This window comes from Streptococcus parasanguinis, assembly GCF_023109675.1.
Classification (GTDB): Bacteria; Bacillota; Bacilli; order Lactobacillales; family Streptococcaceae; genus Streptococcus; species Streptococcus parasanguinis_I.
The window spans coordinates 57672-115342 of the sequence record NZ_JALDUR010000006.1 but is presented as its reverse complement, the minus strand read 5'-3'; the positions used below and the strand labels follow the sequence as shown (position 1 = coordinate 115342).

The 57671-nt window shown below is 41.8% G+C and carries 56 protein-coding genes and 2 pseudogenes (2 of these 58 cut by a window edge); 48 read left to right on the top strand and 10 right to left on the bottom strand.

What is annotated here, in order from left to right; genetic code table 11:
• The 10 genes and pseudogenes from M1G14_RS06185 to M1G14_RS06140 all read left to right on the top strand — a co-directional run.
• A protein-coding gene (locus M1G14_RS06185; RefSeq protein WP_049522712.1) for an ATP-binding protein crosses the window boundary here: on the top strand, positions 1 to 924 show its 3' portion. It extends 921 nt beyond the left edge of the window; 924 of the gene's 1845 nt are visible here — the last part of the coding sequence; its start codon lies off the left edge, out of view; its stop codon occupies positions 922 to 924.
• A 3-nt stretch (positions 925 to 927) separates the two neighbouring features.
• Complete coding sequence (locus M1G14_RS06180) at positions 928 to 1638, top strand: hypothetical protein (RefSeq protein WP_049522711.1); 711 nt, start codon at positions 928 to 930, stop codon at positions 1636 to 1638.
• Positions 1635 to 2876 carry a restriction endonuclease subunit S gene (locus M1G14_RS06175; protein WP_049522710.1) on the top strand — a complete coding sequence of 414 codons (1242 nt, stop codon included), beginning with the start codon at positions 1635 to 1637 and terminating at the stop codon, positions 2874 to 2876. Before M1G14_RS06180 ends, M1G14_RS06175 begins: the two co-directional genes overlap by 4 nt.
• A 164-nt stretch (positions 2877 to 3040) precedes the next feature.
• Positions 3041 to 3406, top strand: a complete 366-nt coding sequence (locus tag M1G14_RS06170; protein ID WP_049518263.1) for a type II toxin-antitoxin system RelE/ParE family toxin — start codon at positions 3041 to 3043, stop codon at positions 3404 to 3406.
• Positions 3396 to 3689 carry a helix-turn-helix domain-containing protein gene (locus M1G14_RS06165; protein WP_247926399.1) on the top strand — a complete coding sequence of 98 codons (294 nt, stop codon included), beginning with the start codon at positions 3396 to 3398 and terminating at the stop codon, positions 3687 to 3689. The genes M1G14_RS06170 and M1G14_RS06165 overlap by 11 nt, the downstream gene beginning before the upstream one ends.
• A gap of 21 nt (positions 3690 to 3710) precedes the next feature.
• Positions 3711 to 5312: a type I restriction-modification system subunit M gene (locus M1G14_RS06160; protein ID WP_247926398.1), complete on the top strand. Its 1602-nt coding sequence runs from the start codon at positions 3711 to 3713 to the stop codon at positions 5310 to 5312.
• A gap of 115 nt (positions 5313 to 5427) precedes the next feature.
• The gene (locus M1G14_RS06155; RefSeq protein ID WP_049522708.1) at positions 5428 to 6375 is read left to right on the top strand and encodes an Rpn family recombination-promoting nuclease/putative transposase; all 948 of its coding nucleotides are present in this window, start codon (positions 5428 to 5430) and stop codon (positions 6373 to 6375) included.
• 2 nt (positions 6376 to 6377) lie between these two features.
• Positions 6378 to 6626, top strand: a pseudogene (locus M1G14_RS06150) (hypothetical protein); the annotation flags it as partial.
• A gap of 153 nt (positions 6627 to 6779) precedes the next feature.
• Positions 6780 to 7703, top strand: a complete 924-nt coding sequence (locus M1G14_RS06145) for an L-lactate dehydrogenase (protein ID WP_049522706.1) — start codon at positions 6780 to 6782, stop codon at positions 7701 to 7703.
• Between the two features lie 167 nt (positions 7704 to 7870).
• Complete coding sequence (locus M1G14_RS06140; protein ID WP_049522705.1) at positions 7871 to 8410, top strand: NADPH-dependent FMN reductase; 540 nt, start codon at positions 7871 to 7873, stop codon at positions 8408 to 8410.
• Positions 8411 to 8451: 41 nt separating this feature from the next.
• Here the strand turns inward: M1G14_RS06140 and M1G14_RS06135 are convergent, their stop codons facing one another.
• From M1G14_RS06135 to M1G14_RS06130, 3 genes are all read right to left on the bottom strand, one after another.
• Positions 8452 to 9147, bottom strand: coding sequence for a VIT1/CCC1 transporter family protein (locus M1G14_RS06135; RefSeq protein WP_049522704.1), 696 nt, complete (start codon positions 9145 to 9147; stop codon positions 8452 to 8454).
• Between the two features lie 173 nt (positions 9148 to 9320).
• The gene (locus M1G14_RS10925; protein ID WP_256317999.1) at positions 9321 to 9443 is read right to left on the bottom strand and encodes a hypothetical protein; all 123 of its coding nucleotides are present in this window, start codon (positions 9441 to 9443) and stop codon (positions 9321 to 9323) included.
• Entirely contained in the window at positions 9430 to 10824 is a 1395-nt protein-coding gene (locus M1G14_RS06130) for an MFS transporter (RefSeq protein ID WP_049522703.1), read from the bottom strand. Before M1G14_RS06130 ends, M1G14_RS10925 begins: the two co-directional genes overlap by 14 nt.
• Before the next feature lie 312 nt (positions 10825 to 11136).
• Here M1G14_RS06130 and M1G14_RS06125 point away from each other — a divergent pair, with 312 nt between their 5' ends.
• The 6 genes from M1G14_RS06125 (at position 11137) to M1G14_RS06100 (ending at position 18342) form a co-directional block, all read left to right on the top strand.
• Positions 11137 to 12429, top strand: a complete 1293-nt coding sequence (locus M1G14_RS06125; RefSeq protein WP_049522702.1) for a PTS transporter subunit EIIC — start codon at positions 11137 to 11139, stop codon at positions 12427 to 12429.
• Entirely contained in the window at positions 12416 to 13273 is an 858-nt protein-coding gene (locus M1G14_RS06120; RefSeq protein WP_247926397.1) for an alpha/beta hydrolase, read from the top strand. Before M1G14_RS06125 ends, M1G14_RS06120 begins: the two co-directional genes overlap by 14 nt.
• 83 nt (positions 13274 to 13356) lie before the next feature.
• Positions 13357 to 14475, top strand: coding sequence for a DUF4767 domain-containing protein (locus M1G14_RS06115; protein WP_049522700.1), 1119 nt, complete (start codon positions 13357 to 13359; stop codon positions 14473 to 14475).
• Between the two features lie 211 nt (positions 14476 to 14686).
• Positions 14687 to 15250: a hypothetical protein gene (locus M1G14_RS06110; RefSeq protein ID WP_049522699.1), complete on the top strand. Its 564-nt coding sequence runs from the start codon at positions 14687 to 14689 to the stop codon at positions 15248 to 15250.
• A gap of 328 nt (positions 15251 to 15578) precedes the next feature.
• The gene (locus tag M1G14_RS06105) at positions 15579 to 16346 is read left to right on the top strand and encodes an ABC transporter ATP-binding protein (RefSeq protein WP_247926396.1); all 768 of its coding nucleotides are present in this window, start codon (positions 15579 to 15581) and stop codon (positions 16344 to 16346) included.
• Positions 16339 to 18342, top strand: coding sequence for an FtsX-like permease family protein (locus M1G14_RS06100; protein WP_247926395.1), 2004 nt, complete (start codon positions 16339 to 16341; stop codon positions 18340 to 18342). The genes M1G14_RS06105 and M1G14_RS06100 overlap by 8 nt, the downstream gene beginning before the upstream one ends.
• Before the next feature lie 393 nt (positions 18343 to 18735).
• Here the strand turns inward: M1G14_RS06100 and M1G14_RS06095 are convergent, their stop codons facing one another.
• Positions 18736 to 20700, bottom strand: a complete 1965-nt coding sequence (locus M1G14_RS06095; protein WP_024055015.1) for a peptide ABC transporter substrate-binding protein — start codon at positions 20698 to 20700, stop codon at positions 18736 to 18738.
• A 257-nt stretch (positions 20701 to 20957) separates the two neighbouring features.
• On the opposite strand from M1G14_RS06095, the gene M1G14_RS06090 reads away from it, so the two are divergent.
• The 17 genes and pseudogenes from M1G14_RS06090 to M1G14_RS06010 form a co-directional block, all read left to right on the top strand.
• On the top strand, positions 20958 to 21287 hold the full coding sequence (locus M1G14_RS06090; RefSeq protein WP_004219635.1) for a PadR family transcriptional regulator: 330 nt from the start codon (positions 20958 to 20960) through the stop codon (positions 21285 to 21287).
• The gene (locus M1G14_RS06085) at positions 21281 to 22081 is read left to right on the top strand and encodes a hypothetical protein (protein ID WP_247926394.1); all 801 of its coding nucleotides are present in this window, start codon (positions 21281 to 21283) and stop codon (positions 22079 to 22081) included. The genes M1G14_RS06090 and M1G14_RS06085 overlap by 7 nt, the downstream gene beginning before the upstream one ends.
• Positions 22078 to 22908: a hypothetical protein gene (locus M1G14_RS06080; RefSeq protein ID WP_155199407.1), complete on the top strand. Its 831-nt coding sequence runs from the start codon at positions 22078 to 22080 to the stop codon at positions 22906 to 22908. The genes M1G14_RS06085 and M1G14_RS06080 overlap by 4 nt, the downstream gene beginning before the upstream one ends.
• Positions 22909 to 23144: 236 nt before the next feature.
• Positions 23145 to 24536: an APC family permease gene (locus M1G14_RS06075; protein WP_247919515.1), complete on the top strand. Its 1392-nt coding sequence runs from the start codon at positions 23145 to 23147 to the stop codon at positions 24534 to 24536.
• Positions 24537 to 24640: 104 nt separating this feature from the next.
• Positions 24641 to 24877 carry a DUF2829 domain-containing protein gene (locus M1G14_RS06070; protein ID WP_000141913.1) on the top strand — a complete coding sequence of 79 codons (237 nt, stop codon included), beginning with the start codon at positions 24641 to 24643 and terminating at the stop codon, positions 24875 to 24877.
• Positions 24870 to 25568, top strand: coding sequence for a 3-oxoacyl-ACP reductase (locus tag M1G14_RS06065; RefSeq protein ID WP_024055044.1), 699 nt, complete (start codon positions 24870 to 24872; stop codon positions 25566 to 25568). The genes M1G14_RS06070 and M1G14_RS06065 overlap by 8 nt, the downstream gene beginning before the upstream one ends.
• Positions 25569 to 25949: 381 nt before the next feature.
• The gene (locus tag M1G14_RS06060) at positions 25950 to 26609 is read left to right on the top strand and encodes an ABC transporter ATP-binding protein (protein WP_024055043.1); all 660 of its coding nucleotides are present in this window, start codon (positions 25950 to 25952) and stop codon (positions 26607 to 26609) included.
• A gap of 4 nt (positions 26610 to 26613) precedes the next feature.
• On the top strand, positions 26614 to 27816 hold the full coding sequence (locus tag M1G14_RS06055) for an ABC transporter permease (RefSeq protein WP_024055042.1): 1203 nt from the start codon (positions 26614 to 26616) through the stop codon (positions 27814 to 27816).
• Positions 27817 to 27914: 98 nt separating this feature from the next.
• Complete coding sequence (locus M1G14_RS06050; protein ID WP_024055041.1) at positions 27915 to 28412, top strand: NUDIX hydrolase; 498 nt, start codon at positions 27915 to 27917, stop codon at positions 28410 to 28412.
• Positions 28409 to 28849, top strand: coding sequence for an ASCH domain-containing protein (locus M1G14_RS06045; protein WP_049474270.1), 441 nt, complete (start codon positions 28409 to 28411; stop codon positions 28847 to 28849). The genes M1G14_RS06050 and M1G14_RS06045 overlap by 4 nt, the downstream gene beginning before the upstream one ends.
• A gap of 290 nt (positions 28850 to 29139) precedes the next feature.
• Positions 29140 to 30519: a bifunctional UDP-N-acetylglucosamine diphosphorylase/glucosamine-1-phosphate N-acetyltransferase GlmU gene (gene glmU / locus M1G14_RS06040; protein ID WP_049523083.1), complete on the top strand. Its 1380-nt coding sequence runs from the start codon at positions 29140 to 29142 to the stop codon at positions 30517 to 30519.
• Between the two features lie 9 nt (positions 30520 to 30528).
• Complete coding sequence (locus M1G14_RS06035; protein WP_031574455.1) at positions 30529 to 31074, top strand: NUDIX hydrolase; 546 nt, start codon at positions 30529 to 30531, stop codon at positions 31072 to 31074.
• Between the two features lie 11 nt (positions 31075 to 31085).
• The gene (macP, locus tag M1G14_RS06030; RefSeq protein WP_024055894.1) at positions 31086 to 31421 is read left to right on the top strand and encodes a cell wall synthase accessory phosphoprotein MacP; all 336 of its coding nucleotides are present in this window, start codon (positions 31086 to 31088) and stop codon (positions 31419 to 31421) included.
• A gap of 24 nt (positions 31422 to 31445) precedes the next feature.
• Positions 31446 to 32138, top strand: a complete 693-nt coding sequence (locus M1G14_RS06025) for a 5'-methylthioadenosine/adenosylhomocysteine nucleosidase (protein ID WP_045759216.1) — start codon at positions 31446 to 31448, stop codon at positions 32136 to 32138.
• Positions 32139 to 32298: 160 nt separating this feature from the next.
• The gene (gene nth, locus M1G14_RS06020) at positions 32299 to 32922 is read left to right on the top strand and encodes an endonuclease III (RefSeq protein ID WP_049506625.1); all 624 of its coding nucleotides are present in this window, start codon (positions 32299 to 32301) and stop codon (positions 32920 to 32922) included.
• A gap of 266 nt (positions 32923 to 33188) precedes the next feature.
• Complete coding sequence (locus M1G14_RS06015; RefSeq protein WP_049523082.1) at positions 33189 to 35156, top strand: peptide ABC transporter substrate-binding protein; 1968 nt, start codon at positions 33189 to 33191, stop codon at positions 35154 to 35156.
• Between the two features lie 163 nt (positions 35157 to 35319).
• Positions 35320 to 35529 (top strand): annotated as a pseudogene (locus M1G14_RS06010) (PaaI family thioesterase); the annotation flags it as partial.
• A gap of 108 nt (positions 35530 to 35637) precedes the next feature.
• On the opposite strand, the gene M1G14_RS06005 reads toward M1G14_RS06010, so the two are convergent.
• The 3 genes from M1G14_RS06005 to M1G14_RS05995 form a co-directional block, all read right to left on the bottom strand.
• Complete coding sequence (locus tag M1G14_RS06005; protein ID WP_049522943.1) at positions 35638 to 36231, bottom strand: helix-turn-helix domain-containing protein; 594 nt, start codon at positions 36229 to 36231, stop codon at positions 35638 to 35640.
• A gap of 170 nt (positions 36232 to 36401) precedes the next feature.
• Positions 36402 to 36788: a bleomycin resistance protein gene (locus tag M1G14_RS06000; RefSeq protein WP_004219638.1), complete on the bottom strand. Its 387-nt coding sequence runs from the start codon at positions 36786 to 36788 to the stop codon at positions 36402 to 36404.
• 11 nt (positions 36789 to 36799) lie between these two features.
• Positions 36800 to 37627, bottom strand: coding sequence for an exodeoxyribonuclease III (locus tag M1G14_RS05995; RefSeq protein WP_049522944.1), 828 nt, complete (start codon positions 37625 to 37627; stop codon positions 36800 to 36802).
• A gap of 135 nt (positions 37628 to 37762) precedes the next feature.
• On the opposite strand from M1G14_RS05995, the gene M1G14_RS05990 reads away from it, so the two are divergent.
• The 15 genes from M1G14_RS05990 (at position 37763) to M1G14_RS05920 (ending at position 55589) form a co-directional block, all read left to right on the top strand.
• Positions 37763 to 38215 carry a DUF3290 family protein gene (locus M1G14_RS05990; protein ID WP_024055947.1) on the top strand — a complete coding sequence of 151 codons (453 nt, stop codon included), beginning with the start codon at positions 37763 to 37765 and terminating at the stop codon, positions 38213 to 38215.
• Positions 38212 to 38844: a DUF421 domain-containing protein gene (locus M1G14_RS05985; protein WP_024055948.1), complete on the top strand. Its 633-nt coding sequence runs from the start codon at positions 38212 to 38214 to the stop codon at positions 38842 to 38844. Before M1G14_RS05990 ends, M1G14_RS05985 begins: the two co-directional genes overlap by 4 nt.
• 421 nt (positions 38845 to 39265) lie before the next feature.
• Complete coding sequence (pbp2b, locus tag M1G14_RS05980) at positions 39266 to 41317, top strand: penicillin-binding protein PBP2B (RefSeq protein WP_049523081.1); 2052 nt, start codon at positions 39266 to 39268, stop codon at positions 41315 to 41317.
• Positions 41318 to 41327: 10 nt separating this feature from the next.
• The gene (recR, locus tag M1G14_RS05975) at positions 41328 to 41924 is read left to right on the top strand and encodes a recombination mediator RecR (protein ID WP_003002450.1); all 597 of its coding nucleotides are present in this window, start codon (positions 41328 to 41330) and stop codon (positions 41922 to 41924) included.
• A 76-nt stretch (positions 41925 to 42000) separates the two neighbouring features.
• Positions 42001 to 43047, top strand: a complete 1047-nt coding sequence (locus M1G14_RS05970) for a D-alanine--D-alanine ligase (RefSeq protein WP_049523080.1) — start codon at positions 42001 to 42003, stop codon at positions 43045 to 43047.
• A gap of 277 nt (positions 43048 to 43324) precedes the next feature.
• Entirely contained in the window at positions 43325 to 44692 is a 1368-nt protein-coding gene (locus tag M1G14_RS05965; RefSeq protein ID WP_049523015.1) for a UDP-N-acetylmuramoyl-tripeptide--D-alanyl-D-alanine ligase, read from the top strand.
• Between the two features lie 56 nt (positions 44693 to 44748).
• Positions 44749 to 45450, top strand: coding sequence for a YwaF family protein (locus tag M1G14_RS05960; protein ID WP_247926393.1), 702 nt, complete (start codon positions 44749 to 44751; stop codon positions 45448 to 45450).
• Positions 45451 to 45475: 25 nt separating this feature from the next.
• Complete coding sequence (locus tag M1G14_RS05955; RefSeq protein WP_247926392.1) at positions 45476 to 46162, top strand: YwaF family protein; 687 nt, start codon at positions 45476 to 45478, stop codon at positions 46160 to 46162.
• 14 nt (positions 46163 to 46176) lie between these two features.
• Positions 46177 to 46857, top strand: a complete 681-nt coding sequence (locus M1G14_RS05950) for a YwaF family protein (RefSeq protein WP_031577114.1) — start codon at positions 46177 to 46179, stop codon at positions 46855 to 46857.
• Between the two features lie 58 nt (positions 46858 to 46915).
• On the top strand, positions 46916 to 48841 hold the full coding sequence (locus M1G14_RS05945; RefSeq protein ID WP_247926391.1) for a DUF2207 domain-containing protein: 1926 nt from the start codon (positions 46916 to 46918) through the stop codon (positions 48839 to 48841).
• Positions 48842 to 49025: 184 nt separating this feature from the next.
• Positions 49026 to 50573: a peptide chain release factor 3 gene (locus tag M1G14_RS05940; RefSeq protein ID WP_049523013.1), complete on the top strand. Its 1548-nt coding sequence runs from the start codon at positions 49026 to 49028 to the stop codon at positions 50571 to 50573.
• Between the two features lie 79 nt (positions 50574 to 50652).
• On the top strand, positions 50653 to 51033 hold the full coding sequence (locus M1G14_RS05935; protein WP_004219989.1) for a PH domain-containing protein: 381 nt from the start codon (positions 50653 to 50655) through the stop codon (positions 51031 to 51033).
• 41 nt (positions 51034 to 51074) lie between these two features.
• Positions 51075 to 51983: a magnesium transporter CorA family protein gene (locus tag M1G14_RS05930; protein ID WP_031577123.1), complete on the top strand. Its 909-nt coding sequence runs from the start codon at positions 51075 to 51077 to the stop codon at positions 51981 to 51983.
• A 788-nt stretch (positions 51984 to 52771) separates the two neighbouring features.
• A complete protein-coding gene (gene cshA, locus M1G14_RS05925) occupies positions 52772 to 54343 on the top strand; it encodes a degradosome RNA helicase CshA (RefSeq protein ID WP_049497241.1) in 1572 nt (523 codons plus the stop codon).
• Between the two features lie 352 nt (positions 54344 to 54695).
• Entirely contained in the window at positions 54696 to 55589 is an 894-nt protein-coding gene (locus tag M1G14_RS05920; RefSeq protein WP_049523012.1) for an aldose 1-epimerase family protein, read from the top strand.
• Positions 55590 to 55605: 16 nt separating this feature from the next.
• Here M1G14_RS05920 and M1G14_RS05915 read toward each other — a convergent pair whose 3' ends face one another.
• From M1G14_RS05915 to M1G14_RS05905, 3 genes are all read right to left on the bottom strand, one after another.
• Entirely contained in the window at positions 55606 to 55869 is a 264-nt protein-coding gene (locus tag M1G14_RS05915; RefSeq protein WP_004219743.1) for a GIY-YIG nuclease family protein, read from the bottom strand.
• Entirely contained in the window at positions 55859 to 56605 is a 747-nt protein-coding gene (locus tag M1G14_RS05910) for a tRNA1(Val) (adenine(37)-N6)-methyltransferase (protein ID WP_045759231.1), read from the bottom strand. Before M1G14_RS05910 ends, M1G14_RS05915 begins: the two co-directional genes overlap by 11 nt.
• 234 nt (positions 56606 to 56839) lie before the next feature.
• A protein-coding gene (locus M1G14_RS05905; RefSeq protein ID WP_049523143.1) for a cation-translocating P-type ATPase crosses the window boundary here: on the bottom strand, positions 56840 to 57671 show its final stretch. 1508 nt of this gene lie beyond the right edge of the window; only the last 832 of its 2340 coding nucleotides appear in the window; the start codon falls outside the window, past its right edge — the gene reads right to left on this strand; it ends in the stop codon at positions 56840 to 56842.

The following is a 57671-nucleotide window of genomic DNA, read 5'->3' as shown; positions in this document are numbered from 1 at the left end:
TCGATTGCAGAGAAATACATTAACAGTGATTTATTTACTGTCTTAAAAAGTAATTTGTATTACAATTCTGCATATGAATCCTATTTTACAAAGAGGAACGGTGATACTTGCTATATAATTAATGCGAATACTCCAATAGAAAACTCCGAAATACATTATCTACGAATTAATGAAATTGAAGAAGCTTTATGTAATAAATTTGACGCACTCCCAGAAATTGACAAATTGAAGTTTCATCTTGATTTTCAAAAAGTACATCAATCAGCTTGGAAATCAACAAACATTGAGCATATTAATCCTTTATTTCATAGAATTGATACAGCTCTAAATAGTTTGAAAAAAGTTGTTGAGGTTAAAGAGAGTATTGATGGAGATTTTTCCAGTCTAAATATTATTAATCTTGTACATGCTAATCAGGAGATTACCAGACTAATTCCAATGCTTATTTCAAAAATGGTTTATGATAAACAGAAAGAGAATATAAATAGAGATGATGTTACATGTACTAGTCACTTGATTATTGATGAAGCACATAATATTTTAAATGCTCAAAATCATTCTGTAGGAGATACTTGGCAGGACTACAGATTGAATATTTTTGAGGAAATTATTAAGGAAGGACGAAAATTTGGTTTCTATTTAACTTTATCTAGTCAACGACCAGCAGATATTTCACCGACTATTCTTTCACAAGTTCATAATTATTTCATCCATAGATTGGTTAATGATAATGATTTACGTATGCTGGTAAATACTATGCCTACGTTAGATAAAACTTCATTTAATAAAATTCCTAGTTTAGGTAAAGGAGAAGTTATAATTACTGGTAATGCTATTCAAGTTCCAGTATTTGTAAAGGTAGAGAAAGAAAAAATAATTAGACCGAATAGTGATGATGTTATTTTGACAGAATTGTGGAGCTAAACTATGGAAAAAGAAGAAATATTCAGATTACTAGGGGTATCAGATGAAACTGAATTGAAAAGTTTGTTAAATTGTAAATCAGTTGAATATGCTGATGAAATCTCTGAAGAAAACTATTTTATAATTAATCGTGAATCATCTGAGTATGGAATTCCATTGATTAATTGTAGTGGATTTGAAAATAAAAAACATGAGTTGCTTGAATTACCAACAGATTTCAATGAACGTCCTTATATTTGTGAAGCATTTCTAACTAGAAAAAGTTTAGATACTTTAGGAAGTAAGAAGAGAAAGAAATTAAAGGACCCTATTAATTGGGAATGTATTACTTCAGATTTATTTGTTAAAAAATATTTCCATAGAGGACATATAATTGGTCATTCATTATCTAACGAGCTTGTTAAAGGAATAAAAAATAAAAATAAAAGAATCTTATTTGTCCAGACAGCATGGAGTAACATGAATTCTCAAGGTCTTAATACTAAAAGCCAGTTCTATTTTGAAAGTAAACTTGAAGATACTTTAAGAAATGGAACGAATATTTTGTATAAATCAGAATTAATTTATAGAATGCCAACTGATAAAATACCAATTGGTATTCAAATTCAAGCTATCTCTACTGATGGAGAATTGTCTATTAATGTTTTTATTCCAAATGTTTCTCCAGAAATATCAATTGATTATACAGAAGGTAAGATAACGAGGTTAGAATGAAAAAACAAATAAATGTTCCGAGTATTATTTTTTCAAGATTCAATGAAGATTCGTCATGGAAATCAAAAAAATTCAAAGAATTATTAGATCCAACGGAGGGAATTAGACGTGGTCCATTTGGTAGTGCTTTAAAAAAAGAATTATTTGTTCAAAATAGCGAGTATGTAGTCTATGAACAGCAAAATGCGATTTATGATCACTTTAACACTAGATATAGAATCTCAGAAGAAAAGTATCATGAACTAAAGAAATTTATATTGTTACCTGGTGACTTTATTATGAGTGGTGCTGGTACTATTGGAAAAATTTCACTAGTACCTGAGGGAATTGAGAAAGGTGTGTTTAATCAAGCTCTAATCAGATTAAGAGTTAATAAAAACACTGATAAGGAATTCTTTTTACAATGGATGAGATCACCAGAAATGCAAAACAAGCTAACAAAAGCTAACCCAGCATCAGCAATGGTAAATTTGGTACCGATGTCTGAGGTGAAAGAATGGGATGTTATTATTCCATCTCTAGACGAACAATCCGCTATTGGCTCTCTTTTCCGCACCCTCGATGACCTTCTGGCCAGCTACAAGGACAATCTTGCCAACTACCAATCTCTCAAGGTGACCATGCTCTCCAAGATGTTTCCCAAAGCTGGACAGACCGTTCCTGAGATTCGTTTGGATGGATTTGAAGGTGAGTGGGAAGAAAAGAAATTAGGTAGTTTAGGCTCTGTTGCTATGAATAAACGTATTTTTAAAGATGAAACTAGCGACTATGGTGATATTCCTTTCTACAAGATTGGAACATTTGGAGGAACTGCCGATTCTTTTATCACAAAAGAAAAATTCAAAGAGTATAAAGAAAAATATCCTTATCCTGAAATAGGTGATATCCTCATATCTGCATCTGGTAGTATTGGCAGAACGGTTGTATACAATGGTGAAGATGCTTATTATCAAGATTCAAATATTGTATGGTTAAAGCATGATCAGCAATTAGATAACTCATATTTGAAGCAATATTATGGAATAATAAAATGGTCTGGAATTGAGGGAACAACAATAAAACGACTATACAATAAAAATATATTAGAAACTAATATTTTTTTGCCTCCGAGTGTAGTTGAACAACAAGCCATCGGTGCCTATTTCTCTAACCTCGATAACCTCATTACTTCATACCAAGAAAAAATTTCTCAGCTAGAAACTCTCAAAAAGAAACTCTTACAGGATATGTTTATCTAACCTTCTCAATTCCCCTTATCAGCAAGCATAAGCACATCATTTTTCGAATAGTATAAGTGAGCCCCTTTGATCTTTTCAAAGGGTGCTCCTTAGTATTTAATAACTTAAAAGTATTTACTTTTAATAACTTTAGAGTTATAATAAATTCGAAAAGGGGTTGCTTTGTGCACGCTATTTATTTTTATAAGGACAAACAGGGGAATCAACCGGTCCTGGACTACATGAGGGAGCTAGCTCGTCGTGATAATAAGGACAGCAGGATCAAACTCAACAAGCTCAACGACTACATCGAGCTTTTAAGTCAGCATGGAACACGTGCTGGCCAACCCTACATCAAGCATCTGGATGCGGAGATCTGGGAGTTGAGACCCTTGCGGGATCGGATTTTATTCGTGGCTTGGCTGGATGGGAGCTTTGTCTTACTGCATCATTTTGTCAAAAAGACGCAAAAGACACCCAGACGAGAGATTGAGAAAGCCAAGCGGGAATTGCAAGATTTGAAGGAAAGGGGGCTAAGAGATGAAGAATAGTGCCATCGGCAGCAATTGGAAAGATGTGAGAGCAGAGCTCTTCACAAAGGAAGAAATCCTGGAAAGTGATCTGCGAGTCGCGATTATGACAGAGCTGATCGAGGCTCGGCATGAAAAGGGCATTAGCCAAAAGAAACTAGAAGAACTCAGTGGGGTCAGTCAACCGGTCATCGCTCGGATGGAGACAGGAAAGACCAGTCCTCAATTGGACACGGTCTTGAGAGTCTTAGCCAGTCTGGGCAAGACCCTCGCTGTCGTCCCACTGGAACAAGAAAAGGTCTAAAAGAAATCAGAAAGAATTACTATGGAAATAACACAAACCTCCCAGTCGCTCTACCAAGCCCTGTGGAACTCAGCGGACGTGCTCCGCTCTAAGATGGATGCCAATGACTACAAGTCCTATCTCTTGGGGATGATTTTTTACAAGTACCTCTCAGATAAGTTGCTCTTCTTCGTGGCGGAGACCATGGAAGAGGAGACAGAGAGTCTGGATGAAGCCTTGGCGCTTTACCGATCCTACTATGAGGATCCAGACTCTCAAGAGGATCTGATCACTGTTATCACCGATGAGCTCAACTATGTCATCAAGCCAGACTTGACCTTTACGGCCTTGGTGGACCGGGCCAATGAAGGCACCTTCCAGCTGGAAGATCTGGCTCAGGGTTTCCGAGACATCGAGCAAAGTGACGACCTCTATGAAAACCTCTTTGAGGACATTGATCTCTACTCCAAGAAGCTAGGGGCTACTCCTCAAAAGCAAAACCAGCTAGTGGCTGCCGTTATGAAAGAATTGGCAGTGCTGGACGTGGCAGGTCATGCGGGTGATATGCTTGGGGATGCTTATGAGTACTTGATCGGTCAGTTTGCGACCGACTCTGGTAAGAAAGCAGGAGAGTTTTATACGCCCCAGCCTGTAGCCAAGCTCATGACCCAGATTGCCTTTTTAGGGCGTGAAGACGTGCAGGGCTTTACTATCTACGATGCCACCATGGGATCGGGCTCCCTCTTGCTCAATGCTAAGAAGTATTCCCACCAGCCTCAAACCGTCCAGTACTTTGGTCAGGAGCTCAATACCTCTACCTATAACCTGGCTCGAATGAACATGATCCTACACGGGGTTCCGGTGGAAAACCAGTTCTTGCACAATGCCGATACACTGGACGAAGACTGGCCGACCCAAGAGCCGACCAACTTTGATGGGGTCCTTATGAATCCTCCATACTCAGCTAAGTGGTCTGCGAGCTCCGGCTTCCTCCATGATCCTCGCTTCTCCCCATTTGGCAAGCTCGCCCCTCAATCCAAGGCAGACTTCGCTTTTCTCTTGCATGGTTATTACCACCTCAAGCAGGACAAGGGTGTCATGGCTATCGTCCTTCCTCACGGGGTCCTTTTCCGCGGCAATGCTGAAGGAACCATTCGCAAGGCCTTGCTGGAAGAAGGGGCTATTGATACCGTGATCGGTCTTCCTGCCAATATCTTCTTCAATACCAGCATCCCAACGACGGTCATCATTCTCAAGAAAAACCGGACCAATCGGGACGTTTACTTTATCGATGCTTCTAAGGAGTTTGACAAGGGCAAGAACCAGAACATCATGACGGATGCCCATATCGAGAAGATCCTCAAGGCCTATAAGAGCAGAGAGGACATGGATAAGTTTGCCTATCTGGCTAGCTTTGAGGAGATCGTCGAGAATGACTACAACCTCAACATCCCACGCTATGTGGATACCTTTGAGGAAGAAGAAGTAGAGCCACTGACAGAGATCGTGGCCAAGATCAACCAGACCAACGCGACCATCGAGACCCAGACAGCCTCTCTCCTAGACATGCTCAGCCAGCTTCATGGAACGACACCAGAAGCTGATGCCGAACTCAAGAAATTTGTCCAAGAGTTTAAGGGCTAGGGTGTGAGAAGATAGGGATTAGGTAAAGGGTACTTTATTCGCTATTTCCCAAATTTTTTTCGAATGATAGAAGTAGAGGGACCTTCCCTCTATTTTTTATCGAAAAGGAGTAGGGATGCAGAAAAGACACGCGCATGTATCGCCGACCTTGGACATTATGGCCAAGAAGATTTTTAGTTTGCCAGAGGTGACGTCAGCATTTATTCGAGATATTTTAGAACTGGATGTGGCGGACGCTCAGATTGTGGAGGGAAGCCAGCCCCACAGCATGGCCTATGATGAGGATGACTTGTTCTCCACTGCGGTGGATGTGAGAGCCAAGCTCCGTGATGGAACCGAGGTGATCATCGAGATCCAGATTCGCAAGCAGCAGTATTTCTTGAATCGGTTCCATTACTATTTGGCCAATCAGTTGGTGGAGAATGTGCAAAAACTGCGCCAGCAAGGACAGACACATAAGATGTACGAGCAGATGGAGCCCGTCTATGGGATTGCCATTTTAGAGAAGTCGCTCTTACTAGACGAAGAGACCGCCATCAACAAATACTGGCTGACCAATAGCCGGTCCGGGAAGCAACTCAAGGCCTATTATAAAAATGGCAAGCACCAAAATCTTCTGCAGGTTGCCTTTTTAGAGCTAGACAAGTATAATAAAGATGAGAACCTGACAGATGCAGGTAGACAGTGGTTGGAGTTTTTTGGGAATCTTCCGTTTACAAAAGCTCCCAGTCAGGCTGTGGCTCACGCAGATTCATTATTAGATTCATCTAGCTGGACCAAGGAGGAGAAGACCATGATAGACGAGCGAATTCGGATTCAAGAAAATTATGATATGACTATGGAGACGGCGATTGATGAAGCGCGTGAAGAAGGTTTGGAGCAAGGATTGGAACGTGGTCTGGAACAAGGTTTAGAAAAAGGCTTGGAACAAGGCCTGGAACAAGGTCGTAATGAAGAACGTCTGCAGTTAATCCGCAAAATGGTCTCACGAGGAATGACACCTGAGCTTATCTCAGATATGACGGGCTTATCGCTTAAAGAGATCAATTCTATGTTAGTGTAAGATCTAGCTGGACCAAGGAGGAGAAGACCATGATAGACGAGCGAATTCGAATTCAAGAAAATTATGATATGACCCTGGAAACAGCGATAGACGAAGCGCGCGAAGAAGGCTTAGTACAAGGTCTGGAACAAGGCCGAAATGAAGCTCGTTTACAATTGATTCGTGAGATGGTCTCACGAGGAATGTTGCCTGATCTTATATCGGAGATGACGGGTTTGTCGCTTGAAGTGATTGAGACTCTTCTTTCCTGAGTCGTTAAAAGAGGCACTGCCTCTTTTCTTTTTTGAAAAAACTTGAAAATTTTCCCATATTTTCAATCCGCCTTTCTAGAATTGTGGTAGAATAGAGTCAACAAAGAGCTATCCTCACCAACAGTGTGATCGATACTAGAAAAGAGGATTCTGATGACAAGAAAAATTGGTATTATTGGTTTGGGGCATGTGGGTGCGACCTTGGCCCACAGCATGATTTTGAAACACACCTGTGATCACTTGGTCTTAATTGATACCAATGAGAAAAAGGTTAAGGCAGATGCCTTGGATTTCTGTGATACGGTTGCCAATACGGGGTATCCGGTTCATATCACGGTTAATGACTACGCGGCTTTAAAAGATGCGGATGTGGTGGTGTCGACTCTTGGAAATATCGAGTTGCAGGCTAATAACACTGATGACCGTTTTGCGGAGCTTCCCTTTACCAGTAAGCAAGTAGTGCAAGTAGCGCGTGATTTGAAGGCTTCTGGCTTTAGCGGGGTCTTATTGGTAGTGACCAATCCGGTCGATGCCGTCACTCAACTCTATCAACAATATACCGGCCTTCCAAAAGAGAAGGTGATTGGGACAGGGACGTTACTGGATACAGCTCGGATGAAGCGTGCGGTCGCTGATCGTTTGCAGGTTTCTCCTGCTAGTGTATCAGGCTATAACCTTGGTGAGCATGGAAATTCTCAATTTGTCGCTTGGAGTCAGGTCCGTGTTAAGGGACATGCTATTACCGATCTCTTCTCTCAAGAAGAGCTTGACACCATCAACTACGAGTCCTTGCGCGGTGGCCACACGGTTTTCTTTGGCAAATTCTATACCAATTTTGGGATTGCAGCAGCAGCCCAACGCCTGGCAGAAGCTGTGATCAATGATAGCCACGAGGAAATGCCAGTGTCTAACTATCGTCCAGAATATGGAACCTATCTTGGCTACCCAGCAATTGTAGGTCGAAAAGGAATTCTTGAACGATTGGACTTGCATTTGACAGAAGAAGAAAAAGAAAAATTGCTCCATTCAGCCGAAACCATCAAGGAAAACACACGAAAAGGATTGGAGCATGCATAAAAGAGAGGAGGCTGGGACAAAAGTCCTAGCCTCTCAATCGTCTTAGCCCTTGCTTAGTGAATTTAATAAAGCTTAGTAAATTCCAAGTTGTAATCCTTGACATTACATCTAGGGTATGTATAATATTACTTGTAACAAATAATCTTACAACAAAATAGGTAATAACTATGAAAAACATTTTATTTATCGTCGGATCCCTTCGTCAAGGATCTTTCAACCATCAAATGGCCCAGAAAGCAGAAAGCCTTCTTGAAGGAAAAGCAATGGTGACTTACTTGGACTACAAGGACATCCCAATGATGAACCAAGATTTGGAAACGCCAATCTTGCCAGCTGTGCAAGCAGCGCGTGATGCGGTCCTTGCTGCGGATGCCATCTGGATCTTCTCACCAGTCTACAACTTTGCCATTCCAGGTGTGGTGAAAAACTTGATCGACTGGCTCAGCCGTGCGCTTGACCTGTCAGAAACTCGTGGTCCATCTGCCCTCCAAGACAAGATCGTAACCGTCTCTTCAGTCGCTAATGCAGGACACGAGCCAATGTTTGCGGCTTACCAAGCCCTCTTACCATTCGTTCGTACTCAAGTAGTGGGAGACTTCACAGGAACAACTGTTAACCCAGAAGCCTGGGCAACAGGTGAATTAGTCTTGACAGATGAAGCAATCGCAGGATTAGAAAAACAAGCCCAAGCTTTATTAGAAGCATAAGAAAAGCATAAAAAAAGTTGAGACAGAAGTCTCAGCTTTTTTTAAATACTAAACAATTGTCCGAAGAAGTAAGTCACACCCATGGTGAGAAGGCCAATGATCAGGTTGCGAAGCATGGCTGGCTTGGTTGGTGCTTTTCCTAGTTTCGCACTGGTATAGCCAGTGAAGATCAAGGATAGTCCAACAACGAAGACTGTCACTGGAATGCGATAGTTAACTGGAAAGAGAATGATAGAGAGCATTGGAGGAAGGGAACCAATAGAAAAAGCAAGGAAGCTAGATGCAGCTGCATGCCAAGGATTGGTAAATTCTTCGTATTCAATGCCGTATTTCTCTTCGACCAAGGCTTTGAGGGGGTGTTTCAGAAAGGCCCGCTCTGTTAGAATTTTTGCTGAAGTTTCACATTCTCCATTTTCAAGATAAGCATGGTAGAGAGAGTCTCTAGCTAACTTTGGATCACGATCTAATAAGGCTTGTTCGCGGTTCACAGCAGCTTCTTCCGTGTCTTTTTGTGTGGAAACAGAAACATACTCACCACCCGCCATCGAAAAGGCACCGGCCAGAATTGCAGACAAGCCAGATAAGAAAATGATCCAGATGTTATGCGTGGCACTGGCCACCCCGATCACCACTCCAGCGATAGAAATGATTCCATCATTGGCCCCTAGAACCGCAGCTCTCAAAATATTCAAGCGATCGCTAAATGATTCATCTACTCCATGTTTTATTTCAGTCATACAATGTCTCCTTTTCCTTATTTAGAATGATTATAAATAAAATACAGAAAGAAATCAAGGATTTTAACTCAAATGATAAAAGTTAGACAATTTAATGGAACCTTTTAGTTGTAAAATTTGACATTACAAGCAAAATGGAGAGAGAATTTGACATACACCTATCCTATCAAGGTTTATTTAGCAGAAGTGCATAATTTTTGAGGATCCTGATGGCATTCTAACGCGAGTGCGGAAAGGATAACAAAAAACAGCAGGCTTCCTGCTGTTTTTTGACGAGATAAATTAGTTGGTTTCATTATTTTTTCCCACCACCCAAAATAAGAGAAGGAGTTGGAAAATACCTAAGGCAAATAAGGTCATGAAACCATTGCGACTGCCTTTAGCTGTGGCTTGGGTGAAATCCAGCTTTTGATTGGCTTGGCTCATGGCAACGATCAAGGAAGTCAGAGTTGTTCCAACAGCACCTGCAAATTGTTGCAAGGTATTAAAGATTGCGTTCGCATCGGGTTGCTCTTCCAGAGAGAGTTGTTTCTGTCCGTTTGTCATGATATTGCCAAAGGCAAGTCCCATACCGGTCATGAAGAGCATGTAAAAGACGAGAATCAAACCATTTGTCAGCTTTAAGCCAAAGAGGGTGAAGTGGAATTGGGCCAGAAGGATGAAAGCAGCACCAAGGAGAATCGGTTTGCGAGCGCCCAACTTATCTAAAATGAGACCAGAGAAAGGAGCAAAACCAGCTCCAATGATGGCTCCTGGAAGTAGCATCAAGGCTGCAAGCGTCGTGCTTGAGTGGTTGACCAATTGGACATAATTAGGAAGAAGAAAACTCATGGCAAGAGAGCCTAATTGAAAGGTAAAGAAGGCTAGAATATGGCCAGTGAGACGATGATTTTTCAAAATAGAAAGATTGATAATGGGAGTCTCTAACTGATTGGACCGCCAGACCAAAAGGAGCAGTCCCAAGGTTCCGATCACCAGCCAACCAAGCACAGAAAAACTGAAGAACGCATGATCCGCTAGGCCATGAATACCTAGAATCAACCCTATGAAAAGGGCAATGATGGCAAGAAGGCTCACGATATCAAAGGTTTCCCGCTTGACTTTACTGATTTGCTCAATGGAGCGAAGTCCTGCAACTAGTGAGGCCAGAAGGATCGGGAATTGAACTAAAAAGATGGACCGCCAGCCGAAGCTAGCTGTTAAGAGTCCCCCGACAGTAGGCCCAATAGCGGGTGCAATGGCTGTAATCAAGGTCCCCACTCCCATCATGAGACCGATCTTTCGTTTTGGGACTTGTTCTAAAATGATATTAAACATCAGAGGGAGGGCAAAACCAACCCCCATTCCTTGGACCAATCGCCCCAGGACCACAAAGCCAAAATTTGGAGCTAAGAAATCGATAAGAACACCTAAAACAGATAGGAGATTTCCAACTAAAAAGATGGACTTCATTTTAAAGGAACGCTTGAGATAAGCAGATAAGGGGACCACACAGGCAACCACTAGGAGATAGATGGTGGTAACCCACTGGACTGTTGCGGTGTTGATCTCAAATTCCTTCATCAATATTGGAAAGGTGATGTTCATGGCAGTTTCTCCAGCCACCCCGCAAAAGGACAGGATCCCTGTCGCAAAGATCGCGAACAAGACCTTGGCTGAAATTTTTTCTTGTGACATAGACGTCTGATTCCTCCTAAATCTTCCTATAATGCTGTAAAAATGGTCTGAAAATCCATCGTAGCGATCTCATTTCCCGTCAAATCCAATTGCTATGAGTATAGCAGGACCAACGTTAACCTGATTCATCGTTTTGTTAGCTAACAAATAGTATAGAGGAAATGAAGACCCCTGTCAAAGAGTTTTTCAAAAATTATGAAAATTTTAAAAGTATTCTCAAAAGATGATGCTTCTCCAAATGAAAGGGATTGCTCACCACTATGATATAATAAGATGAAAGCAAGCAATGTGAACACACCAATAGGGGGCGCCATGACCAAGTATTTAGTCCAGAAGTTTTTCTGGTTACGAGAAAAAAGTTTTATTCAGATTTCCCAGAAAACCCTGGTTTCCTTATTTCCTTTTTTCTTATTTTCAGGAATCATTCGAGTGATTGCCTTATCGGTCTTTTCTGATCGAGGCTATATCCATCAGCTCTTTTCGATGGACAGTTGGTTGCCATGGAATCAAGCTATCAGCCAGGTTCTTATTAATTTTTCCAACTTTCTAGGAGGTCTAGCAGGGCCTTTAGCAACCTACTTCGCTGGGAAATATACAGCTGGGCACTATGGTAGAAGTACGGGGACAGCCGGCGTGACTGCTCTTTTGGTCAGCTTGATTGTAGGGTCTCAGGAATTGTTGGTGGGACCACTCAATGATGGGCAACTGACAAGAATTAACTTACCTGCGACGACCAATATCCTCTTAGCCATTGTTTTAGGCTATCTAATCGGACAGATCTTTCGACTATCCAAGGCTAGTGACGACCAGATTGTGGACAAAGACTTTATCTATCAGCCCAAGACTGTGCGTCCCATTTTCTTGTCCTTGGTTCTGGGGGTTAGCCTGAATATTCTTCTCCTTCTTGGCAATCAGTACCGTATTTTTCAAATGATCGGTCAATTCTTTAGCTCTCTTACTATAAGCAGTCATCATCTCCTGTCCACTTTTGTTATGGGACTCTTCAGTGGCTTATCAGCTTGGGTCGGCAACAGTCAGGCTTTTGCCCTAAACTCAATTGTGGATGACAGTTTTGCTTTAGAAAATCTGAATTACGCTGTGACCCATCATACAACGACGGGGATTCCTCATCTCTATACTTTGACCAATTTGTATCGGAGTTTTGGCATGGTAGCTGGAATTGGCGCTGTCCTAGCACTTTTGGTAGCGATCTTACTGGTCTCCCACAGTCGAAAGGACAAGAAAGTCAGTCTCCTCAGTATTTTTCCAGGCCTCTTTAATAACGGTGCCCCCTTCATGGTAGGGATTCCGGTCCTGCTCAATCTTCTATATGTGATTCCCTTCTTATTGATCCCCTTGGTCAATATGGCCATCGCTGCTGTGGCTTTGTGCCTTAAGCTGATGCCAGCAGCCGTCTATCCAGTGCTAGATGGGACTCCTAGCCTTCTCTATGCTTTCATTGGAACGGGAGGAAGTCTGAGAGCCTTAGCTGTGAGTATCCTTTGCTTTGCGATAGACGTGCTCCTTTATCTACCATTTGTCCGCATGGGAAATCGTATCCGAAAAGATTTAAAAGTGAAAGGAGAAAGCGGTGAAACAATCTAAAAAAACAGCAATCGTCCTCACTTTGGTCTGTCTTTTCTTGATCGGTTTAGCCATTCCTTCTTATAGCTGGACTCGAACCAATGTTTCAAAAATCGAGAAATTTTATAATTCCAAACTGTCGCCCATCATTATGATTCCAGGAAGCTCAGCAACAGAGAACCGCTTTGATGGCTTGGTGACCAAGCTCAACCAAGGCCGCCAAGGCACCAAGCACAGTCTTCTCAAGGTCAAGGTATGGAATGATGGGAATATCACCTATAGCGGTAGTATTGATGCCAAGGACAATGAACCAGTGATTGTGGTTGGTTTTGAAAACAACAAAGATGGCTATAGCAATATTAAAAAGCAGGCTAAACTATTCAATCAAGCCTTTGAAGTCCTTCAAGAAAAATACAATTTTAATAATTTCAAGGGTTTGGGTCATTCTAACGGGGGCTTGATTTATACAGCCTTTATCGAAAATTATCTAGAAGATTATGATGTGGATCTAAAGACCCTCATGACCATCGGAACTCCCTATAATTTCACGGAAACCAATATCCAAAACAAATCTGAGATGTTGGCCGATTTTATCAAGGGGGAAAAAGCCATCCCTAATACGCTTTATATGTATTCAGTAGCAGGAACCATCACCTATGATTCCGATGAGTTTGTCCCAGATGCCAGTGTTTCTGCTGGGAAATATATCTACCAAAACCAAGCTGCTAGTTATACGGAGATCACAGTGACGGGGGAAGATGCCCAGCACTCGGACCTTCCAACCAATGATGAGGTGGTTGCCTTGGTGAAAGAGCATATTGAAAGTCAAACGGATCGTAGAACTAAACCAAATAAAGAAAACTAAGTGTGAAGAAGGGATTCCGTCCTCACACTTTTTTTAGTATAATAAAGTTTAGTATGAAAATAAGGGAGACTAAAGGAGATCAGATGAAAAGAAAACATTGGATCCAGTTGGGATTAGTGGCTTCAAGTATGGTCTTGTTAACAGGATGTTACCAGAGATACCAGCGGCAGTCCAGTCCTAAAAAAGAGGTTGCAACGAGCCAGACTTCAGCAAAGAAACAAGCGAAAAAAGCAGATAACAAACAATTATACCAGTCTGTTTTTTCAGACTACCAAAAGATTTTTGCTACTTCAAAGGATTTGGATGCCATTTCCAAATTGAATGATGAATTAGCCAAAGAAGATCGGATGATCAATAGCTGGGTGATCGAGACGGTCATCAATCAGCCAGAAGCTGTTCGCTATGCCTTTAAGGACTTAAATAACGATGGGGTAGATGAGATGATCATCGCCAATCAGCAGACCGATGGAAGCTACTTTGCGACAGGAGTCTACTACCTCAAGGAGCAAAAACCGACTCTACTAGCTGAAGGTTTCGTCGCTGGACACGGTGGAGCGCGCAATGCGACGACCCTCTATCAGGGAGGAGAAGTCTTAGAAGTCAGCTGGATGTCAGGAACTGGCCGTGGTGTAGCCGTGCTTTCACAAATAGAAAAGACACCTCAAGCCGCGACCAAAGTCCAGGAAGAAGAAGTTCAGGTACCTGGGTCAGATCTGAATGCTCTCTTTGAAAAATCTGATGAGGATAAACTGGACCTCAAGAGTTTTGACTGGCAAACCTTTGAAAGCACACCATCAGGAGGCGATACCCAAAGCCAGGAGAAAACACCTTGGAATGCTGAAAAATCAGAAAAATTAGCAGAATTTATGAAGACCTGGGGCGAAAAGATGGGGCAACCCAACTACCAAAAAGGCATAGCTGGCGGTGATGTAGGACCAGATAACCTCTATACTCTAGGGGACAATAGCAAGATGGATGCTATTTATACAGATACTGGCCAAGGAAATGCAAAATACCGCATTGTAGAACGCTATAGCAATTGGGACAAGTATCCAGATGTGCATAGTTATTTCTTTGCTATTACGGATACGGGAGAAGCCATTGTCTTTCATTCGCCAACGACCAATGGTGGAAAGATGTACCTAAAACCAACAGATAACAAGGAACTTCAAGAAGAATTTACGCAACTGCTTCATCAATAAAAAAAGAAAAAACCAGGAAACGACTGTTTTTCTGGTTTTGTTTATTTAATTTATGAATAAAAATACAAAATAAACGATATTTTTGGGATGGAAAATATGTTAAAAACTAGTGATAATTAGTGATATAAACGCATTTGGAAACAGAAAATGTTTGACAATTAAAGGAAAATCATTTAAAATATATTCATTCTTTATTTATAGGAGAAAAAATATGAAAAAACTTCTTACAGCCGGTGTGGCTCTCTTGTCCGTTGCAACCTTAGCAGCATGTTCTGGTAAAACTGCTTCAGAATCATCAAGCAAAGATGCTAAAGCTTCTTCTAGCAAAGTAGAAAAATCATCTACTTCAAAAAGCAAATCAAGCAGTTCATCAAAAACTTCAAAATCAGCATCCTCTTCTGTTGAAATTCCAGAAATTGTCTTGTTGACTGATGAAGAAATTGATAATGCCAAAACACTTGGTGATATGAAAACCATTTATGGAAAAATGATTGACAACTACACAAAATATGTCAAAGAGATTGGGGATAAGATGCCCGAGTCTGGTAAAGATGCCTATAATCAGCAAGTAGCTCCTGGGATCCAATCTATGGAAACTGCAAGAAAAACATTTAACGATACACTTTCAGCTGCAGGTTCTGATGATACAGTTGTTCCTGAACAAGCTCGTAGTCAATTCGCACAACAATTGAAAAATGCTCGCGATATTGCCCAAAAAGCTCTTGAAGGTGCTTATCAATCAATTGCACCATTGCTCTCTTCATCAGCCGAATAATTCATAAATGAAAATGAGAGTGGGACAGAAATCGGTAATTCGTTAGAATTCGATTTCGTCGTCCCACCTCTGCACAGTTGAGTAGGGCTGTAAAAGCTGATGAAATCAGCGTAGTAGAGCCCACTCAACCACTGCGTCTTGTTCGACAATCCAAAAACAATTAAGAGGCTAGGACTTTTGTCCTAGCCTGTTTTTTCGCTTTCTTACAAAAATGTAAGAAATAAAGGGGAAAATGTAAGGTTATGTTATGGTGAAAGCGTTTCAGTTTTAGTACAATAGATTTGTAAAAATCGATTGAAGCTTTTATCGAGCTAGAAAGGAACGGACCATGACCCTACTAGACGTTCAACACATCAAAAAAATCTACAAAACTCGCTTTCAAGGGACGCAGGTCGAAGCCCTAAAGGACATTCACTTCACCGTGGAAAAGGGTGAATACGTCGCCATCATGGGGGAATCAGGGTCTGGGAAATCGACCCTCCTCAATATCCTAGCCATGCTGGACCAGCCGACCGAAGGGCGAGTCTACCTCAACGGTACCGATACTTCAACTATCAAGAACAAGGATGCCTCGAGCTTCCGTCGGGAAAAACTAGGCTTTGTCTTTCAAGACTTCAACCTGCTCGATACCTTGTCCGTCAAGGACAATATCATTCTCCCTCTCGTCCTCTCACGCAGACCCGTCAAGGAAATGATGAGTAAGGTGGATAGCGTCAGTCGGGAATTGGGCATTCACCAACTCCTTGAGAAATACCCTTACGAAATCTCTGGTGGGCAAAAACAACGGGTGGCTGTAGCACGGGCCATCATCACCTCACCTGAAATTCTCCTTGCTGATGAGCCAACAGGGGCGCTGGATTCCAAGTCCTCGGCTGCTCTTCTAGATGTCTTTGAAGATATCAATAGCATGGGGCAAACCATCCTCATGGTGACCCACTCAACCGCAGCAGCAGCTCGGGCCAAGCGCGTGCTCTTTATCAAGGATGGGATTCTTTACAACCAGATCTTCCGCGGGGAAAAGACAGAACGTCAGATGTTCCAAGAAATCTCGGATACCTTGACGGTCATGGCGGGGAAGGAGGATCGTGATGTTTAAATTAACAAGTAAATTGGCTCTTTCCAACCTCAAACAAAATCGTAAGCTCTATTACCCTTTTGCTATAGCTGTCATTTTAACGACCATGATCCTCTATAGCTTTATCGCCTTGTCATTGACCCCTCATTTAGAGGATTCTTACGGAGGGGGATCGGCTAGAACTGTTCTTGGTTTCGGTAGTTTCGTCGTCCAGCTGGTCGTCATCATTTTGGTAACTTATGCCAATGGCTATGTCATGAAAAATCGTTCCAAAGAACTGGGACTCTACAGTGTTCTGGGAATGGAGAAGAAGCATCTCCTCGTCATGACCTTATGGGAATTGCTTATCTTCTATATCCTCACAGTTGGCGCGGGACTGGGCTTGGGACTCTTGTTTGATCGCTTGATTTTCGCCCTCCTCTTAAAATGTATGGGGCTACCAGTCGTCATTCAATCAACCTTCCAGCTAGGGGCTGTTCTTAACACTTTACTTGGGTTAGCCTTAGCTTTTGGCCTCATTCTTTTGTTGAATTCTTTCCGCCTCTTGCGCTACAGTTCCCTCCACCTCATGCAACAGAAAAAGGCAGGAGAGAAGAAGGGACGCTTCTTGCTGGTTCAAACTCTGTTAGGACTAGGGCTCTTAGGAATTGCTTTCTATCTGGCGCTAACCGTTGAGCGTCCAGTTGCGGCTGTTCAAGGATTCTTTATTGCCGTCATCTTGGTCATTCTAGCGACTTATCTCTTATTCAACGCAGGATCCATTACCTTCTTAAGATTTCTCAAAGGTCGGAAATTCTACTATTACAAGCCAGAGAATTTTATATCTGTCTCCAACTTAATAGCTCGGATGCGAAAAAATGCAGCGGGTCTTGCGACCATTAGTATTCTATCCACCATGGTCTTGGTCACCTTAACCGGGTCGCTCAATATCTTTATTGGAGGGCAGAATTACCTAGATACTGTTTACCCTTCTGATTACATGATTAGTGTGGGGCATATGCCTTCAGATGCTGAGACAGAACCGGTTATCAAGGATGTTCAAGCTCAAATAAAGAAAACAGCCGATGCAACACATCTATCAGATTATCAGGTGGCTCAGACAACATACTGGTCGGCTGAAATTCGAAAGATTGATGGGAAGGTGTTAGAGGTGAATGATCAGTTCACTCCATCAACAGGTCAGGAGTTGAAGACAGAAGGAGTGGTCAACTTTTTTGATCAGGCAACTTATGAGCAACTGACCGGTCAAAAAGTTGAGCTTGGGGAAAATGAAATCCTAGCCTATGGGTATCAATATCCTGGAAAATTAGACGCACAATTAGAAATCAATGGGAAGACCTTCACGATTAAAGAAAAACTAAACTCCAATTTTATCCAAGGGAAACTCCCTCAATCCGACCTGTTTCAACACCAAATGGGCTTGTACCTGGTCCTCCCTGACTTGAACCAACTGGGACTAAAAGTTGATAAAAATTTGGAATTCTCTATTACTGCTAAAAATAAAGATAACCAAGATTTTATTTCTGGCTTGATCAAAGAGCTGTATTCGACAGACAAAATCAGTCAATATGGTGCGACTTATTTTGGTGGATTTGATCGATACAGTATAGAGAAAGATTGGCGTGAAACAGCAGGGACTCTTCTATTTATCGGGATTTTTCTATCGGTGATCTTTCTATTAGCTACAGTTCTCGTCATTTACTACAAACAGATTTCAGAGGGTCATGAGGATCGGGAAAATTTTGTGATCTTGCAACAAGTAGGATTGGACCAAAAGCAAACCGGCACCACCATTCGCAAACAGATACTCACTGTCTTTTTTCTTCCATTATTCTTCTCCTTCCTGTACCTAGGAGTAGCCTACAAGATGATCGCAAAAATCGTTGCTATCTTAGGAGCAACCAATGCGGGCTTGGTCCTTCAAACGACTCTTTCTATCTGTGCTGTCTTTTTCATCTCTTACGTTCTCGTCTTTCTTCTGACTTCTAGAAGTTATCGGAAGATTGTCGTGCGATAGCGTTTGATACGATGGAAGCTTAAGAAAATAGGTGAAAAAGAGATCACTTGGGACACTTTTTTAACCAAAAAAACCGAGGATATGATTCTCGGTGTTACAGATTGAGGACAAAGCTCCCCTTGAAACTTTCCTTAGGTGAGTACGGACGTCAGCGAACTTCCAAGAAGTTCCATGACTTAGTTTTGAACCTAAGGTTTCAAAACTCCCGAGTGCTAGAAACAATAGTGTTTCTAGCACTTTTCTCACGGCGGAAAGTTTCAGTGTATGCTTGAATGGGCATAATAGTATGTATTATCTTAATTGTTTCTACATCAGTTAGCTTATTCTATGTAAAAAAAATCTGTAAACATTAAAAAACACCGAGGATTTTATCCCCGGTGTTTTCTATCACGATTATTTCACGTGTTTTGCAAGTTCTTCTTGCGCTTTTTTGTTTGATTCTTCTTTTTCTTTCAACCAATTCTTATAAGCTTTTTCATGTTCGGCAGTTGTAACTGTCTTATCTTGAAGTTTTTGGTATTTGAAGAAGGTTGTTTCACCTTTAATACCAATTGCAGAATTTGCTGCTGAGAATGGTGTTACCTTCGTGATAGATGGTACTCCACCCTTAGAGTAGATTGGAAGAACCATTGCGTTTTCAGTCAACCAAGCTTGGGCATCAGCGTATTTTTCATAACGTGCATTGGTATCCAATTTTTCAGCATTGGCAGCATCTAGCAATTCTTTGTATTGATTCAAACCAATTTTCTCGATGAGCGCTTGGTCTTTCTTAGGATCAAGTCCCATACCAGTCAAGGTTGAACCATCTGTTGGGTTCAAGATATTCAAGTAAGTAGATGGGTCTTGGAAGTCAGGTCCCCAACCAGTGATATCCATGTCAAAGTCTTTTTGATCTGGTGATTGGGCGAAGTAAGTCGCGTTGTCTGCATCATCTGTAGACAATTTTTGAACATCGATCACGACATTGTCTTTACCAAGAGCTGTTTCAATAGAGCTCTTCATAGAGTCTGCTTGTTGGACAAGAGTGCTAGAAGATTGGTCTACAACATAGTCGATATGGATTGGGAATTGAACACCTTGTGATTGCAATTCAGATTTAGCTTTTGCAAGTTCTGCTTTGGCTTTGTCCGCATTATGCAAGCTATCTTGAGCATCAGCAAAGCTCACACCTTTCCACTCATCTCCTGTTGCGGCAAGTTTTTCTTCAACGAGCGTACCGAAGTCTTTCCCGTCTGCTTGCACAAATGTAGGTGGAACTAGAAGTGTACGAAGAGTTCTTGATGCTCCCTCTTTACCATTAGCTTGTGCACTGTATGAAGTTCTATCCAAAGCGAAGTTCAAGGCTTGACGGAAATTTTTGTTTTGAAGAGCTGTCTTGGTGCTGTTCTTTTGTTCGTCAGAAGTCTTCTTCGTATGACCGTAGTTTTGACGGTTGACGTTGAAGTAAGCGTAGTAGACAGTAGAATCTTGTTGAGAATAAACGATGTTATCCTTGAATTTCTTCTGAATTGTGCTGTAAGTTGAGCTTGTTGGGAAGAGACGAGCAGTAGATAGGTTCCCATCTGAGAAGTTACGAGCAAGGTAGTCTTGATCTGATCCATCGAAGTAAGTCAATTTAACCGTATCGATGTGAACATTTTTCTTGTCGTAGTATTCAGGGTTTTTATCCAATTCGATTTGTGATTTTGAAGTGAATGATTTCAAAATGTATGGACCATTGTAGAGGATACCATTTGGTTTCACGCTACCAAAGTCTTTCCCAGCTGATTCCAAGAATTTTGCATTAACTGGCATCATAGTAGCAGTCGTTAATTTAGAATTCCAGAAAGATTCTGGTTGGTTCAAAGTGTATTGAAGAGTGTGATCATCAACAGCTTTTACCCCAACGGTTGAGAAGTCTTTGGTTTTCCCGTTTACATAGTCATCCAAGCCTTTGACTGAGTTTTGAACCAAGTAAAGAGCATCTGATTTTTTATCTGCTACGTATTTTAGAGATGTCACGAAATCTTTTGCAGTGACGTCAGCGTATTCATTTCCTTCTGAATCATACCACTTCGCATCTTTTCGAAGCTTGTAAGTATAAGTCAGACCGTCTTTTGAAACAGACCAGTCTTCAGCAAGAGCAGGCACTAGGTTACCGTATTGGTCGTTTTCAAACAAACCATCGACCAAGTTGGTAGTAATGTCGCTTGTAGTTGCACGGTTTGAAGTCAAATAGTTCAAGGTATCAGGGTCAGAACTATACACGTAGTTGTAGGTTGTCCCTTTTGACGCATTAGAAGATGAGCCACATGCAGCAAGGAAAAGCGTTGAAGCCGCGGCGACACCTGCTAAAAGAGCAAGCTTCGATTTTTTCATATTCGTGTCTCCTTTTGAATAATTTTAATTATTATACTCCAATCAATCTATAAAATAAAGTGTTTTTTGAACTTTTTTGTATATTTACACACCAGTATACAGTGAAAGCCTTGATTTTAAAGGATTTTTAAGGAATAAAATTTTTTTAAAAAAGTTACTATTTTGCTTTACATACTAGTTAAGAAAGAGTATACTGATAGTAAATAAACTAGTATGTAAAACAAACTAGTGCATATGTGAAGAAAGAGGTGAGAAGGATGAAGGAGTCCCAATTACTAAAGGGAGTCTTGGAGGGCTGTGTACTGGAGATTATTTCTAAAAAGGCTATCTATGGCTATGAATTGATCCAAAGTCTCAAAGAGATGGGATTTGATAAGATTGTCGCCGGGACCATTTATCCCCTGCTTCAAAAATTAGAAAAACAAGGAATAATTCATGGGGAAATGAGGCCGTCTCCAGATGGTCCCGATCGCAAGTATTTTTCACTCAGTGATGCTGGAAGAGAGCGCTTAGGGGAATTTTGGGATCAGTGGCAGGAGCTGGTCACGAAAGTAGAACGTATCAAGAAGGAGGGAGAAGAATGGTAGAAAGTTATACCGAAAAAATGTCAGATGAATTGATTCATTTAAATAAAGAGGATCAAGCCTATGTGAAAAAAATGGTGGCCTATATTGGGGCTAAGTCCTATTTTTATGATGATGAGCTACTGGGTGAACAACTCTACAATATGGTTTGCGACCTAAAAGTTGCTGAGAAAGAAGGCATTCGGGCAGTGGATTATTTTGGAAAGGATCCACGGGCAATGGTGGACCAAGTTCTTTCAGAGTTACCTAAACGCTCTTTAGGATCTTATGTGGGACTCGTCTTCCTACTTGGAGTGATCTTAGTTGGCATGCGTTATTTAATGGATTTCACCTGGATGACGCCACTGAAAATCGAACCCCTGACCTATGTTGTTATTTTATTCAATTTCTTGGTGTTTAGCCAGTTCATCACGTGGCTATGGTCCAAACAGAGCTATGGTGAAATGAAGTGGTCTTGGGCTATTTTTATCAGTGTGATCTGCCTGATGGTATTTCTGAACATCGTACGACTATTTTCGATCTATTTTGGCCACATTGGGAGTCTCTTCTTATCAGATGGTTGGGCGGTTGTTCTTGCTGTCCTAGACCTATTTGGGTTTGCGGTTATGGCTTATAGAAGCAGGGAGCGTTTGATAACGAGTCTACTAGTCATGGGCCTGACTTTCCTAGTTACGGGATGCTGGATTCGTCTTGTGAATCAGGAAACTGCTCACTTATTAGGCTGGCTACTTCCTCTCATAGGACTAGTCCTGACCTTCGTTGTATTTCGTCTCCAAAGAAAGGGGGAAGAAAGATGACATCAGTTATTTATTATGAAGAAACGCAGGTTTTGGTTCAAACCTTTAGCCAGGAGGACCAAGCTTATTTCCAAGATCTATGGGATTATTTCAATTTCGCCGGTTTCTTATATGAGGAGAAGGCTTTGAGAGGGCAGGTCTATAATTTAGCACTAGACTTTTCGCAAGCAGAAGCGGATGGCTTGACAGCAAAGGACTATTTTGGTCTCGATCCAAAGGAAATGGCAGACCAAATCATCGAAAATATGCCCAAAGAATCGACGCGATCTGTTTTGAAATATGGGGCTATCATCTCGGGAATTGTGATTTTCTATCGCCTCTTAAGTGATTTTGCTTCGCAAGCAGTCCTGGTTATTAAACCACTCGTCTATCTAATGGATGGTATTTTAGGGCTCCTAGCAATTAGGCTACTATTCTATCTCCTTCGTCGCCTCATTTTTGCAGAAGAAAAGTCGAAAAAAGCTATCCATGTGGCAATCGTTTTGGTTCTAGGAGTCTATTTCGCTAGTGAGATCGTGGGGGTCCGTTTCTTACCAGCACTTGCTTGGTTGACAGTGCCGAATCCATGGGATACTCTCCTTATGACAGGAGCTAGTGGCGCTCTCATTCTTTGGCAATGGAAAGAAGAGCTTGGCAAAGCCTTCGTCTTTCCTATCGTCGCCTTTTTAGTGGTTGGATTCTTACATCGTTGGACCTTGGCACAAGGAGTTCAGAATCTTGGTATGACAGTTCTTCTGCCCACAGTGATCATCATCTTTGGGCTGGTTATTTATTATTGGTTTACGATTCGTTCTTTGAAAAAGAATAGGACGGAAAGTGATAAATAGAAAGAAAAAGTGGGGCTGGGACAAAAGTCCTGGCCTCTAAATTGTCTTTGGATTGTCGAGCAAGACGCAGTGGTTGAGTGGGCTCTACTACGCTGATTTCATCAGCTTTTACAGCCCTACTCAACTGTGCGGAGGTGGGACGACGAAATCGAATTCTAACGAATGACCGATTTCTTTCCCACTCCCTTTTCTGATCCAAGTATGATAGAATAAACTCAATAGATGGGAGAATATACATGAATCTATTTCGAAAAAAAGCTTTGGGACAGGTTCACCCAGGGTTAAACCGCCATTTACGGTTGTGGGATTTAATTATTTTAGGAATCGGTGCCATGGTGGGGACAGGGATCTTCACGATTACGGGTACTGCAGCAGCGAATTTAGCTGGTCCAGCCTTGATTATTTCGATTGTGATTGCGGCTTTTTGCGTCGGCTTATCTGCCCTCTTTTTTGCAGAATTTGCCTCTCGTATCCCTTCAACTGGTGGAGCCTATAGTTACCTCTATGCCATTTTTGGAGAGTTTCCAGCCTGGATTGCAGGTTGGTTGACCGTGATGGAATTCATGACCGCCGTATCAGGGGTTGCCTCAGGTTGGGCTGCTTATTTCAAGGGGTTGTTGGCCAATCTTGGCTGGCGTCTGCCGACGGCTTTAAATGGGACTTTTGATCCAGCTGCGGGAACTTATGTGGATCTCTTACCTATTTTGGTCATGGTCCTAGTCACAGCCTTGGTCCTTATGAATGCCAAAGCCGTCTTACGCTTTAATTCCTTGCTGGTCTTACTCAAGTTCTCAGCTCTTGCCTTGTTTATTCTTGTCGGGATTTTTCACCTAAATCCTGGCAACTGGGGAAACTTTGCCCCTTATGGCTTTGGCGAAATTTATGGTGGTCAAACAGGGATTATGGCTGGCGCTTCGCTCATGTTCTTTGCCTTTCTTGGTTTTGAGTCCATTTCAATGGCAGTTGATGAAATCAAGGAACCACAAAAAAACGTTCCTCGCGGCATTGTCCTTAGTCTTTTGATCACAACGGTTCTTTATATCTTGGTTACCCTGGTTTTGACCGGCATGGTTCCTTTTAAGAACTTAAATGTAGATGATGCGGTTGCCTTTGCCCTTCGTCAGGTAGGAGCCGGCTGGGCAGGGAATTATGTATCGCTGGTCGCTATTTTGACCCTGATTACCGTCTGCATTTCTATGACCTTTGCCCTCTCACGGATGATTTACAGTTTGGCGCGAGATGGCCTTTTGCCAAAAGCTATGAAACAGCTCGATCCTAAAACCAGAATCCCAAAAAATGCGACATTGGTCGCTGGATTGATGGCTGCCATTGCTGGTGGAGTTTTTCCGCTAGCTAGTATCGCTTCCTTTTTAAATATCTGTACCTTGGCTTACCTGGTTATGTTGGCCTTTGCCCTCTTGAAATTGCGCAAGGAACACGGGGTTCCTGGACCTGGTGAATTTAAAACGCCTTTGGTTCCGGTCTTACCAATCCTATCGATTGTGGTCTGTGTGTCCTTTATGACCCAGTATCCTCTATCGACCTGGCTGGCCTTCGGAGTTGCTCTCTTGATTGGGATAGGAATTTATTTTGGCTATGGGTATCGCCATTCAGAAGAAAATAAATAAAAGATGAAAGCTAGAGTAGAAGAACTCTGGCTTTTTGTATAGGGAAAGCTCTTTTTTTGGTATAATAAAGGGAGAAAGTTAAATAGATAACAAAGGAGAACACCATGACATTTGAAGAGATTTTACCAGGCTTAAAGGCTAAGAAAAAATATGTGCGAACAGGATGGGGTGGAGCAGAAAACTACGTCCAACTCTTTGATACCATTGAGCAAAATGGGGTGGCTCTGGAAGTGACCCCTTATTTCCTCATCAACGTGTCTGGTGAGGGTGAAGGTTTCTCCATGTGGAGTCCAACACCTTGTGATGTTTTAGCGACAGATTGGGTGGAAGTCCATGACTAAAAGAGTCTTGATTACAGGTGTTAGCTCAGGGATTGGCCTAGCTCAAGCTCGACTCTTTCTAGAAAAGGGCTACCAGGTCTATGGAGTGGACCAGGGAGCGGATCCTCAGTTGCCAGGCGATTTTCACTTCTTACAGCGAGACTTAACCTTGGATTTGACACCAATCTTCGACTGGTGTCCTGAGGTAGATGTCTTGTGCAATACAGCGGGAGTATTGGACGATTACAAACCGCTTCTTGAGCAAAACGCTCAGGAGATTCAGGAGATTTTTGAGATCAACTATGTTACTCCGGTAGAGCTGACACGACATTATCTGACTCAAATGTTGGAGAAGAAGCAAGGGATCATCATCAATATGTGCTCCATTGCTTCTAGCCTTGCAGGCGGAGGTGGGCACGCTTATACTTCCTCCAAACATGCTCTAGCGGGCTTTACCAAGCAGTTGGCCTTGGATTATGCAGAAGCTGGAATACAGGTCTTTGGCATCGCGCCAGGTGCTGTCAAAACAGGCATGACCGCAGCAGACTTTGAACCAGGTGGTTTGGCGGACTGGGTAGCCAGTGAGACGCCCATCAAACGCTGGATAGAACCAGAGGAAGTGGCAGAAGTTAGCCTCTTTTTGGCAAGCGGAAAGGCGACAGCTATGCAAGGACAAATCCTGACGATTGATGGTGGATGGAGTTTGAAGTAGGAGGATGAAAAAGCAAGAGTTGAAATCTTGCTAAGAAATGTAATTGTTTTTTCCTTACTGAAAGAGGATCAAACCTAAGTGAACAATTAAGTTAGGACAGTGGTGAGATAGGTATTTACCTCTATGCTAAAGAAGATCTTACTGAACGAAATTAAACCTACCAGAGTGATCAGGATGAATCAGATTTCTTTATGATTGGTCACGATGGAGATCTAGCCTTTTTCACCAAAAAAAGACAGGGATAATAACAATTATGAAGATAACTGAGAATTAGTATAGAAGAACTTTCTAAATGGGATACTTGAAACTTTAAGAGATTATTTTAAAAGAAACGAATAGTACAATTGATTTGCTAAGTTATTGTGGAATGAAGGTGAAATCATGATTAAATTAGTGAATGTTACTAAATGTTTTAGTGATGGATCGAATGTCAGATACATTTTCAAAAATTGTAATTTTGAATTTAAAAAAGGTAGCACCACTGCAATAGTTGGCCGTTCTGGATTAGGAAAAACTACTCTTGTTAAATTAATATTAGGGATTACCAGTTTAAATGAGGGGGATATCTTAGTCTGTGGTAGTTCCATTTTAGATATGAAAAATTTGAGTAAGGTAAGGCGTAGGAATATTGGCTGTGTCTTCCAAAACTTTAATTTGATTTCAGGTTTCACGGTGAAAGAGAATATTCTACTTCCAAGATATTTTTTTGAAAATGGAGAGAATAACATTAACGAAATTTGTAACACTCTAGGTCTTTCAAAGGAAATGTTAAGTAAGAGTATTGATAAGATTAGTGGAGGTGAAAAACAAAGAGTTGCTTTGGCAAGAGCTCTTATTAATAATCCAGAAATATTGATAGCAGATGAACCTACTGGTAATTTAGACGCTGCTAACGAACAAAATATAATAGAATTGTTGAAGCGGATCAATGAGGAGTTAGGTATCACGATTATAATAGTAACTCATAGTGATAAGGTGGCGAATAGTATGCAGTCTATTTGCACAGTTGTTGATGGCAAAATTGAGTACGTAAGGAGATGATAAAATGAATCATTCCATATTATTCATTGCTAAAAGAGATTTAGAAGTTAACAAACGAAGATATAGATTAGTTCGACTGTCAATAGCGATCTCTGTTTTGCTAATTGTTTTAGTGATGCTCATTTCTAATTCTTTCTATAATAAAATGATTAAAGAAATGACTGTAGCAAATAAAAATGTTGTTACTGTTGCCTTTGGTAATAAAGAAAATTCTCTGAATTATAAAGCTTTGCCTTTATTTTCTAATGAAGATATTGATCGAGTAAAAAAAATAGATGAAGTAAAAAATATTACTGGTGTAAAACTATTATTTACGGATGATATCAAATTCCAAAATGGTAAGACATCGGTTTCCAATACTATCCATTGTCTAGAAGAAAAGTATTTAAAAAACCTGAATATTAGAATTGCTGAAGGGAAATTTCCAGAGAAGGACAATGAAATATTAATCGGAGATTCCGTACACAAGGCTACATCAATGAATGTCGGAGATACGGTGACTATTAAGATTGATAATCATTATGAAAAGTTTGTAATTTCTGGCATTATAGACAAGCAAGAAGCGCAGTTGTTTTCTACGTTGCCAACAGAAATAAATCAAATGATGGCAATCAATGTAAAAAGTAGTAGCGTTTCATCAAATAAGTATTACTATCTGAATGCTACTGTAAAAAATGGAACCGATTTAAATGAAGTAGCAAACAAGATAGAAAAGACTGTTTTAAAAAATGAAAATTTAAAACAATCTTTATCAGGAACAGGATTAGATGTTGTTTTAGCAACACAACAGGATGTTATCAATATGCTATCCAGATGGTTTTCCTACATCGACCTTTTTATCCTCTTAATCATAGTTCTTATCTCTATTGTAGCGATTATTAATATCATCAATATTCTAGCTATTACCATTCAGGAGAATCATAAACAGATCGCAACTTTTAAAATCATCGGTGCATCTGATCGACAGATAAAAAGAATATATTTATTTGAAAGCTTTATGATGGGAGTACGAGGTACAAGCGCGGGATTGGTGATAGGAATTGCTATTTCTTATTTGATCATCTTTTTGAGTGGATTACCACTAGATATTGAACTTACCAGATTGTTGTTCCCGGTATTAATAGGGATACTCACTTCAGTTTTTGCAGGATTATTGGTATCTAGAAAAATTACTAAAATTGATATTGAAAAGGTATTAAATCAATAGAGAAGAAATGATTAGGGTCAATAAGAGATGGTGTTGCAAAAAGAATAGCTATACTGGTTTCACTATCGACTGAGCTTTGAATGAAAGTAGAGGATTTGATGGAAATCAAAAATCACTTTGGCGTCTACGGAGTCTGTCTTCAAGAAGGGAAACTGCTCTGCATTGAAAAAACTAGAGGACCTTATCAGCATCGCTTTGATCTACCGGGTGGTAGCCAGGAACTAGGGGAAGGGCTGACTGAAACACTCAAGCGAGAAGTTCTGGAAGAGACGGGCTATACGATTAGCAGATACGCTAATCCTAGGATGTATGACGTGATGGTTCAAGAAGAGGGCAAAGATTTCGCTGTACACCATATCATGGCCTTTTATGATATCGTACTCGATTTCGAAGGCCCTCAACAATCCCTTCCTCAGGAGGTTCTTGATGGAAGCAATGATTCAGCAAATGCAGTTTGGTTGAATGTGGAAGAAATTACTGAAGACAATGCTTCTCCTTTAGTATTAAAGGTAAAGGCAGAGTTAGGAGGATTTCCAGAATTGGACATGACAAGCTATAGAAATTGGAAGGTGAAAGAAAAGAAGGAGAACAAATGACACCTCAAGAAATGTGGAATGCCTACAAGCAAATCAACCCCTCTATCGGAGATGAGATAGATGCCTGGGCTTTTGGAGTGGACCCAGACCTTTTAGCGGAACTGGTCTTTAAAGGCGAAAAAACAGCAACTGCCTCAGCTTACGATCTTTACGCAGTAGAGGACGAACCCCTTCCCCAAGAAGGAACCTTTGATGTTGTTTTAGACAGTAAGGATCAAGCTGTCTGCATTATTGAAATTACAAAGGTTTCTGTTCAGCCTTTCCATCAGGTTTCAGCCGACCATGCCTTTAAGGAAGGTGAGGGAGACAAATCTTTAGCCTATTGGCGTCAGGTTCATGAGGAGTTTTTCACGGAGTGGCTGGAGGAAGCAGGTCTGACGTTTACACCTGGCAGCAAGGTGGTTTTAGAAGAATTTCGCAAGGTTTATCCGTTATAGAACGAGGCTGGGCAAAAACTGTCCAGCCTTCGATGTTTAATAGGAATAACTGTATGACGCAGTGGTTGATTGCTCAAAGCACTGCTTTTAGGTGGTGGTTAGGACTTGCGAAGCAAGGTTCCTAAGTATTTGTTCGCTACTTAGCTCCAAAGATGACCTATGAAGATGGAAAACGAACTCTTTTTAATAAGTCGAAGCTCTTTCCCACTCCCTTTGGTTTGGGTCTTATTTTCCAAAAGGGCTAAAAAATGGTATAATGTAAGCGATATTGTACAGAAAAGAGAAATGTTATGCCAAATTATGCCATTATTTTAGCAGCGGGGAAAGGTACCCGTATGAAATCAGATCTGCCCAAGGTTCTTCACAAGGTTGCTGGGATCTCTATGTTGGAACATGTCTTCCGTAGTGTTGGAGCTATCTCACCTGAGAAGACGGTAACGGTTGTGGGCCACAAGGCGGAATTGGTGGAGCAAGTATTAACTGGACAAACAGAGTTTGTCAAACAAACCGAACAATTGGGAACTGGTCATGCGGTCATGATGGCAGAGCCAGTCTTGAAAGGTCTTGAAGGGCATACCCTCGTCATTGCAGGAGACACTCCTTTGATTACGGGTGACAGTCTCAAACACTTGATCGACTTCCATATCAACCACAAGAATGTGGCAACGATTTTGACAGCCGAAGCAGCTAATCCATTTGGTTATGGCCGGATTGTCCGTAATGACAATGCAGAAGTGCTTCGAATTGTTGAGCAAAAAGATGCGACAGATTTTGAAAAACAAATTAAAGAAATCAATACAGGGACTTATGTCTTTGACAATGCGCGCCTCTTTGAAGCTTTGAAAAATATCAACACCAACAATGCCCAAGGTGAATACTATATCACAGATGTCATCGGAATTTTCCGAGAAGCAGGTGAAAAAGTCGGGGCCTATACGCTCAAAGATTTTGATGAAAGTCTTGGGGTTAACGACCGCGTGGCCCTCTCAACAGCAGAAGGCATCATGCGTCGTCGCATTAACCAAGCCCACATGGTCAATGGGGTGAGCTTTGTCAATCCAGATGCGGCCTATATCGATGTCGATGTTGAGATCGCATCAGAAGTGCAAATCGAAGCCAATGTTACCCTAAAAGGGCACACAAAAATTGGGGTTGAGACAGTTTTAACTAATGGAACCTATATTGTGGATAGTGAAATTGGGGCAGGTGCTGTCATCACTAACTCTATGATTGAAGAGAGCACGGTAGCCGATGGCGTAACGGTAGGACCATACGCTCATATTCGCCCAGGTTCTAGCCTCGCCAAAGATGTCCATATTGGAAACTTTGTCGAAGTCAAAGGTTCGTCTATTGGCGAAAATACCAAAGCTGGTCATTTGACCTATATTGGTAACTGCCAAGTCGGCAGCAACGTCAACTTTGGTGCAGGAACCATCACAGTGAATTATGATGGCCAACACAAGTTTAAAACGACGATTGGAAACAATGTCTTTGTCGGATCCAATTCGACGATTATTGCACCAGTTGAATTAGGCGACAATTCCTTAGTCGGTGCTGGATCAACCATTACCAAGGATGTACCAGCTGATGCGATTGCGATTGGTCGTGGCCGTCAAGTGAATAAAGAAGAGTATGCCCTTCGCTTGCCACACCATCCTAAAAATAAATAGGAGATTCTCATGCAATTTGAAGAAAAAACCATTGAGCGCAAGGAGATTTATCAGGGACCTATTTTCCAAGTGGTCACTGATCAAGTAGAACTACCCGCTGGAAAAGGCCAAGCGCAGCGTGATTTAATCTTCCATAATGGAGCAGTAGCGGTTTTGCCGATCACAGAAGATGGGAAAACGATCTTGGTCAAGCAGTACCGCAAGGCGATTGAAAGGACTTCAGTGGAGATTCCAGCAGGGAAGTTAGAAAAGGGAGAAAATGCAGATCCTAAAGCAGCTGCTCTGCGTGAATTGGAAGAAGAAATTGGCTACACAGCGGATCTAGAGTTGTTGTATGATTTTTATTCAGCCATTGGATTTTGTAATGAGCGGATCAAACTTTATGGTGCGACCAACTTGAAAAAGGTGGAAAATCCACGTCCACAAGATGCGGATGAGACCTTAGAGTTATTAGAAGTGACCTTGCAGGAAGCGAAAGATTTAATCCAAACTGGCGAAATCTGTGATGCCAAGACCATCATGGCTATCCAATATTGGGACTTAATCAATAAATAGAGGAGGATCCGATGGGAAAACCTTTATTAACCGATGAAATGATTGAACGAGCAAGGCGAGGTGAGGACATCACCGGTCCTAATATGGTCGATGCTGAAGAGACGAAAATTATTCGGACAGACCACAGGGGATTTGGCTATGAACGTCCTATGAGAGAAAGTCGTATGGAGCGTCCACAAGAGCGTTATTCTCAGGATACTGTGCAGATCCAAGTGGAGCCCACAGTGACAAAGAGTCGTCGCATTGAAGAACGCAAGCAAAGTGTGGTCCAATCCAAACTCAATAAGATTTTGTTCTGGATCATTGTGCTCCTCATTGCCTTGATCATTGCTATTTGGCGTCTATAAGGTCGTCACAAGGAGAAAAACGACATGAAAATTGGAATTATCGCAGCCATGCCCCAGGAGTTGAAGATCCTGGTTGAAGCCCTTGAAAATGGGGAAAAGCATCTGCGTCTTGGAAAAGTCTACTATACAGGATCGATTGGTCGCCATGAGGTCGTTTTGGTGGAAAGTGGTATTGGAAAAGTCATGTCTGCTATGAGTGTAGCAGTCTTGGCCAATGATTTTAAAGTGGAAGCCATTATCAATACGGGTTCTGCAGGTGCCGTTGCCCCAGGGATGGCTGTTGGGGATATCGTCCTTGCGGACAAATTGGCCTATCATGATGTGGATGTGACAGCCTTTGGCTATAAGTATGGTCAAATGGCAGGTCAACCGCTTTACTTTGAATCCAGTCGCTATTTTGTATCAGAAATGAAAAAAGTTCTGGAAGAAGAAGCTGCAACCACACATGTGGGCTTGATTACAACAGGAGATAGCTTTATCGCGAGTGAAGAAAAAGTCGCAGCCATTCGGGAGCATTTCCCAGAAGTATTGGCAGTTGAGATGGAAGGGGCAGCCATTGCCCAAGCCGCTCACGCAGTTGGACGTCCTTTCATGGTCATTCGCGCCATGAGTGATACAGCAGATCACGCAGCCAATATCTCTTTTGATGAATTTATCGTAGAGGCTGGCGAACGCTCTGCTCAAACCCTGATAACCTTCTTAAAGAGATTGGTGTAAAACAAACAATCGAGTCAAGGAAGATCTAATAGAGATAGAAGTGGGATTGGATGAATTTTTTTACAATTCGTTTTGTCCCTCTTCTTTTTTTGAAGCTGATTTTTTCAGAAATAGGGTGCTTTCATGCTATAATAAGGACTAGTAGTGCAAAGGAGAAGTTATGGTCTTATCAAAAAAACGGGCACGTCATGTGATCGAAGAAATTATCGCCCTTTTTCCAGATGCCAAGCCAAGTCTGGATTTTCGTAATCATTTTGAATTACTAGTGGCAGTTATGCTCTCAGCTCAGACGACAGACGCGGCTGTTAACAAAGCGACACCAGGTTTGTTTGCGGCTTTTCCAACCCCGCAAGCCATGGCAGCAGCCAGTGAAGCAGCTATCGCCAAGCATATTTCTAAATTAGGCCTCTATCGAAATAAGGCCAAATTTCTCAAAAAATGTGCCCAACAATTGCTGGATAACTTTGATGGGCAAGTACCTCAGACTCGCGAAGAGTTAGAAAGTTTAGCAGGAGTAGGACGCAAGACAGCCAATGTGGTCATGAGTGTAGGTTTTGGGATTCCAGCCTTTGCTGTCGATACCCATGTGGAGCGGATCTGCAAGCACCATGATATTGTCAAGAAATCAGCGACGCCATTGGAAGTTGAAAAGCGGGTCATGGATGTTCTGCCAAAGAGCGAATGGCTGGCGGCTCACCAAGCCATGATTTACTTTGGACGGGCCATCTGCCATCCTAAAAATCCTGAATGTGACCAGTATCCTCAACTCTATCATTTTGATTAGGAATCAGTTCCTCTGCTCGAAAGTGCAGAGGTTCTTTTTTGTGATGAAACGTATATTTATTAAAAGGATTGAAAGGTGATATCTTTGTTGGATCTGGTGGTAGGTGCCTAGACTCCCCTATCCGGCTTCTTTGAGATCGATTTCAAAATGCTTTTTCTTTATATCTTATTATATTCATTCAGAAATAACGAACTTTTTTAAAATAAATTTGGTTTTTTTTAAGAAATAGTGTATAATGGTAGAAAATCTAACATAAGGAGATAGTGATGAAAGCAAAAAAACTGTTAGCTCTTGCAGGAGTTTCTGTTGCAGGTGCCTTTCTCTTAGCAGCGTGTAGCGGAGGTAGTAGCAACCAAGCAACTTACTCATTCGTTTATTCAGCAGATCCAAATACCTTGGATTACATCGCTGCAATTCGTACAACGACTTCAGATGTCACAAGTAACCTTGTAGATGGTCTTCTTGAAAATGACCAATACGGAAACTTTGTGCCAAGTCTAGCAGAAGATTGGACTGTCTCTGAAGATGGATTAACCTATACTTACAAACTTCGTAAGGATGCCAAATGGTATACGAGTGAGGGTGAGGAATATGGTGCTGTAACGGCTCAAGACTTTGTTACAGGGATCAAACACGCAGTTGAGTCTAAATCAGAAGGTCTCTTCTTGATTCAAAATTCGATCAAAGGTTTGGATGCCTACGTAAAAGGGGAAACCAAAGACTTTAACACCGTTGGAGTCAAAGCCTTAGACGACTACACCATCCAATATACTTTGGTTCGTCCCGAAAGCTTCTGGAACTCAAAAACAACCTCAGGTGTTCTTTTCCCAGTCAATGCGGATTTCTTGAAATCTCAAGGAAAAGATTTTGGTTCGTTGAAACCTAGCAGCATCTTATACAATGGTCCTTATTACTTGAAATCATTGACTTCAAAATCTGAGATTGAATTGGTCAAGAACAAAGACTATTACGATGCGAAAAATGTTCATATCGACAATGTCAAATTAACCTTTAACGATGGATCAAACCCTGATTCTATCATTAAGAACTTTGAAAAAGGTCAATATTCCTTTGCCTCTGTTATGCCAAACAGCTCGACTTACAAGAGTGTCAAGAAAAACTTTGGCGACAACATTGTCTACGGTTTGCAATTGGGAACATCCTACTACCTTGGATTCAACTTGGACCGTCAAAAATATGACCACACAGCCAAAACAACGGATGAACAAAAAGCCTCTACCAAGAAAGCAATCTTGAACAAGGACTTCCGTCAAGCGGTGAACTTTGGTTTTGACCGCAAATCTTATGCGGCACAAGTTTCAGGGGCTGATGCGGCTGAAAATACCCTTCGTAGTACCTTGGTGCCACCAACTTATGTCCAAGTCAATGGAGAAGACTTTGGTAAAGTCGTTGAAAAACAATTGGTTACCTACGGAGACCAATGGAAGGGTGTGAGCCTGGACGATGGTCAAACGAGCCTTTACAGCCCAGAAAAAGCCAAAGCTTCCTTTGCGAAAGCCAAAGCTGAATTGCAAAAACAAGGCGTTCAATTCCCAATTCATTTGGACTACATTGTTAGCCAAGTGGACAACAGCATGGTCCAACAAGCTAGCTCCTTCAAACAATCTGTAGAGTCAGCGCTTGGTGCAGACAATGTCGTTGTGGACCTTCAAAAGGTATCGGATGATGATTTCCAAAATATCACCTACTTCAGCGATACAGCGGCTGCGAGAGATTACGATATCTCAGGCGGTGGTTGGGCTCCTGACTACCAAGACCCATCGACTTATCTTGAAAGTATCAGCCCAGTAAATGGTTCTGTCTTCTACTATCTTGGTATTGATGCAGGTTCAAACAATCCAGCCATTGCAACAGTTGGTTTGGATCAATACGCTAACATGTTGAAAGACGCCAATGCTGAATTGTTGGATCAAGGAAAACGCTATGAAAAATATGCAGCAGCGCAAGCTTGGTTGACAGATAGCTCGATTACGCTTCCAACTGTCTCAAATGGTGGTGCTCCAATGCTTCAACGGACCGTGCCATACAGCCGTGCTGCTTCATGGGTAGGTACTAAAGGAACAGGAACATTCTACAAATACCTTGAAATGTCTAAAGATGTTGTCACAACAAAAGACTTTAACAAGGCCAAAGAAGAATGGTTGAAGAAAAAAGCAGAATCCAATAAAAAAGCTCAAGAAGATCTCAAAGATCACATTGAGAAGAAAAAATAAAAAAATCAATCATTGGTCTATCAATGAGGATAAAAAAAGTCGAGGCTGGGACAAAAGTCCTAGCCTCTCAATTGTTTCTGGATTGTCGAGCAAGACGCAGTGGTTGAGTGGTCTCTACTACGCTGATTTCATCAGCTTTTACAGCCCTACTCAACTGTGCGGAGGTGGGACGCTCCAGTCTTCTATCAACTATTTGAAAGCTGGAAATCTAGGGGATGTCCTAACCATCAGGGGGGAATGTGTCCATCAAGGTCGTACAACCTGTGTCGTCGATGTAGATATCACCAACCAAGATGGCCGAAATGTCTGCAAGGCAACCTTCACCATGTTTGTCACAGGCCAACGATCTGAAGATAGACAGGTGAGGATATAAAAGAAAGAATGAGTAGATAGTTACATCCCAAAAATCCCGAGTGTGATCACTATCCGCAACTCTATAACTTTAAAGACATTTGAAAAGCGAGGTCTGATGACTTCGCTTTTATTTGATAGGGAAGAAAGTAAGTAAGAGCCAAGAAAACAACAGAGCAATAGCGCCAATTCCAAGGCTAAATAGAACAGGAAGGATAATATTTTGGTAAGGAGCCTTGCCCCTTTCCTCGGCTTCTTCAATCTCGCTCAGGCTGCGTCCTTGATCATAGGCGACAATCTGGCGAAAGGTACGAAGATTATGCTGTTTCTTAAATTTCTCAATGCGTAGGGCGTAGAACATTGTGATAGCATAAATCAAGCAACTAATAGCGATACCGAACCATTCCAGATAAAGTATTAGAGGAATCATTATTATAGGACTTCCAATTAGTAAAATGGTAAAAACCACTCCATCTTTTTGATAGCTCATAAATTCTTGGTCGTGAATAATTTGTTTCATGGTTTCTAAATCTCCTTTGACTAGTTTGTCCAATGACACTTCAAAGACCTTGCTCAGTAAAAGCAGGTTTTGAATATCAGGGTAGGTTGCTCCGCGTTCCCAGTTGGAAATGGATTGACGGCTGACAAAGATGATTTCAGCCAAATCATCTTGAGATAAATTTTTCTCTTTACGATAGTGCTGGATCTGCTTTCCGACTTGCATAAGATTTCCTCGCTTTCTGATTTCATTCTACCTAATTATACAAAAAATGGCTATCAAAGTTCTTTGACATGCTGATTTCATGGGCTTTAGCAAAGGTTTCTGTCACTGGATTTACAGGTCTGTCAATTTATATTTACTTACTGAAAAAGAGGCCAACAACCTCCTTTTTCTTATTCACTAAATCTTAAAAAATAGCCATCTGGATCTAGAACTGCAAATTCATGGGGATAGATATATTGTTCACCAACACGAAATTTTCTTTTGGTCAAAGGACGATGAATAGGATAGTTAGACTCGATTACTTTTTGATAGAGTCTAGGGACATCTTTTATGCCGAAGGAGATATTAACTCCACGACCAAAGGGGTAGGTCAGTTCAGCTAGTTCCTCCTTACTCCCCTCCTCTATCATTAGCTGGCACTCTTCAAGAGAAAGAAAGAGGAAGTTCTCTTCTGGTCGCCCGTATTCGATGGTAAAACCCAGTAAATCACAGTAGAAGGAACGGGACTGCTCTAAATTCGATACAATAAACTCAGGAATCACTGCATTGAAATTCATAAAGACCATCCTTACAAATCAATTTCTAATACAATTGGTGTATGATCTTGACGAGCGCCTGAGTCAATCATATCTGATTTAGTGACCTTGTCAGCAATGCGGTTTGAGGTTAACCAATAGTCGATTCTCCAGCCCGTATTGTTGATTTTTGAGGTTTTACTTCGTTGTGCCCACCAAGTATAGCGCTCAGGAACATCACCATGTAGGTGACGAAAGGTATCTGTAAATCCTTTGGCCAAAAGATTTGTAAATCCTTCACGTTCTTCGTCTGTGAATCCTGGTGAACGGCGGTTGCTGGCTGGGTTGGCAAGGTCAATTTCCTTGTGGGCAACGTTGTAGTCCCCAGTTGCAAGGACGGTTTTTTCTTTGTCTAATTCAGCCAAATATTCAGCATACTTAACGTCCCAAATTTGACGTTCTTCCAAACGTTTGAGTCCATCACCAGCGTTAGGTGTGTAGACCTGAGTCACGAAAAATTCATCAAATTCCAAAGTAATGATCCGACCTTCCAAGTCCATGGTCGAAGGAGCTCCGATTTCTGGGAAAGTCACAACTGGTGTGAGCTCTTTTTTATAGAGGAACATGGTTCCAGCGTAGCCTTTACGAGCCGGTTCTTGAGAAGAGCGCCAGGTGTTTTCGTAGCCAGGGAAGAGCTCCTCAAGGATTTCGAGGTGTTTTTTAGTAGGACCTTTGGCGGATAACTTGGTTTCTTGAATGGCAATGATATCTGCATCCTCAGAAACCAAGGTTTGGAGGACTTCTTGAGAGAGTTTGGCGCGTGCTGAATCACTAGTTAATGCAGCATTAAGCGAGTCGATATTCCATGAAATGAGTTTCATTGTATTTCCTTTTCTTGACATGATAGATAATTTTATTATAACAAAAAATATATTTTTTTCTGATTAGAATGCCTTGAATTCTCCCCTGAAATACATTATAATAGCTTGAATTCATTTGGAGAAAGGGAGTTCATTATGAAATTTTACTCTTATGACTATGTATTGAGTCAGATCAGTCAGCAAAACTGGGTGACCATTGGGATATCTGGCTTGCTTGTTCTTCTGACTGGTTTTTTTGCGGTGAAAGCCTATCGGGAGAAGCACGATAGCAAATTCCGCGAATTATCTATTATCTCCATTTTAACTCTGGTGGCAGTGGTCTTGATCAGTATCAGCAATTTCCAAAATAGCCAAAGTAATAATGATCAGTTCCAACGCTCACTCCATTTTATTGAGGTCGTCTCAAAGGAGTTGGATGTCAAAAAAGAAGATGTCTATGTCAATACTTCAGCAGCCACAGATGGGGCGATCCTGAAGGTTGGAGAGGTTTATTACCGAGCTATCGCAGGCTCTGACCCAGATAGCTACCTATTAGAAAAGATGGATCTGTATAAAACAGACGTGGAACTTGTGGAGGTGAACAAATGACAGTAGATTTTTTAGCCATTTTGATTAAATTAGCTATCGGCTTGATTTCCTTGGTATTTGTAATCAATGTGACCGGGAAAGGAAACTTAGCACCAAGTTCTGCAGTAGACCAGATACAGAACTTTGTTCTTGGGGGAATTATTGGTGGGGTCATCTACAATAGCTCCATTACCATTCTTCAATACATTGTGATTCTCTTGATGTGGACTATTTTGATCTTACTCTTAAAATGGCTCAATACCAATGTCCGTTTTATGAAGCACTTGATCGATGGCAAACCAACTGTCATTATCAAAGATGGGAAGCTTGATCCGGAAGCTTGTCGATCCAAGGGACTTTCTGCTTCAGACGTTGCCCTGAAATTGCGTTCACAAGGAATTTTCCAATTAAAGGGAGTGAAACGAGCTGTCATTGAACAAAACGGTCAAATGATCGTTGTCCGTGCGGGGGATGAAAATCCTAAATACCCGATCATTACTGATGGCGTGGTTCAGCTTGAAATTTTGGAAACAATTGGGAAAAGTGAAGAGTGGTTGCTGGCTGAATTGGAAAAAGAAGGCTATGACAACGTTTTGGATATTTTCATTGCTGAGTATGACAAAGGAAAAATCAATGTTGTGACCTACTAAAAGAAGAGATTGGGCGACCATGTCCAATCTCAAATTGAAGACAAAATAGTCTTAAAAACTTTCCTTAGGTGAGTACGGACGTCAGCGAACTTCTACGAAGTTCCATGACTTAGTTTTGAACCTAAAGTTTCAAAACTCCCGAGTTCCTGAAACAATTGTGTTTCAGGAACTTTTCTCACGGCGGAAAGTTTCGACATATGCTTGAATAAGCTTAAAAATTAAAAATCAATATTTTTTCAACCACCTCACATAAGGTTGTACATGTAAAAAAGTTTGTGTTAATTTCAAGATTGGGCGAGCAGGTCCAATCTTTTTTCTTCATAAAATTCCAGGAAAGGTCCCTTCCTTTTCTTGAGATACTCTTGGAAAAATAGTAAAATGGAAGGTAAGTGTTGATTAGAAAAGAAGGACAGAACATTTCATGAAGAAGAAAATACGGAAGTTTGAGAATCATTCGATTACACGCAGACTCTACCTGCTGTTTAGTTTGATTTGCCTTCTTTTTTTGGTGCTGATTGCCCGACTTGGCTATATGCAGATCACTCACCAAGCCTACTATACGGATAAATTGGCAAAAGCTACGAAAAAGACGGTCAAACAAGGGAGTGTGCGAGGGCAAATCTATGATGCTTCTGGTAAACCCTTGGTGGAAAATGTGGGCAAACAGGTCCTGACTTTTACGCGGGATCGTAAAATGACGGCCCAAGAAATGCGAGAGACAGCTGGGAAACTCTTACAGTATGTCGATGTAGAAAATCCTCAAGTAACCGAACGGCAAGAAGTGGATTACTATCTAGCCAATACCAAGGTCTACCAAGAGGTCGTGGAACACCTGCCTGAGAAAAAGAAATTTGATACCGATGGCAACCGCCTGCCGGAAGCCAAGATTTATCAAGCGGCAGTGGATAGTATCGACCCTTCAAAACTCGGCTATACAGATGATGAGAAAAAGATTATTTATCTCTATAGCCAGATGAATGCGGTGGAGAATTTTGCGACAGGGATCATTACGACGCAGGCACTAGGAGCTGAGCAGATTGCGACCATCGCAGCGGATAGTCAGGACCTTCCGGGAATTGCCATCACGACTAGCTGGGACCGCAAGGTTTTGGATACTCCTCTAGCCTCTATTATTGGAAATGTATCGACCGAGCAGACGGGACTTCCAGCAGAAGAGGTTGAGGATTATGTCAAAAAAGGCTATGCTCTCAATGACCGGGTTGGAACGTCTTATCTCGAAAAGGAATACGAAAACGTCCTTCAAGGCAAACGCAGTGAAAAAGAAATTCTCCTAGATAAAAATGGCAACATGGAGAAAGTGGTCGACGTTTCAAAAGGGGCCAAAGGAGAAAACCTCAAGCTCTCGATTGATTTGGATTTCCAAAAAGGAGTGGAAGATATCCTTCGCTCTGCCTTTAGCGCAGAGTTGCAAGCTGGAAATGCGACATACTCCGAAGGTGTCTATGCTGTAGCTCTGGAGCCCGATACAGGGAAGGTCCTTGCCATGGCGGGGATCAAACACCAGGCTGGTAGTCAAGATCTATCAGCAGATGCTTTAGGGACAGTGACCAACGTCTTCGTTCCAGGATCCGTGGTCAAAGGAGCGACCTTGACTTCTGGATGGGAAAATGGAGCCATTTCAGGGAACCAGGTTCTGACCGATCAGCCGATTGTTTTTGCAGGATCCGCTCCTATCAATTCTTGGTTTACCCAATACGGTAGTCGTTCCATCAATGCGGTGGAAGCATTGGAATACTCTTCCAATACCTATATGGTCCAAATTGCCCTTAAGATGATGGGGCAACCTTACACTCCAAATATGACCTTACAAGTGGATCAGGTTGAACCGGCTATGAAAAAACTGCGCTCTACTTTTGCAGAGTATGGTCTTGGGACATCAACGGGGATTGACCTTCCCAATGAATCGACCGGTTTTATTCCAAAAGACTACACAGTCGGTAATTATTTGACCAATGCCTTTGGTCAGTTTGACAACTATACGCCTATGCAATTGGCTCAGTATGCGGCAACCGTTGCAAATGATGGGAAGCGGGTGAGTCCTCATGTCGTCGAAGGAATCTATGACAATAATGATCAAGGTGGCCTCGGTCAGTTGAAAAAAGCGATCGAAGCCAAGGAGCTCAATCAAGTCCATATCTCAGCGGAGGACATGGCTTTGATCAAGCAAGGGTTTTACCAAGTGGCCAATGGTACGAGTGGGTTGACGACTGGAAAAACCGTTGGTCGTGGGGCCAGTGTGCCCATCAGTGCAAAGACTGGTACAGCTGAAACCACTGTCGATGGAGGCAAACAAGCCATTAATACTAATGTGGTGGCGTATGCACCATCGAATAATCCAAAGATTGCGGTAGCGGTGGTCTTTCCACATAATACCAATCTACAGGCAACGGTTAGTCATTCCATTACGCGTGACATTATTAACTTATACAATCAGAAACACCCCATGAATTAGAAAGGAAACTATGCTTTATCCAGCACCTATTGCAAAATTAATTGACAGCTATTCGAAGTTGCCAGGAATTGGGATCAAAACAGCGACTCGTCTGGCTTTTTACACCATTGGTATGTCAGATGATGATGTCAATGAATTTGCCAAGAACTTACTGAATGCCAAGCGTGAGCTAGGGTATTGCAGTATTTGTGGCAATTTAACCGATGAAGAAACCTGCGAGATTTGTCGAGATGAAACGCGGGATCCATCCCTCATTCTGGTTGTAGAAGATAGCCGGGATGTATCTGCTATGGAAAATATCCAAGAATATCACGGTCGCTATCATGTCTTGCATGGCTTGATCTCGCCCATGAATGGCGTGGGACCAGATGACATCAATCTCAAGAGTTTGATTAGTCGCTTGATGGATGGAACAGTCACTGAGGTCATTGTTGCGACCAATGCGACAGCAGACGGGGAAGCGACATCTATGTATATCTCGCGTGTGCTCAAGCCAGCAGGGATCAAAGTGACCCGTTTGGCACGGGGTCTAGCAGTTGGAGCCGATATCGAGTATGCGGACGAAGTGACCCTTCTTCGCGCGATCGAAAATCGGACAGAATTATAAGAGAAGTTCTTTCGAAAGGGCTATCATTGTGGTATACTATCAAGTAAGAAATCAAGGGAACAATTAGGGAGAAACTATGAGTAAACAAGACTTAATCCTGTTATATGGTGGACGTAGTGCAGAACGTGAAGTGTCTGTTCTTTCAGCAGAAAGTGTGATGCGCGCGATTGATTACCAAGCATTTTCGGTTCAGACCTATTTTATTACGCAGTCAGGAGACTTCATCCAGACGCAAGCTTTTGAAGAGAAACCAGCAGATGATGAGAAATTGATGACCAACGATACAGTGGACTGGTCTAAAAAAGTCGCACCATCAGCGATTTACAAGGAAGGAGCAGTTGTCTTTCCAGTGCTTCATGGACCAATGGGGGAAGATGGTTCCATTCAAGGCTTTTTAGAAGTCTTGAAAATGCCTTATGTCGGCTGTGGCATCCTGGCTTCTAGTGTCGCGATGGACAAGATCACGACCAAACGGGTCTTGGAGTCTGCAGGGATTCCACAAGTTCCTTATGTAGCTGTAGTGGAAGGCGATGACTTGGAGGAGAAAATTGCTGCAATTGAAGCCACACTCTCTTATCCTGTCTTTACTAAACCATCCAATATGGGTTCTAGCGTAGGGATTTCAAAATCTGAAAACCAAACTGAACTTCGGACTGCTCTCAAATTGGCCTTCAAATACGATAGCCGTGTCTTGGTAGAACAAGGGGTCAATGCGCGTGAGATCGAAGTTGGGCTCCTTGGAAACTATGATGTGAAAAGTACCTTGCCAGGTGAAGTTGTCAAAGATGTTGCCTTCTATGATTACGATGCCAAATACATCGATAACAAAATTACCATGGCCATTCCAGCTCAATTGGACCCTGAGGTTGTGAAAATCATGCGAACCAACGCAGAAAAAGCCTTTCGTGCGATCGGTGGTCTAGGCTTAGCTCGTTGTGATTTCTTCTATACCGATAAAGGAGAGATCTTCTTAAATGAGCTCAATACCATGCCAGGCTTTACCCAATGGTCTATGTATCCCTTGCTTTGGGACAATATGGGTCTCAACTATACAGATTTGATCACCAAGTTAGTAGAGCTTGGAAAAGAAGTCTTCCAAAAACACGAAGCGCATTTGTTGTAAGAAAAGAGAGAGTGGGACAGAAATCGGTAATTCGTTAGAATTCGATTTCGTCGTCCCACCTCCGCACAGTTGAGTAGGGCTGTAAAAGCTGATGAAATCAGCGTAGTAGAGCCCACTCAACCACTGCGTCTTGCTCGACAATCCAAAAACAATCAAGAGGCTAGGACTTCTGTCCCAGCCACTTTTTTTGTGGTCTAGAATATGGTATAATGAGAAGAATTTGAAACGAGCGTCTAGACTTTTGGTGACGACGCTACGGAGAACTGAGGAGTCGGATATGAATCTCACATTACATGAAGTTGCTCATCTAGTACATGCAAAAAATGATATCAGCCAATTTGAAGATGTGGCCCTTGTCAAGCCTGAATTTGACAGCCGTTTGATTGGGCCGGGAGACCTTTTTGTTCCGTTAAAGGGAGCGCGTGATGGTCATGATTTCATCGAGACCGCTTTTGAAAATGGAGCAGTAGCCACTTTTTCAGAGAAAGTGATTGAAGGCCACCCTTATATTTTGGTGGAAGATGTTTTGAGCGCATTTCAAACATTGGCTGCAGCCTATCTTCAAAAGACAAAAGTGGATGTTTTTGCTGTGACAGGGTCAAATGGTAAAACAACCACAAAAGATATGTTGGCACAGCTTTTGTCCACCACCTACCTGACCTATAAAACACAGGGAAACTATAATAATGAAATTGGTCTTCCTTATACGGTTCTCCATATGCCAGAAGGGACAGACAAACTCGTCCTTGAAATGGGGCAAGACCATCTAGGAGATATCCATCTCTTGTCAGAACTGGCGCATCCCAAGGCTGCTATTGTCACCTTAATTGGGGAAGCGCATTTGGAATTTTTCAAAGATCGAAGCGAGATCGCAAAAGGAAAACTCCAAATTGCGGATGGCATGCCAGAAGGTGGCCTTCTGGTGGTTCCAGCTGATCCGATCGTGAATGCCTACCTCCCTGAAAAACAAAAAGTGGTCCGCTTTGGTCCAGACGAGGAGATTTTTATTACCGAGTTGGTAGAGCGAAAGGATAGCTTAACTTTCCGTGCTAATTTCTTAGAAGAAGCGATTGACCTGCCAGTAACAGGCAAATACAATGCGACCAATGCCATGATTGCAGCTTATGTTGCCCTGCAAGAAGGAGTGAGCGAAGCGGCGATTCGTGATAATTTTGCTACCTTACAATTGACGCGTAACCGCACGGAATGGAAAAAGGCCAGTAACGGAGCAGATATTTTATCCGATGTCTACAATGCTAATCCGACGGCTATGCGCTTGATTTTAGAAACCTTCTCGACTATTCCTGCCAATCCAAATGGCCGAAAATTAGCCGTCCTTGCAGATATGAAAGAACTAGGGGAGCAATCTGTAGATCTGCACAACCAAATGATCCTCAGCCTCTCACCGGATGTCTTGGATACCGTTATTTTCTATGGGCAAGACATTGCGGGCTTGGCTCAATTAGCGAGTCAGATGTTCCAGCTTGGACATGTCTATTATTTCAAAAAAACAGCTGAGGAAGACCAGTTTGAGGACATGGTCAAACAAGTCAAGGAAAGCTTAAAAGAGCAGGACCAAATCCTCATCAAGGGAAGCAATTCCATGCATTTAGCCAAATTGGTAGAGGAATTAGAAAAAGCCTAGCAAATGTGAAGGAAGTTATACAAAAATAGGCTACTATAAACTAAAGGGATATAAAAATGACACTTTGGGATTTATTGTTTACGAACCAAAAATCAGCCCCGCCTGAGTTTGGACTCTGGTACTTTTTCCTACCAGTTTCCTTGTTGGTGGTTGGCTACTTTTCTATCAAATATGCGCAGTCAAAAAGCTACCAGCGCTTTTGGTACTGGGCACAATTGATTCAAGTTTTGACCATCAATGCTTGGTATATTCTAGCCCACATGCCTTTGACAGATAATTTGCCTTTTTATCATTGTCGCTTGGCCATGCTTGCAATACTCTTTGCTCCGAGAGGAACCTATATCAAGCAATATTTTGCCTTGTTGGGAGTTCTAGGATCCATTGCGGCCTTGGTTTATCCAGCCTTTGACCCCTTCCCATTCCCCCATATTACCGTGCTCAATCTGATTTTTAGTCACTGGGCCTTGTTTGCCAATAGTTTGATTTACCTGCAAGATTTTTATCAGTCGGAAAAACAAGACAGCTTACGAATTGTTAAGATCACTTTTGGAATGAATGCAGTCATCTTTTTGGTCAACCTTTTGACCAGTGGAGATTACGGCTTCTTAAAGCGTCCACCAATCATTGGAGACCACGGTGCTCTTTTGAACTACCTCTTGGTCAGCATCGTGATGGTGGCCGGTATTTGCTTGGTCAATCAACGCTATAAATACAAATACAAGATGGTCGAAGAGAATATAGTTTCGCGTTCAGAATAAAAAGAGCAGATAAGGGAAAGAAATCATGACACTTTGGGACTTATTTTTCACCAGTCAACCAACGGCCCCTCCTCAATTGGGGGTCTGGTATTTCTTATTGCCGACTTCATTGGTGGTAGTGGGAGTTCTGTCCATTCGATTTGCTCATTCTAAAGGCTATCAAAACTTTTGGTATTGGGGGCAGTTGATCCAGTTGCTCATTATCAACTCTTGGTATCTAGCTGCTCGCTTGCCTCTTTCAGAGAGTCTTCCCTTCTATCATAGTCGGATGGCCATGTGGATCATTCTTTTGGCTCCCAAGGGCAGCTTCAAACAATATTTTGCCCTCGTGGGAGTCTTTGGCTCCATTATGGCCTTGGTTCATCCTGTTTTTTATCCCTACCCTTTTCCTCACGTATCTTCGATCAACAATGTCTTTGGTCACTGGGCTCTCTTGGCCAACTGTTTGATCTATCTGGTTCAATCCTACCAGGTGGAAGAAGGGGCTGTTTGGAAAATCTGTCAGATGACTTTTGGGATCAATGCCATTATTCAGCTTGCGAATCTCGCAACAGGTGGAAACTACGGCTTTATGCGTCGGCCTCCTGTGATCGGTGACCATGGCCTTGTGTTCAACTATTTGATCGTGACAGTTCTCATGACGGGGACACTGATTTTCATCAATACGATCGTTCAGTACAGTAAGAAAAGAAGAATACCTGAATCTGTTTAAACTAAGGAGATTTTATGCATCATTTTTTTACCACAGAATCAACAGCACCACCAGCAATCTCAGCACTTTGGTATAGTGTGATGGTCTTGTTAATTGTGACAGCGATCATGATGTCACTTCGCTATTATCAGAATGAGCAATTTCGCAAATGCTTTCAATACTTACAAGGCTTCCAGTTAATTTGCTTGTATCTTTGGTATTTTGCCTACCACATTCCTTGGTCCAATAGCCTGCCTTTTTATCACTGTCGCTTGGCTATGTTTGCGGTCTTGTTTTTACCAGACAGATGGAAAAGCAAACAGTTCTTTGCCTTGATGGGAGTGAGTGGAGCCATCTTTGCTTTGGGCTATCCAGTCTTTGACCCCTACACTTTCCCTCATATTACGAGCTTTTCTTTCCTCCTCGGACATTACTGTCTCCTGATCAATTCCTTGATTTATCTCTTGAGATGGTATGATCGAAACCTCTTAAAAAATAGTCAGATTGTTCTCTATACCTTTGTTTTAGATTTATTTCTGGTTGGAGTCAATCAATTGACGGGAGGTAATTATGGTTTGATGGCCCGCCCTCCGATTATGAGAGGGGATAAAGTCTGGCTCAACTACCTGGTTGTATCTAGTATTTTAGCCCTTGCTTTATTACTCTTTAATCAGATCTTCAATCGTAGAAGTGAGCGGGTAAAAGTGAGAAAATAACCAGTATAAAGGTTGGGGCATCTCTGTCTCAACCCTGTTTTATATCAAAGGAGAATATATGAAGCGTTTCTTGCTAATGATCTCCCTCGTTTGGAGTTTGTTTTGTACAATAACGACAGCACATGCGGATGAAGAAGTTCGCTATTCGATTGAATCCTATGTAGGACACCTCCAATTGCAGGAAGATAGCCAGGCAACATTTACACAAGAGATCACCTATCAGTTTCAGACAGGCTATCATGGTCAATATGTGACTCTAGGAAGCGCAGATCCTCTTCCAAAAGGGTTTAAGATTCATCGTAATCCTGAGGTGGAAGCCTATGTGGATGGGGAAAAACGAGAGATTCGTGTAGAGGAAACAGACCTGGAAGATGGCCGTCAATTAAAAATATACAATGCCCGTATCGTCGGAGGAACGGTCAAGATCAAAGTAAAATGGAAGATTGATCATCTCTTGACTTTCTACAAGGATATTGCAGAACTGAATTGGTTTCCTATTTCAGATGGAGATGAGAAAGTCGCGAAATTAGATTTTTATGTGGATGGCTTGGATGCCAAGCAGGGAAAACTGTATGCCCATACTGGTTACTTTAATCCACCAGCCCAAGTCGAACGGACTGCAACTGGTTATCATATTTGGACAAAGGATTTTCCCAAAAATGGTAAGCTCGAACTGCATGCCTATTGGCCAATGACAGAGGCCTTGCGTCGAGACCAAGCAAATGAGATTAACAAGGGAAATGGAAAAGAGAAATTTCTCAAAAAAGAGAAATCCATTGAACAAAAAACATTCTTTTATCGGACCCTTCTACTCAAGGTCGTTCCAATTGTATCGATTCTTTTATTTATCTTAGCTTTCATTCCCTGGATCCGGTATTTTATCAGTACCAGAACTCGTCGAATTTCAAAAGGAGTACGATTATACGAACCACCACAGAATTTACCTCCTCTTGTCCTAGCTAAGGCACTATATCAACTTGATTTTGAACGGATGGTGATATCTAGAGAGAAAGGACCATTAACATTCAATCATCTCATCCAAGCAACTATATTGGATCTCATTGATCGAGGAAATCTTCGTTTGACTAGGAATGAAAATGGGGAAACCTTGACCTGTCTCCATTATGAAGGCTTGGCTGATTTTGAATTGAAGTTTATTGAAATGATCTTTGATCAAGAATCTGAAATCAGTATCAGTGAAGTATTTTCAAGGTATAAAATCGACAAAGCAGCCTTAAAAAAAGATTTTCGAGCTGCTAAATCAGACACACAACGAGACCGTATTCGAAAAGTCGGAAGTGCCGTTCAATCCCTTTTAAAAAAGGATGCCCAGCAATTGTCAAAAGGGGTAGAAAAGGAAATTGCAAAATTAGGATTGCCTTCTTATTTTAGAGACTTATCTGAAAAAGAAGAAGCTTTTTCTAAAACAGGCTGCGCCTTACATTTTTGGCTCTTACTGATCTTATTTGTGAGCATGTGTTTCTTATCTCTTGGATTTGGATCACACCTATCTTCATTCTATTTTTGGATTATTTTACTTTTGGTTTTGTTATTCATTCCATTTTATATTGTTGTGAAAATCCGTGAAGATCATCTACAATCCTTAGAGAACTTGGATGCACAATTCCAATGGATGGCCTTTCGAAATATGATCGAAAGTATTCCAAATTTCAACCAAGCAGAACTTGAGAGTGTCATCCTATGGAATCGCATCTTAGTCTATGCAACCCTGTATGGCCAAGCAAAAAAAGTGAGCCAGGTACTCCAAAATCATCAGATTTCCTTACCATATGAAGACTGGGACACTGTTCTTTGGCTAACAACCTCCCCAAATACTTTCCTAGACGGCTCTACCTTGATGAACTATGCAGATGATTCCTATAGTGTTTCAAGCTTCTCTATTAACTCTTCAGATGGCAGTGGCGGCTTTGACGGCGGTGGCTTCTCTGATGGTGGCGGTGGCGGAGGATTTGGTGCCTTTTGATAGCCGTGAAAAGAAGACTAGAATCTACGGATTTCGGTCTTTCTTTGCGTCCCCAAAAAGATCCATCGTTGAAAAAAGTGCCTCTTTTCGCTATAATAGAAAAGATAGAGAAATTGAGGAGAGATCCGATGTAAAGATGAATTTGTAAATTTATCAGAAAATAAAAAGAGAAAGAATTAGGAATATGAACGTACAAGAAGAAATTAAAAAACGCCGTACTTTTGCCATTATCTCCCACCCGGATGCTGGTAAAACGACGATTACAGAGCAGTTGCTCTACTTTGGAGGAGAGATTCGGGAAGCCGGTACCGTCAAAGGGAAGAAAACAGGAAACTTTGCTAAATCTGACTGGATGGATATCGAGAAGCAACGTGGGATTTCGGTAACCTCATCTGTTATGCAGTTCGACTATGATGGCAAACGGGTTAATATCCTTGATACCCCAGGGCACGAAGACTTTTCAGAAGATACTTATCGGACCTTGATGGCGGTGGACGCTGCCGTCATGGTGGTGGACTCTGCCAAAGGGATTGAGGCCCAAACCAAGAAATTGTTTGAGGTTGTGAAACACCGTGGCATTCCCGTCTTTACCTTTATGAATAAGCTGGACCGTGACGGTCGTGAGCCACTGGACCTCTTACAAGAATTGGAAGAAGTCTTGGGCATCGCGAGTTACCCAATGAACTGGCCGATTGGGATGGGGAAAGCCTTTGAGGGACTCTATGACCTTTATAACCAACGTTTGGAACTCTATAAAGGAGACGAGCGTTTTGCTAGTCTAGAAGACGGAGACAAGCTTTTTGCTAACAACCCTTTCTACGAGCAAGTAAAAGACGACATCGAACTCTTGCAAGAAGCAGGAAATGACTTTTCTGAAGAAGCCATCCTTGCGGGTGAATTGACTCCCGTCTTCTTCGGCTCAGCCTTAACCAATTTTGGAGTACAGACTTTCTTGGAAACCTTCCTCAAGTTTGCTCCGGAACCACACGGCCACAAGAAGACAGATGGAGAACTTGTCGATCCTTATGACAAGGATTTCTCAGGCTTTGTCTTTAAAATCCAAGCCAATATGGACCCTCGTCACCGCGACCGGATCGCCTTTGTGCGGATCGTATCTGGCGAATTTGAGCGTGGGATGAGCGTCAACCTGCCTCGTACTGGTAAGGGCGCTAAGTTATCTAACGTGACTCAATTTATGGCTGAAAGCCGTGAAAATGTCAGCAATGCTGTAGCAGGAGACATCATCGGGGTTTACGATACCGGGACTTATCAGGTTGGAGATACTTTGACAGTGGGCAAAAACAAGTTTGAATTTGAACCACTGCCAACCTTTACGCCTGAAATCTTCATGAAAGTGTCAGCTAAGAACGTCATGAAGCAAAAATCCTTCCACAAAGGGATTGAGCAATTGGTGCAAGAAGGAGCTATTCAGCTCTATACCAACTACCAAACAGGTGAATACATGCTTGGTGCTGTTGGTCAACTTCAGTTTGAAGTCTTTAAGCACCGGATGGAAAATGAATACAATGCCGAAGTGGTCATGAGCCCAATGGGCAAAAAGACGGTTCGCTGGATCAAACCTGAAGATCTGGATGAGCGTATGTCTTCAAGCCGAAACATCCTGGCCAAAGATCGCTTTGACCAGCCTGTTTTCCTCTTTGAAAACGACTTTGCCCTCCGTTGGTTTGCGGATAAGTATCCAGAGGTTGAGCTGGAAGAAAAAATGGGTTAAGAAACAATTCTAAATCTATCTTAGAAAATAGAAATACGAAAATGGAAACCTATCCGTTTTCGCTTGCAAAGGAGAAATGATGGGATTATTAAGTGGTTTGATGGGCAATGCCTCTCAAAAAAATGTCGATAAGGTAGAAAGAGATCTGGAAGATATCTTGGTGCCGGGAGAGCAAGTGACGCTTGCTTTTAGCTTGATTCGTGATTTAATCGTCTTTACTGAGTTTCGTTTGATCTTGGTAGATAAACAAGGAGTAACAGGGAAGAAAACGTCCTACAAATCCCTTCCTTATCGCTCGATCTCTCGATTTTCAGTCGAAACTTCCGGTCATTTTGATTTGGATGCCGAATTAAAAATCTGGGTCTCTTCTGCAGTCGAGCCTTCAGAAGTTTTACAATTCAAGAGTGACAGCAGCGTCATTGAAATCCAGCAAGCATTAGCCAGTGCAGTTTTTAAATAAAAATATCATTTTGATAGAGAACAGTTGAGAAAGGAGACGGAATGTTTATCGAAAAACAATTGGGTCAAGATCGGAAATGGATCAATATCGACTCGGATATGATTGCTGAAAACTCATATCTTTATAAAAAATACGAGATTGACAAAGAAACCATTGAGTACGCGATGGATAAGAACGAACGTGCCCATATGGATTATAATCGAGAAAACGGTACGATCACATTTATCTACAATGTATTGGATTTAGAAAAGGACAAGGAATACTACGAAACCATCCCTATGACCTTTATCGTTCAAGATACGCGACTCGTGACCATCAGTAACCAGGACAATGCCTATATCATTGAACAAATGGTTCGCTATTTGGAAAGCCATGGGGAGTTGTCGATCTATAAGTTGCTTTTTGCAGGTCTTGAAATGATCAGTAATGCTTATTATCCGATTATTGATCGCTTAGATAAGCACAAGGATGAACTCAATCGTTTGCTTCGAAAGACAACGACGACCAAGAATCTTTATGCCCTGTCTGACCTTGAGACCGGTATGGTGTATCTGGTCGCAGCAGCCAAGCAAAATCGGATGTTGCTAGAACATATTAAAGCGCATGCCATTTATCGCAGGATGAATGATGTTGAAAAAGAGCAGTTTGATGATGCCATGATCGAAGCGCGTCAGTTGGTTTCGATGACTGAGTTGATTTCCAATGTCTTGCAACAGTTGTCAGGATCTTACAACAATATCCTAAACAACAACTTGAATGACAACTTGACAACCCTAACCATCTTTGAAGCCTTGTTGGCGGTTTTAGCCGTTATCACCGGTTTCTTTGGAATGAATATCCCTCTTCCTATGACAAAGGATCCCAATGCTTGGATTTATGTATCCGTATGTAGCTTTATATTATGGCTCATTTTGGGAAAGTTTATGCGGTGGATTGTGAAACAAAGATAAAAAAGAGGCTTGGAGAAATCCGAGCCTCTTCGTATCTAGAATAATCTGAGAAATAGGAACCATCTAGACACCTGCCCTCCTCTCCAAAGAAGGGGCAGTGTGAATAGTTCATTGACTGTACAAAATCTTCTTGGAAATAGTAGGAGTAGATTTAATAGTACTGAGTGGTTCTAAATAAATCAGAACGTAGAATAAATCGTTGAATCAGATAAAATGATCCTATTTCTTTATACAGAAATATTTTAGATACTAACTGTATTATACATATTTATTTGTAAAAACGCAAGAACTACCAAAAAAAGTTTTTCCGAAGTTTTTATACTCCTATTTAAAGGGATTCTTGAACGGTGTCAGAAGAAAGTCAGCTAAATCTAGGGGAAACTGCCCTCTTGACTATTTTCAAGTTTTTAAAAATTTTTCCTAAAAAATAAAATTATTCTCCTTTGACTATCATTTGGTCGTCCATTGTGTTATACTAGATAAGTTGCAAACTTGTATGAGAGAAATGCTGGTGAGATGGAACAATTAGAAAAGGAATGTTGGTCAATCTCCCACAAGGAGGATCTTGGTGTCTTTTCGTTTGGAAAACGACTTTAATCAACCAAATCCGCTAGTGCGAAAACATTTTTCGCAGAAGGGAATTCCATAAAAAAACGATTGGGTTTTCCTTTAGATGAGTCTTGCGACAGGTAACCGGGAAGGAGACTTCCTATGCAATCAGTGCGTTTTCGCATTGAAAAGAAGTGTGATAAAGTGGCTTCGCACCACTTTTTAGAAAGAAGAAAGAATTGAAATTCAATGAATTTAACTTATCTGCTGAATTATTAGCAGAAATCGAAAAAGCTGGCTTTGTAGAAGCAAGCCCCATCCAAGAACAAACCATTCCTTTGGCCCTTGAAGGAAAAGATGTCATTGGTCAAGCGCAAACAGGGACCGGTAAAACGGCTGCTTTCGGTCTTCCAACTTTGGAGAAGATTGATGTCGATAACACAGTAATCCAAGCCCTTGTTATTGCACCGACGCGTGAGTTGGCGGTTCAAAGTCAGGAAGAACTCTTCCGTTTTGGACGAAGCAAGGGTGTCAAAGTCCGCTCTGTCTATGGTGGATCAAGCATCGAAAAGCAAATCAAAGCCTTGAAGTCAGGTGCTCATATCGTTGTGGGAACCCCTGGACGCTTGCTAGATTTGATCAAGCGCAAGGCCTTGAAACTCGATCATATTGAAACCTTGATCTTGGATGAAGCAGATGAAATGCTCAATATGGGCTTTTTGGAAGATATCGAAGCTATCATTAGCCGTGTTCCAGAAACACGTCAAACCTTGCTCTTTTCAGCAACGATGCCAGAAGCGATCAAACGCATTGGTGTTCAGTTTATGAAAGAACCCGAACACGTTAAGATCGCAGCCAAAGAATTGACCACCGACTTGGTCGATCAATACTATATTCGTGTCAAAGAGGGCGAAAAGTTTGATACCATGACTCGATTGATGGATGTCGAGCAACCGGAGCTTGCCATTGTCTTTGGTCGGACTAAACGCCGGGTCGATGAATTGACGCGTGGCTTGAAGATCCGTGGTTTCCGAGCAGAAGGGATTCACGGAGATTTGGATCAAAACAAACGTCTTCGTGTCCTTCGTGACTTTAAAAATGGGAACTTGGACGTCTTGGTGGCAACGGACGTTGCGGCACGTGGTTTGGACATTTCAGGTGTGACCCATGTCTACAACTACGATATTCCACAAGATCCAGAAAGCTATGTTCACCGGATCGGACGGACAGGTCGTGCTGGGAAAACAGGCCAATCCATTACCTTTGTATCGCCAAATGAAATGGGCTATTTGCAAATCATAGAGAACTTGACTAAAAAGCGGATGAAGGGAATGAAACCTGCAACAGCAGCAGAAGCCTTCCAAGCGAAAAAACAAGTAGCGCTGAAGAAAATTGAGCGAGACTTTGAGGATGAAAAAATCCGGACTAACTTTGAGAAGTTTGGTAAGGATGCTCGCAAATTGGCTGCAGAATTCACTCCTGAAGAACTGGCTATGTATATCTTAAGCTTGACCGTTCAAGATCCAGATAGTCTTCCAGAAGTTGAAATTGCGCGTGAAAAACCATTGCCATTTAAACCATCCGGTGGTGGCTTTGGTGGGAAAGGCAAAGGGGGCCGTGGAAATGGCCGTCGTGGAGACCAACGCCGTGACCGAAATCGCAGAGATGACCGTGAAGGTGGACGCCGTGATTTCAAACGCAAGTCCAATAAAAATAGCCGAGACTTTGAAGGTAAAGGCAACAAACGTCCTCATCGTACTTCTAATGAAAAGAAAAATGGATTTGTCATCCGCAACAAAGGGGATAAATAAGTCCTAAAGACGGTCTAGCAATAGGCCGTCTTTTTAATGAAAATCAAAAATACAAGGGTTAACTAGCTGTTAACCCTTGTATATTTATAAGGAGACCTAAATGATAACTGACTCTTTTAGAAAAATGTATCATGATAAGGAGCATCCTAAAAAAGTCAGAAAACAGAAAGAACGGATTCCTAAAACGGAATGTTTCTGTTAACATATTAAGTTTACAATTATTTCTAAGCTTTGTCAAGGTTTTTTTCTTATATTTTTAAAAATTTTTAACGAAAAAGATAAAAATTGACAATCTTAGCTAAAAGGTTATAATGAATATAATAACTATATTAATCATAAAGAGGTGGCGTCCATGGTGATTGCATTAAAAAACGATGATCTAGAAGTACAATGTAAGACATTTGGAGGGGAATTGAGCTCCATTCGTAATAAAGAAGGCTTAGAATATCTCTGGCAAGGGGATCCGGAGTATTGGTCGGGACAAGCGCCTGTTTTGTTTCCAATTTGCGGAAGCGTTCGTAATGGCCAAGTAGGATATCATCTCAAAGATGGAGTGAAGACAGGTCAGCTGCCAAGACACGGTCTCATTAGGAAGAGAGAGTTTGAACTTAAAGAACAAACAGACCATCGTCTTGTCTTTGAAATCACCTCTAACGAAGAGAGCCTGCAAAATTATCCCTACCATTTTCGAGTTGAAATCGTTTATGAACTACAAGGGAAAGAAATCACCATCACCTATCGTGTACAAAATCTAGAGTCTGATCAAGTCATGCCTTATTTCATTGGAGGGCATCCAGCTTTTCATTGTCCCCTTTTAGCAGATGAAGACTATGAAGACTACGAGTTGATTTTTGAAAAAGAAGAAACCTGCAGCGTCCCTCTCTTGTTCACAGAAACTGGATTGGTCGATCGCCTGCAGCGGACGCCATTTTTCGATCATAAGCGTAGCCTACCTTTGCGACATGAACTATTTGAAAAAGATGCCATTATTTTAGATCAGTTAACCTCTAAATCTGTGAAGCTTATCTCGAAAAAATCAGGTAAAGGTTTGGAATTTGATTTTGCAGATTTTGAAAATCTGGTCCTTTGGTCTACCAATAACAAGGGCCCCTTCATTGCCTTAGAGCCTTGGACAGGTATTTCCACATCTGCAGAAGAGGGCGATTTCTTCGAAGACAAAAAAGGTGTGATCCAGTTGGACCCTCAAGAGACACGGAGTCATCAGTACCGTATCACCATTTTGTAAATGAAAAACCGTTGGACTATGGAGTCCGACGGTTCTTTTTGATATAGTTTAGCTTTGCTTGGCGCGATTTCTTTTTAAAGAGAGCCTCGGCAGACATAGCAGAGGGTTTATCTGGATAGGATTCTTGGTAAAGAAGTTTAACGGGGAGGCGAGCCCGTGTGTATTTGGCGCCTTTTCCAGCATTGTGAGTCTTTAGGCGTTTTTCGACATCTGTGGTGTAGCCAGTGTAGAGGGAGCCATCCGCACACTCTAGGACATACATGTAAGCCTTAGTTTCCATAGTAGATCTCATGAATCTCGTCTGTATAGCTGCCGTCTTCATTGTGAATAAAGAGGGGAGGCAGAATTTTTAAACCATCCAGTGAGCCATCTTTGATCGCCTCAATCAATAACATATTCGCCTCTTTGGTCACTTTGGGATAGACAAACTGGATCCGCTTAGGTGCAAGATTGTAACGCTTCATGGTTTCGATGATATCTAAAAAGCGATCTGGACGATGGACCATCGCTAAGCGACCATTTGATTTGAGAACTCGCTGGGCCACATGGCAAATCTCATCTAAATTGGTGGTAATTTCATGCCGAGCTAAGAGGTAGTGTTCACTCTCATTGAGATTGGAATGCTCATCTACCTTGAAATAAGGAGGATTGCAGAGGATAATATCCACCTTACTCCCCCCGATATGTTGAGGCAAATGCTTGAGGTCATCGGTGATCATGGACATTTGCTGGTTCAAGCCATTGAGATCAATGGAGCGGGTTGCCATATCCGCTAGACGTTCCTGTATTTCGACACCAATGATCTGGGACTCTGTACGAGTACTCGCAAAAAGTCCCACGGCCCCATTTCCAGCGCAGAGATCTACGATCAAGCCCCGCTTGGGCAATTTTGGAAAGCGCGAGAGCAGGACGCTATCCACGGAGTAACTAAAGACTTCCCGATTTTGTATGATTTTCACATCACTTGAAAAGAGTTGATTGACGCGCTCGCCGTCTTTTAATTCGATATCTGTCATGGCTCTATTATAGCATGAAAAGAAGCTTGGGGAAAGATCGATAAAACATAAAAAGAGGCTGGAACAAAAGTCCTAGCCTCTCAATTATTTTTGGATTGTCGATCAAGACGCAGTGGTTGAGTGGGCTCTACTACGCTGATTTCATCAGCTTTTACAGCCCTACTCAACTGTGCGGAGGTGGGACGACGAAATCGAATTCTAACGAATTACCGATTTCTGTCCCACTCTCTTTTTTTAATCAAATTCATATTTTTGGAGAATCGTAGTGAGGATAAAGACTCCTGTAAAGATAGCCATCAATGCCAGATAAACTGGGAAAGTAGTGGTTGTAAGGAGTGAAATCTCGATCAAGTTTTTTAGCACGACCGCAGATGCGTAGAATCCTACTACAGAGAAGAGGATGAGGAGGGCCCGCCAGATATTTAGTGGCAGGCAAGCACGGATAACGGATAGGAAACCGATGGATCCAAGTAAGTAATAGGATACAGTAGACATATCGGCTGCAGACCAACCATGGCTTGCTCCCCAAAGGCGAATGAACAAGACACTAAAGACGACCATCAAGGCGCTTGGTAAGGCTAACAGAAGGGAACGTCTTAAGAAGTGTTTTTCAACCGGTTTGATATTGCGTTCAAAGGTCAACACAAATGGTGGGAATCCTTCGACGAATTGGTCAATTAAGGTGATTTGAATAGGGATGAATGGAAAAATCAGCAAATAATTGACGTTGAAGAAAAGGGCACTGGCGATACAGATAATAGCCAAGAGGAAGGAATAGATCGTTTTGATGAAGAAAATCGGAGCGATTCGCCCAATGTTATTGACCACACGACGACCTTCGAATAGAATTTCTGGAACATCATTAAAGTCAGAGTTCAAAAGAACAATATTGGCAATTTGACGGGTTGCAGGATCTCCTTCAGCCATTACGATGGAGCAGTCAGCTTCACGAAGAGCGAGGATATCATTGACCCCGTCTCCAGTCATAGCTGTCGTCCGACCAGCTGCTTTCAAGGTTTGAATGAGCAGTTTCTTTTGGTGAGGGGATACGCGTCCAAAGATGGCT

What these genes read in the sequence shown, in the direction of transcription:
- M1G14_RS05930 (WP_031577123.1), top strand. Translation starts at nt 51,075, where the DNA reads ATGTTTATCGAAAAACAATTGGGTCAAGATCGGAAATGGATCAATATC.
- M1G14_RS06025 (WP_045759216.1), top strand. Translation starts at nt 31,446, where the DNA reads ATGAAAATTGGAATTATCGCAGCCATGCCCCAGGAGTTGAAGATCCTG.
- M1G14_RS05920 (WP_049523012.1), top strand. Translation starts at nt 54,696, where the DNA reads ATGGTGATTGCATTAAAAAACGATGATCTAGAAGTACAATGTAAGACA.
- M1G14_RS06015 (WP_049523082.1), top strand. Translation starts at nt 33,189, where the DNA reads ATGAAAGCAAAAAAACTGTTAGCTCTTGCAGGAGTTTCTGTTGCAGGT.
- M1G14_RS06080 (WP_155199407.1), top strand. Translation starts at nt 22,078, where the DNA reads ATGACATCAGTTATTTATTATGAAGAAACGCAGGTTTTGGTTCAAACC.
- M1G14_RS05960 (WP_247926393.1), top strand. Translation starts at nt 44,749, where the DNA reads ATGACACTTTGGGATTTATTGTTTACGAACCAAAAATCAGCCCCGCCT.
- M1G14_RS06085 (WP_247926394.1), top strand. Translation starts at nt 21,281, where the DNA reads ATGGTAGAAAGTTATACCGAAAAAATGTCAGATGAATTGATTCATTTA.
- M1G14_RS05915 (WP_004219743.1), bottom strand. Translation starts at nt 55,869, where the DNA reads ATGGAAACTAAGGCTTACATGTATGTCCTAGAGTGTGCGGATGGCTCC.
- glmU (WP_049523083.1), top strand. Translation starts at nt 29,140, where the DNA reads ATGCCAAATTATGCCATTATTTTAGCAGCGGGGAAAGGTACCCGTATG.
- M1G14_RS06005 (WP_049522943.1), bottom strand. Translation starts at nt 36,231, where the DNA reads ATGCAAGTCGGAAAGCAGATCCAGCACTATCGTAAAGAGAAAAATTTA.
- macP (WP_024055894.1), top strand. Translation starts at nt 31,086, where the DNA reads ATGGGAAAACCTTTATTAACCGATGAAATGATTGAACGAGCAAGGCGA.
- M1G14_RS06000 (WP_004219638.1), bottom strand. Translation starts at nt 36,788, where the DNA reads ATGAATTTCAATGCAGTGATTCCTGAGTTTATTGTATCGAATTTAGAG.
- M1G14_RS05945 (WP_247926391.1), top strand. Translation starts at nt 46,916, where the DNA reads ATGAAGCGTTTCTTGCTAATGATCTCCCTCGTTTGGAGTTTGTTTTGT.
- recR (WP_003002450.1), top strand. Translation starts at nt 41,328, where the DNA reads ATGCTTTATCCAGCACCTATTGCAAAATTAATTGACAGCTATTCGAAG.
- M1G14_RS05995 (WP_049522944.1), bottom strand. Translation starts at nt 37,627, where the DNA reads ATGAAACTCATTTCATGGAATATCGACTCGCTTAATGCTGCATTAACT.
- M1G14_RS06100 (WP_247926395.1), top strand. Translation starts at nt 16,339, where the DNA reads ATGTTTAAATTAACAAGTAAATTGGCTCTTTCCAACCTCAAACAAAAT.
- M1G14_RS06115 (WP_049522700.1), top strand. Translation starts at nt 13,357, where the DNA reads ATGAAAAGAAAACATTGGATCCAGTTGGGATTAGTGGCTTCAAGTATG.
- M1G14_RS05910 (WP_045759231.1), bottom strand. Translation starts at nt 56,605, where the DNA reads ATGACAGATATCGAATTAAAAGACGGCGAGCGCGTCAATCAACTCTTT.
- M1G14_RS06145 (WP_049522706.1), top strand. Translation starts at nt 6,780, where the DNA reads ATGACAAGAAAAATTGGTATTATTGGTTTGGGGCATGTGGGTGCGACC.
- M1G14_RS06175 (WP_049522710.1), top strand. Translation starts at nt 1,635, where the DNA reads ATGAAAAAACAAATAAATGTTCCGAGTATTATTTTTTCAAGATTCAAT.
- M1G14_RS06050 (WP_024055041.1), top strand. Translation starts at nt 27,915, where the DNA reads ATGGAAATCAAAAATCACTTTGGCGTCTACGGAGTCTGTCTTCAAGAA.
- nth (WP_049506625.1), top strand. Translation starts at nt 32,299, where the DNA reads ATGGTCTTATCAAAAAAACGGGCACGTCATGTGATCGAAGAAATTATC.
- M1G14_RS05965 (WP_049523015.1), top strand. Translation starts at nt 43,325, where the DNA reads ATGAATCTCACATTACATGAAGTTGCTCATCTAGTACATGCAAAAAAT.
- M1G14_RS06095 (WP_024055015.1), bottom strand. Translation starts at nt 20,700, where the DNA reads ATGAAAAAATCGAAGCTTGCTCTTTTAGCAGGTGTCGCCGCGGCTTCA.
- M1G14_RS06135 (WP_049522704.1), bottom strand. Translation starts at nt 9,147, where the DNA reads ATGACTGAAATAAAACATGGAGTAGATGAATCATTTAGCGATCGCTTG.
- M1G14_RS06055 (WP_024055042.1), top strand. Translation starts at nt 26,614, where the DNA reads ATGAATCATTCCATATTATTCATTGCTAAAAGAGATTTAGAAGTTAAC.
- M1G14_RS05935 (WP_004219989.1), top strand. Translation starts at nt 50,653, where the DNA reads ATGGGATTATTAAGTGGTTTGATGGGCAATGCCTCTCAAAAAAATGTC.
- M1G14_RS05985 (WP_024055948.1), top strand. Translation starts at nt 38,212, where the DNA reads ATGACAGTAGATTTTTTAGCCATTTTGATTAAATTAGCTATCGGCTTG.
- M1G14_RS06165 (WP_247926399.1), top strand. Translation starts at nt 3,396, where the DNA reads ATGAAGAATAGTGCCATCGGCAGCAATTGGAAAGATGTGAGAGCAGAG.
- M1G14_RS06060 (WP_024055043.1), top strand. Translation starts at nt 25,950, where the DNA reads ATGATTAAATTAGTGAATGTTACTAAATGTTTTAGTGATGGATCGAAT.
- M1G14_RS06130 (WP_049522703.1), bottom strand. Translation starts at nt 10,824, where the DNA reads ATGTCACAAGAAAAAATTTCAGCCAAGGTCTTGTTCGCGATCTTTGCG.
- M1G14_RS06070 (WP_000141913.1), top strand. Translation starts at nt 24,641, where the DNA reads ATGACATTTGAAGAGATTTTACCAGGCTTAAAGGCTAAGAAAAAATAT.
- M1G14_RS05990 (WP_024055947.1), top strand. Translation starts at nt 37,763, where the DNA reads ATGAAATTTTACTCTTATGACTATGTATTGAGTCAGATCAGTCAGCAA.
- M1G14_RS05970 (WP_049523080.1), top strand. Translation starts at nt 42,001, where the DNA reads ATGAGTAAACAAGACTTAATCCTGTTATATGGTGGACGTAGTGCAGAA.
- M1G14_RS10925 (WP_256317999.1), bottom strand. Translation starts at nt 9,443, where the DNA reads ATGAAACCAACTAATTTATCTCGTCAAAAAACAGCAGGAAGCCTGCTG.
- M1G14_RS06065 (WP_024055044.1), top strand. Translation starts at nt 24,870, where the DNA reads ATGACTAAAAGAGTCTTGATTACAGGTGTTAGCTCAGGGATTGGCCTA.
- M1G14_RS06035 (WP_031574455.1), top strand. Translation starts at nt 30,529, where the DNA reads ATGCAATTTGAAGAAAAAACCATTGAGCGCAAGGAGATTTATCAGGGA.
- M1G14_RS05955 (WP_247926392.1), top strand. Translation starts at nt 45,476, where the DNA reads ATGACACTTTGGGACTTATTTTTCACCAGTCAACCAACGGCCCCTCCT.
- M1G14_RS06140 (WP_049522705.1), top strand. Translation starts at nt 7,871, where the DNA reads ATGAAAAACATTTTATTTATCGTCGGATCCCTTCGTCAAGGATCTTTC.
- pbp2b (WP_049523081.1), top strand. Translation starts at nt 39,266, where the DNA reads ATGAAGAAGAAAATACGGAAGTTTGAGAATCATTCGATTACACGCAGA.
- M1G14_RS06160 (WP_247926398.1), top strand. Translation starts at nt 3,711, where the DNA reads ATGGAAATAACACAAACCTCCCAGTCGCTCTACCAAGCCCTGTGGAAC.
- M1G14_RS06180 (WP_049522711.1), top strand. Translation starts at nt 928, where the DNA reads ATGGAAAAAGAAGAAATATTCAGATTACTAGGGGTATCAGATGAAACT.
- M1G14_RS06155 (WP_049522708.1), top strand. Translation starts at nt 5,428, where the DNA reads ATGCAGAAAAGACACGCGCATGTATCGCCGACCTTGGACATTATGGCC.
- M1G14_RS06045 (WP_049474270.1), top strand. Translation starts at nt 28,409, where the DNA reads ATGACACCTCAAGAAATGTGGAATGCCTACAAGCAAATCAACCCCTCT.
- M1G14_RS06075 (WP_247919515.1), top strand. Translation starts at nt 23,145, where the DNA reads ATGAATCTATTTCGAAAAAAAGCTTTGGGACAGGTTCACCCAGGGTTA.
- M1G14_RS06105 (WP_247926396.1), top strand. Translation starts at nt 15,579, where the DNA reads ATGACCCTACTAGACGTTCAACACATCAAAAAAATCTACAAAACTCGC.
- M1G14_RS05940 (WP_049523013.1), top strand. Translation starts at nt 49,026, where the DNA reads ATGAACGTACAAGAAGAAATTAAAAAACGCCGTACTTTTGCCATTATC.
- M1G14_RS06090 (WP_004219635.1), top strand. Translation starts at nt 20,958, where the DNA reads ATGAAGGAGTCCCAATTACTAAAGGGAGTCTTGGAGGGCTGTGTACTG.
- M1G14_RS06125 (WP_049522702.1), top strand. Translation starts at nt 11,137, where the DNA reads ATGACCAAGTATTTAGTCCAGAAGTTTTTCTGGTTACGAGAAAAAAGT.
- M1G14_RS06110 (WP_049522699.1), top strand. Translation starts at nt 14,687, where the DNA reads ATGAAAAAACTTCTTACAGCCGGTGTGGCTCTCTTGTCCGTTGCAACC.
- M1G14_RS05950 (WP_031577114.1), top strand. Translation starts at nt 46,177, where the DNA reads ATGCATCATTTTTTTACCACAGAATCAACAGCACCACCAGCAATCTCA.